Here is a 52,662-nt window from a genome sequence, read left to right as displayed (position 1 = left end):
TAGGACCTCGCCTCATGTCCAGAAGCAGACCGCGCCCTGGAGTCGGTTCTCGAGCCGATTTTCGTCCGTCGCACTGAAGAATTCCCGACGGTTCTGCGGCCATAAGTTCCTCACGTCGCTGCTTCCGGCCGAGCACAAAGGAGTCAGATGGTCCAATTCATACTTTGATGCTTCCGACCATGGGATCCCGTACGCGGCCATCAGCTGCTTCTTCGCAGCCTCCGTCAGATTCACCGGCGGCCGGACCGTGTCGGTGTACCCGCCCGGTTTGCCCAGGGTCGAGTCCATGTTGGCGTCCGTGACCGTCGGATCAACCGACCCCGGGGTGCATTTCGGGTCCGGGAGCTCCCCGCCATCGGAGGCAACACGGACATGGCAGGTCCCCGGCCCGGGCATCGGCCCTTCAAGCCCCGCCGCGGTCCACCCGTGCCCGTTGGCCACCACAGGACCAGTACCCGGCAAAGGCGCTGAAGCAGAAGCGGTGATGGAGGGTGTACCGGACGCCGCGGCCCGGACCTCGCCGGTGCTCGCGGCTACAGGGCCAGCGCACCCACCGACCGCAAGCAGCACCGCCGCCAGGACGGCGGGTTTCAGCAGCGAGGAACCAGGGATTCTCAGTGTCTTCATTCTCAATCCTTTCAGCAGGGTGTTCAGGGGCTTAGATCGGGTACCCTCAGGGGAATCCGTGGAACGTCGGCATAACGGCGATCACCGGCACGCAGGTGGAAACGCACGCTGCCGTCATGGACCAGACAAGAGCCCGGGACCAGGCCCTGCGCAACAACACGAACCCGGCAACAACCACGAGCGCGCCGGCCACCCAATTAGCGCCAAGCAACGCCGTCACAGCGTCGTGGGCGCCACCGAAGACAGCGGTGAATGGATTCCTGCCTGTCACACTCGTTGCCAGGACCCCGGCAACCCACGCCCCGGGGCTCACCCACCCCGTAATCACCAGAACCCGTGCCAAAGCCCTCATGACCGGCGCCCGTCCCCTGGCCTTCTTCAAAGTGTTTGGGTTGGCTGCTCTTGGCGAACCCTGCCCCTGGCGGGGCTGGGCACGAGCGGAGGGTTGAGTCGCCTTGATGAACCCCGGTGCGATAGAGGTGGCGATGGGTTGGAAGGAGACTATGGGGGCGTCGGCGGAAGTGTCGTCGCGGCCGCCGATCAGCATCGTCTGTTGGCTAGGCTTCGAATAGAAGCTCATGGTCGGGGGAAGCTCGAGCTCGTCAGAGCCTTCCATTCGGTCTGGATCCTTCTGATCGTTGGTCATGTAGTTTCTCCTGAAAGATTTGTTCGACTAGTGGTGGAGCCAGGGCTCCGTGGAGTGGTGGCCGCGCCCGCCACTTGGGGGTATGACGGGCGCGGCCTGTGAAGCCCTGGCCAGGGGGGACGGCCAGGGCTGCTTGTGAGAAACCCCCGGTGTTCAGACAATCGCCAACCGGGCATGGCCGATATCGCCGCTGCCGGTTTCCTCATCCATGCCGGGAGCGCCTTGATCGTGGTGTACCAGGGCCGCGAGATCATCAGCGGACATGTCCACGGCCCGTTCCCAGCTGATCCCATGCAAACGCGCCCACAGGAAGCCCGGCTTCGTGAAAGCGATCCGCGCCAAAGGCTCCCGGCAGCCCTCGGGCAGGAAGCGCAGGGCACGGGCCGTGGCTTTGACACTGACCCGCTCCTTTTCCGCCCGGACACGGAGCACCTCGACCGCTCTCGCAGCCAGGTCCTCCGGACAGCCAAGACGGGCCAGCAGCACCAGCAACTCATCCCACACGTCCGCAGGGCCGTCCGGGTCCGGATCATCAGGAACCACGCCCCAGTCGTCTTCGCCGCTGCTGTTCTCTTGCCAGTGGAGGACCTTGACCCTGTCGATGTCCTCCACCAGATCACGCTGCGCTTTATCCAGGTCCCGCTCAAGACGGCCCAGCTCACTCCGGACAGCGGTCACCAACCAGGCCCGCGGATTATGCGCCTTGTCAAACCCCGGGCGCTTCGCGATCTTCCATGCCAGATGAAAAGCCTCACCAGACTCCAGCGCCGGGAACCGTGCCGCCAACGGACGCACCAACGCCGGTAAAACCGACCCCAGCAACTGCCTGCCCTCAGGAGAATCCCAACCCGCTTCACGGACCCTGCTGACAAGACCGGCGAACAACACGTCCGGGCCGCTCAAAGGCGACCCGACGGCGGGCCGGCTCATCCGCGTACCCCGGACCCAGGGTCGGCAACAGAGAGCTTCCGGAGCAACGCCTGTGCATCACGGCTCAACCGCTGCACACGGACCTCGTCCTTCACCCCCAACGAAGCACCGGAGCCCATATCGCCGACGAACTCCTCCACAAACCTGACAGCATCCGACAACGCGGCCCCGGCCTGAATCAAAAAATCCCCCGGAACGGCCGGATCAGCAGCGGAAACCTCAGCAACAACCCCCGCCACCACGGACCTCGCATACTCCCGACGAGACCCGGCCCGGACCTTCCGCGCAGACCGCAACGGAACCTGCGAAGGACGCTCACCGGCAGCGGCGTAGTAGTTGTTGATCGTCGTATGGGTAACACCGAGAACGCTTGCAACAGCCCGCCGTGGCAGGCGAGCATCCACCAAAGCGCACGCGAAACCCCGCACAGCCGCATCATCCAGGCCCGGGGTGAGATCTTCCACCCGCAACCCCTCAGCCTCAACAAACACAGCCCACGACGGCGTACCATCCTTTCCCCACCGCACGGTGCTGTACAGCTCGGCAAACAACCCAGCCACCACACCAGAAGACCCGGGATCCGTGCCCATGTCCCCGAGCCGGTTCTTCAGCTCCCGGAGATGATGGTCAACCGTTGACAGCGAAGGCAACCGCGTGCCGTGATCGCTCGTCTTCATAACCTTGGCGCTTCTGGGTTGTGTGGAAGTCATCAATTGCCCTTCCTCCGGGTTCGCTTTTCCCGAGTTGTGAGTATCCAAATAAAACATGGTTTAATCAAGTTCTTATGTGACTAAGTCATGACTGTAGCATGTTATTCAGGATGTATGCAGTCCGAATCGCTTTAAACACGGAGAGTAGGCAAAATGGCTATCATGCCCAAAATGGTCCGCCCTGATAGTGAGTTCGACAGCGAGTGGTCAGATGCCCTGGAGATGGCAATTCAATGCTTTGGCAGCGGGCCGAAAGACATGGTGGTGTCCTATCTGCGTCAGAATCCGGCGTCGTTCAGGAGTGAGATCGCCGAAGGCACTGGCCTGAAAGCCGGAACACTTCAGAACCAGATCGATGACCTTCTGGAGTGGGGGGTCATCGATTCCGATATTCCAACCGATAAACGGGGTCGAGGACGAGCCAGCCGCTATTCCGTGAACCGCGAACGAGTTCTCGTGATGCTTGAAACAATGAAGGAATATCTACTTGGCAGAGATAGCGAGTCTTAGAGCGGGGACAGCCTACAAAGCAGGTATCTTCCACCGTTGCGCGCCGGGTTCAAAGTGCCGGCGGTTACGTTGAACCTGCGCCAGCGGTCCCAAAGGGTCCTAAAGCGCACAGTAACGCCCTTCTTGGGAGCTGTGTTCATCCGAACTCTGGAGAGATAAGTCTCAAGGGTTAATAGATCGTCCGGATGTACCAGCTCATCGAGGCCGCTGTCGTCATCTCTGGGCAGCCCGAAGTCGGCCCAGCTTGGGGATTTCATGAACGCTCGTTGTTGATCGGCATCGCAGCAGAAGAGGACACGATCGGTAGACAACTCGAAAGAGACGCGGGCGACATCCTCGGGAAGGATCGTCTCAATTGCCGGTTCTGAGACGAAAGGCTGACCCGCAAACTCGTAGGTGATTCCTTTGTAGGAGAGCTTCTCGTCTTGGTTCCCACCCTCGGAAAACAAGCGCGAGGACATCTGAAGTTTCTTTTGTCCTGGGTCGTTCGTTCCGTAGCGCGTGACTATGTCGTAAACAACCAGGTTCCGTTCGAAGTTGCTTTCCCTGATCCAGTCAGCCGCCATCTTGGTCAGCTTGCCGCGGTAACTGGAAACCACCAACTCGTTGGCCCACTGCCCAGGATCACTCTGGCGCCTTCGCTTCAGAGCAGGATCGATCTCATAGATGACATCCATCCAGTCGTCCCAATGAATTCGGGTTGGTACGGGGTTTTCCCTGCTCTCGATCTCCCACTCCCAAGCCCCAACGACCTGAGGTTCCGGGATGGCAGTGCCTCTATGGGTATATATCCCTCGGAAGGCAACGATCTGACCGCTGGAAGGAGAGCGAATTGCCTTCGTGATAACGTCCCAGTCTTGTCCGTCCAACCGAACAGCGCCCGAAAAGTCTGCGGGACCGGCCCTAAGCGCTGCCTTGAAGGGCTCGAATAGCAAGAGTCGCGCAGGGCGGGACAACTGCCGACGGCCGAACTTCGCTCCCCCGTGATGGACATTGCCTACGGCCAACAAGCTGAGTTCGTTGTTGGGTATCACATCAACAAGAATCCAGCGCCCTTCCATCGAGCTCACTCCGGGCCTCCGCGAAACTATTCAAAAAGCATCGCCGAACAGGCTGATGCACTGCCTCCTACTGAATAAGTACCCGGCAGCCAGGAATAGTGACGCGCCATCCCTAAAAATGTTTTGGAATCTGACCGAAACCAGTTAGTAACCAAGTACAGCGCCGCCCGTGACCGGTACCGTGACGCCGGTCATGTACGTAGACTGCGACACCCAATAGATCACGGAAGCGATCTCCTCAGGCCGTGCCAAGCGGCCAAGCGGCACATCATTGAGCATCGTTTGCCTTTGGTCTTCAGTGAGCGCCGAGGTCATATCCGTTGCTGTTCCACCGGGCGCCACAACGTTGCATCGGATCCCTTTTGAGGCGTACTCCTTCGCGACCGTTCTGGCGAACCCTTCCAGTGCTCCCTTGGCCGCCGTGTAGTTGGCCTGCCCAGGCACGCCGTACCGGGCCGAGGCGGAAGATACCAATACGATGGATCCGTCCTTGGAACGAAGCAGAGGTCGTAGGGCTTCCTTGACTGCGATCATGGGTCCAATTGCATTGGTCTCCAGCACCCTCCGAATCTTCTCTTCGTCCATGCGCAGCAGAAGGTCATCATCCGTTATCCCGGCGTTTACGATTAGGGTCTCCACGGGCCCATGATGATCGGCTACATCCTTAAGCGCCTGGACAACCTGCGCCCGGTTCGTGATGTCGGCCTCTACACCGAAGACTCCTGCCGGAACCCCAGTCCCCCGATGGGAACCGGCAACGCGGTGACCATGGTCCAGGAACATTTGGGCTACGGCAGCACCGATACCTCGAGAGGCGCCAAGAACAAGAACAGATCGCGAATGTGAAGAGTTTTCCATTTGCCAAAACTACCTGATATCGTCGGCAACACATTTATTTGGCAAATGAAGCTCGGTCAAGCGGACGCCAGACCGGCTGGTTAGATCACCAACCACCTAGGTAGTCCTATGTCCGCTATGAATCACCGCCCCATTGCCATATTGGTCCAGCCTGAAACTATTCGGTTACTCAGAACTCTCAGCTCCGAAGGACGGCCTCTAAGCGCGAGTGAGCTCTCGACGAGAACTGGCGTGTCAACTCATTGCGTGCGGGCACTTATTCCGAAGCTCGAGGCCCGAAATCTCCTTGCGGTCTCCAACGGGTTACTGATCGTCAATCGAACACAAATCGCCAGAATCCTCGATCACAGTATCCAAGAGCTCCTGGCGGAGAGCGCCGAATGAAGAACTGGGCTCCAAGGACCCACATCACCACCATCAACCCCAGTACGCACATGGTTACTGGTCTTGGCTCGAATTGGACCGTGCTTCAGGATGGTGAAGCTTTCACTCTCGTCGACTGCGGATACCCGGGAGACTTACCAAATGTCATTGGCGCACTAGAGTACCTCAATCTGCGCCCAGAGGCCGCCGCGGCAATCCTCGTGACCCACGGACACTCAGACCACATTGGTACCGCCCGAGTCCTTTCAGACCTCTATGGCATGCCGATCATGGCAGCGGAACAGGAGATTCCCAACCTCGACGGAACCTTCAGATCGCAACTCACGCTTAACCGGGCGCTCCTGCAATGTTGGAACCCCCTGTTCGCAAGATGGTTGTTTCATGCTGTCAAGCGAGCTGACGGGCTGAAAGACGTCACAGTACTGTCGGCACAGCCGATAAGTACAGGTGAAGCCCTCGATCTGCCTGGACAACCGATCCCGATTCCCACCCCGGGACATACACCAGGGCACAACTCGTACTTTCTTCAAGAATCTGGAGCACTTCTGAGCGGTGACGCTTTGGTCAGCGGGCATCCTATTGTGCACCGTAAAGGCCCACAGATGCTCCCTTCGTTTTTCCACCAGAGCCCGCGCGAAGCAATTGAAAGCCTCTCAGAGCTTGTTTCGTATGAATTTGGGACCCTGCTACCAGGTCACGGACCCGCTGCAGCCATAACTCAAGAGCGCGTTCGAGCCGTTCGGAATGAGTGGCGGCGAAGATGACCATCAATCATGATTAACTTGATATATTCTCTGGTTATGTCAGTAACTGATGGTTTGAAGCCAGCCCTAAGGATTTCGGGCAGCGGAAGGCCTCCGATCAAGGGAAGGTGCTCACTTGTCAGACACGCCCAAACTCGCTGCACTTAATGGTACTGGTAACGGTAGGCTTGGCTTTATGAGTGCATCCATTCACAGGCGCCACCGTGGTACGGGCCTCGACAACGTGACCCTCAAGGTCGACGTCGCCCCCGATGCAAAAGACCTGGTCAACCGCGTCAAGGACCACATGGGACTCTCACAGGCCCAGGCCGCGGAACTCATACTCCTTCGTGTCCCCGTGGACAAACGTGGGCTACCTCTGTGGGACGACATTGACGACCACCAGAGAGGGGCTTTGCCTATCGCAAAGGCCAGTTAAACGAAGACGGCCCGTCTAAGACGGGCCGTCGGAAGATTAGCGTTCAGACCAGTGACCGCCAAGAAACGGATCTGAACATTGTGTTTCTCTTTGTCGCTACCTCAGTGAGGCGGCTCCCTTTGTCGTACCCCTGAAAGGAGAGTACGGGCTTAATGCTACAGGCATTGCTGTCTTCGTCAACATCAACTGTGCCCGGTGTCGGTGTTCGTGTCCCTTCGGTGACGCCGCCGGCCGATGCGTGGGCTGCTTTGGCGCCTTTGTTGGCGGGTCAGGCCCGTGTGCGGTTGTCCCGCGATGGCGGTAAATCGTATCCGCAGAGGCATGAGCGGGATCTGACTGGGGCTCTTCCGTCTTTCCCTGCTGCGGTTCGGATTTTCGGGAAGGACGGCACGTGTGGGGCGATCTTTCTGGATTTTGACTCTTCCGTGGCCGGTGTTGATTGGGTTGAGGCCGATGTGAGGGCGGTGCAATCCTGGTTGCATCGTTGTGGTGCCCGGTGGATTGAGGATTTCTCCCCTAATGGGGGCCGGCACGTGTACGTCCCGCTTCGGGAGCGTGTGACGTTTTCGGAGGCGCGTGATCTTGTCGAGGCCCTGGGTACCCGGTACCGGAGCCTGGACAAGACCCCGCATCAGAACCTTCTGCATGGCTGCATGCGTACACCGGGGTCCCCTCACAAGCGCGGCGGCCACCAGGAACTGGCGATGAGCTTGAACGTGGCCTATGACGTCGCCCGCCGGCCCAACACCCCGGATATCTGGAAGGCCATGACCAACGATCTGGCCCAGGAGATATCGGCGGCCAGGGCCTTGCGCCTGGAACAACCTTTCGACACTGACGCCTCCGCCACCCTGGACCAGCGACAGTCCACCCAGGTCTTTCACACTCCGGGCCGGATGCCGCGCCCTATGCAGCAGCTGGCAGTCACCGGGCTCTATGACGTCAACAGGTACGCCACTGATTCAGAGGCCCGGCAAGCTGTGCTGGTCGCCGCGGCCGCGGCGGGCATGAGCGTCACTGATGTCCAGCGCCGCCGCCTGCAGGGCACCTGGCCGGGCTTGGCGTCCTTCTACGCCCGCTACGCCCCCCGCCACCGGTCCAAGGCACTCGAGCGCGACTGGGCAGAGGCCCTCCGTCACCTCCAAAAAAGCGCCGGCAAAAATCCCGAGAAGATCAATGCCCGTAAATCCCCCACTAGCCAGCCTTCTACACAGCCGGGCCCTCCTCAAGGGATTCTTGTTTCGACGCCTCCCGATGCTGAGCACCGGTTTATCCGGACCTGGCGCAATGCGCTGAGCTTGAAGGAGTCGCGGTATCAGGAGTCCAGGAATGGGTTGGCTCGGCGGATGGTGCTGCGGGCGTTGGGTGAGGCTGCACACATGACTGCGTCCCGGTTTGTTGAGTTCGGTGTCCGGTCGATGGCGGTGGCGACCGGGTTGGATCATACGACCGTTGCCGGGCACTTGCGTGAGTTGCGGGCAGAGAAGGATCCATTGGTGACTCTGGTGGAGAGCGGGCGGGGAACTCACGGGGATCAGTACATGCTCACCATTCCGGAGGACGTGATGCCGGTGGCCGAGGATCTGTCCTGGCGCAAGGGCAAAATCCGTGCGTTGCGCCCGGTCTTCCGGGAACTCGGCCTGCCCGCGGCGTTCGTGTACGAGGCCCTGGAACAATCCTCCACGCCTTTGCCGGCGGCCGACATTATCAGGGCGACGGGGCTGTCACGGACAGCTGTCAGTGAAGCATTGGAAGTTCTCGCGGCCTGGAAGTTGATCACCAAAGACAAGAAGCGGGCCTTCAGTGTGGTGTCCGCGACGTCGCTGAAAGATTTGGCCGAGTACTTCGGCGTCCTGGAAGCCGTCACCGCACAGAAGACCAAGTACAGGAACGACCGGATCATCTGGCGCGAATGGCTGACCAAACGCTTCCACACCGTTGCGGAGCTGCTCTCCCCCGAGGAGGACTACCCCTGGGAACAATTCGAGGGCCCACCCGATGACTGGACCCTGGCCCACATGGCCTTCATCGGCACCAGATAACACCAATAACGAACCCGTAGAAAGGAACCTCTCGAGGATGCCAACCCCTGTATTGCGTCCGCCGTTGGTTTACTACGGCGGCAAGCAACGTCTCGCCCCGCTGATCGCCGGGCTTCTGCCCTCACACAGCCACTACGTCGAGCCTTTCTGCGGGTCCTTGTCGGTGTTGCTGGCTAAACCACGGTCTGTGAGTCGGCGTGAGACCGTGAATGATCTGGACGGGAATCTCATGGCTTTCTGGACGGCGTTGCGGGACTCCCCCGAGGAATTGCAGCGTCTTTGCGAGTTCACCCCGCACGGCAGGGCCCAACGCGACGCTGACCAGGTCATCACCGAGGAGCTACCGGTGCTCGAACGCGCCCGCCGGGTCTGGTCCTGCCTGGTACAGGGACGCTCCGGAACCTTGCGTAGGACCGGGTGGCGATACGACGCGGATCCCGGTACCCGTTTCTCCATGACCGCCAGGATGGACGGCTACCGGGCACGGATGCCCGAGGTAGCCCGTCGGCTCCGGCACGTCAGCCTCGAATCCGACGACGCCCTGGCCATCATCGACCGGTACGACGGGCGCGGAGCCTTGTTCTACGTCGACCCGCCCTACCTCGGGGCGACCAGGACCTGGAATTACGGAACCGAAATGGTCTCCACCCACCAACACCAGGCACTGGCAGAACACCTGCGCGCAGCCGCCGGCACCGTCATCCTCTCCGGATACGCCTCAGGGCTCTACGAGGAGCTTTACGAGGGCTGGTACCGGTACGAGGCATCGGCGTTCACGACCCAAGGCGGATCGGACAAAACAACCACGGAAGTAATCTGGTCCAATCACCGCCTCGATACGGCAAGCACGAAGTTTCGTCACAGAGCCCCGGAAAGTAACGAAACACCCCGCCAACGCACCGGCTGCTACCGGACCATGGTGCATGCCCCTACAGGCAGGCCCAGGATGTACTGCTCCCCCGCGTGCAAAACCGCAGCACACCGCCAGCGGAAGACCAACCAATAAAGACGTCTCAGCCACGCGTTGGACCCTTGTGTTTGCGCAGCCTGTAAGAATGGGGGCGTGTCTTACTCATCCATTACCCCGGGCAGGCCTGGTACTAGCCTCACCGCGGAGGCTGCCGCTGTCTTGGTGGGCAAACGCATGAACCTGGCGATTATCCGATACTTGCGCGCGAACGGTCCCTCTTCTGCCGTGGCGATCACGGAGGCGACCGGGAAGACCCATCCCACCATTTGGCGGTATTTGAAGGAGCTTGAAGCGGCGAGCATCGTCACGGTCAATATCCCGGAAGGAGAGCGATATGGTCGCTCTCCGGTCATTACCTACGCGCCCGAAGGTATGAAGGCATTGTTAGCGGACCTGCAGAACGAGTTCGCAGAAGACTAGGCGCTGACCGCTGCCCGTTTTGCGCCCGGGAGCCTGGGGCGTGAGAACAGGACTGTGCGTTTAGTCTTTGGGGTGAGCCGGCGCCTGACTCACGGGTTTCCTTCGCATGCGCTCCTGGACCGCCTCCGCGGTTGCTGCTCTCAGGATGTCCAGCTCGTCCGGGCTGACTTGTTCGAGTGCGTGCGCGGACACTTCTTCAACGCCCAGGTCGTTCATCACCCGGTGGAACCGCAAACGGGCTTCTACTACGCGGTCGACGTCTGTCGAGTCGGTTGTCAGGTATCGGGGATCGACATCAAATGCCCCGGAGATGGCAAAGAGAACCTCCCGCCTCGCCTGGGTGTCTGAATCAGACAGTAGTTCGTTCCAGATTTTGCGTGGGAAGTGGAAGCCTTGCTTGCCCAGGTGCTCCGCCACATCCTGGTAGATCGTGTCGGTGGTTTTGCCCACCGAGCTCGCAAGAAGCTCGAGTTTCTCTCTCAAGCGGACGCTGTGCTCCGAAGTGGCCATTCCGGCCCGCGCGCGTGCCTTCGCGAGATCGATGAGGTCCAGTTCGTTAAACTTCAGAGCGGATCCAAGCCTGGCCAGCTCGACAACGGTCACGGGACGATCGCCATTGGCGATGCGGCGAATCGTGTCTCGCTGAAGCCCGGTCATCTCTTCAAGCTTCGGCGCGCTAAGGCGTTGCGCAGCCTGCGCTAACCGTATCTCCACGGCAAGGGCATCGTGAAGCGCTTTGCTCTCATCCTCGTCCATCCTTAGGATCCTACCCACGCGCAGCAAATATACCAACATCGCCGCACATCTGCATAAGGAGGGTCTGCGGTGACGCTTCAACCGAGACGAGCGCCCAAGTAGGGGTAGTCGGTAGTGCCCAGCCGTTCGCCCGCTTCGCGGTTGGAGCTGATGCCACGTATTCGGGTGTTTGGCGCGTGTATCGCGACACGATCCGGGTTCTGCGCCCACTATTTTATTGCCTGGTAAGTAGTTCCTGGACTTCTTACCGGATTGTGCCCGGGCGGTGTTTCAGCGCGTGGAACCCGGCCGGGCGATTTACCGCCGGGTGCATGTATCCCGGCGAGGAGAGTGCGGTCAGACACCCCAGCCCTGGCCGCACTCTTTCCCGGATGACCCGGGGACACTGGACTCGTGGTCCTCGAGGCGCACGTGGCCCGGTCCGCGTCCACCCCGGACGCTTACACCAAATGCAAACCGACAACGTAAGGAAGCGACCATGGCCATTCACAGCTTCATCACACCAGCGGAGGCTGCAGACAGGCTCGCAATTCGTGAACTCTTCGACGCTTACGCCCATAGCGCCGATATGCGCGATGCTGAAGGACAGAAAGCATTGTTCACCGAATACTGCCGCGCTTGGTGAGGTTGATTGTGTTGGTCAAGGAAGAGCTTTCGCGGGTGGAGATCAGGAGTTCTTCGGCCAGGAAGGCTGAAATCTCGGCTCTTTTGCGTTTCGCTGGTGGTCTGCACATATCTCCAGGCGGGCTCATGGTCCAGGCCGAGGTTGATCTTGCTTCCGCAGCCAGGCGTGTGCGGGATGCGATCGCTGATCTTTACGGTCACCGGAGCGAGGTCTTCAGGGTTTCTGCTGGTCAAGGCCATTCCGGCGGGCGCTACGTTGTCCGGATTGTGCGCGGCAGCGAAGTCCTGGCCCGTTTGACCGGTCTGGTGGATAGCCGTGGAATTCCGGTCCTGGGGCTTCCGCCGGCGGTCGTGAACGGTTCATCGTCCGATGCTGAGGCTGTGTGGCGGGGGGCTTTCCTGGCACAGGGTTCGCTCACTGCGCCGGGTCGGTCTTCTTTGCTTGGGGTCACGTGTCCGGGGTTGGAGGCTGCGCTTGCTTTGGTGGGTGCTGCCCGGCGGTTGGGTGTTGAGGCCAGGATCCGCGAAATGCGTGGTGTGAATCGCGTGGTGATCCGCGACGAGGACTCGATTGTTGCTTTGCTGGCCCGTATGGGTGCTGGTACGGGCCTCGCGAAGTGGCAGGAACAGCGCAGGGTCAACAACGTCAAAGCCGGCAGGGCCAACCCCATCGAGAATTTCGACACCGCCAACCAGCGACGATCCGTCCAGGCAGCTCAGCTTGTCAGGGCCCGCGTCGAACGGGCCCTGGAAATTCTGGGAGAGGACGTTCCGGAGCCCCTCAAGCACGCCGGTGAACTCCGGCTCGCCCATCAACAGGCCAGCCTGTACGAACTGGGCACGCTGGCTGATCCCCCCATAAGCAAAGACACCATCGCGGGGCGCATCCGCCGGCTTCTGGCCACCGCCGATAAACACGTGTTGGAATCGAAGGATGGACCAAACCGTGTTCTTCCACCGCCTTTGCCGCCAGCCGAACCAGGGTACTGAGCTACTGGGCGTCTGTTTTGTTGCGGGGGGCGTAGTGGCGGAGTTCGGCGAGAAGCCCGGCACAGGCCGGGCACCGGCCCAGGTGGGTGGTGGTGTGTTGTCTGGATGAGGTTTTCAGGGTCCGGAGCAGGTAGGCGGCCAGGTTTGGGCGGACCGTCCTGCATTCGGGGCTCGGGCCGCGGGTGTCCGTGATGTGTTGTTGAAGGTATTCCCGGGTCAGGCCGGCCCTGGCACGGATGTGGAGGAGTGAGACGGCGTTCGCGCTGATGCCCATTAGTTGCGCGACGGCGGCGGGTTTGAGGTCCTCGACGTCCCGGTACCACAGGACCTGCTGCCACTGAAGGCGCAGTTCCGCGAAGGCCAGGGCAACGGCCTCCATGTCGAAGTTTCTTATGGCGGGGTCCTCGTACGGGGCCGCCTCATCGGGGAGGGCGCCGTCGAGGGTGAGGGCAGCCAGTCCACGGTCCGTGTTCGAGGCATACGCGGTGCGCCGGAGCACGGTCAGCAGGTAGGACCGGAAATTCCGTTCGGGGCCCCCTCCGCGGTTCAGGTTCTCCAGCACCGAGGCGAAAGCTTCCGAGACGACGTCCTGGCGTTCCCGGGACCGGTGGACCTCCAGGGAAGCCACCGTGGATGCCTGCCCGCGATGCTTCTTATACAAGGCGGCGAACGCTGCGGAATCCCCGGTCCGGGCCTTCCGGAGCAAACCGTCAGGATCCTCCGGGACGATATACCGGGATTGTGCGGCCGTGGGCACTGGGGAGTGCGCGCTGATGCTGGCAACAGCCCCTCGTTGGGCTGTCCCCGAAACTGAGACCATGACCTCATATTACGTCGCCCAAAGTTGGACAGCCATGCATTCCGCGCCTCTGGCAGCGGGAATTGTCCGGCATGGCAGACTTCGCTCATGAGTATCGAGCACTGGTGGTCGAAGCTGAAGCCCTCGACCCGGGCATGGTTGATCGAGAACAACGGCGACGAGGTGCCCGCGGACGTGGTCGCCGAGATCACCTCAGCCGGCGGGCCAGGCATTACCGATGCGTGGTGGATCCCTCCAACAGGGCCTTCAGGGCCCTGTTTCCCGGATGAAGCGGTCGACTGGATCGAGGCGGTCGGTAACGGCGAGGCGCCCACCCGGACCTGAGTCTGAGGCATTGCTCCAGCGTTGCGGGGCATGTCATTGTTCCCGGTTCATCAGATGCACGAGCAGCGCCAGTTCCGGTTTCCCCGGATAGCGGGCAACGATCCGCCTCAGCTGTACCCGTGCCTGCTCGTATTCGGGTTCGGTGCTGTTCAGGACCTCGTCGATGATCGATTGTGCCTGCCCGCGCAGGATCGCGGCACTGTCCGCGGCATCAGCCGCCGTGGAAGTGTCAGGCTCTCCTGCCGGCTCAAAAGCTCCGAGCCCTTCGGACACTGCCTGCTCCAACGATCCCAAGTTACCGGTCAACCCAGTCCGTACCGGCCCCCGGTTCCAGTCTAGGCACCGGACACCGGAAAAGACGATGCGCTCTCACTTACTCAGGCCCTTCCACGAACATTCCGCACTTTCGCCGTCACGATCCGCCTATGTATGCGTACCCATAAGTAGGGGTGTGTACCGCTGACGACGCGGTGCGCCTGGTCGGCTGAAGCCGGGCCGCCCTGTTTGTAAGGGAGCAATGATTAACGAGGGGGCCGGGATCAACAGGTATGAGAACCAGGGAGAGCAAGCAACACGCACGATTCTGCTGTGTGCGTGGGGAAACAACAACGGCCACATAAACCACTGCATCAGTGTGGGCAGAGCTGCTGCTGCGAAGGGCTGGAGGGTGGTCGTTGCAACATCAGAGGACCCATTGCACGAAAGGCTCATCAGGGACGAGGGATTCGCGTGCCACCTATACCCAAAAGAACTGATCCCGGATCATATGTGGCTGTGCTGGTATAACCCAGACTTCTTACGCGACAGTGTGGCCGCGGATCGTCAACTCATCCGCACAACAGGGGCACAGGTCGTGATTCACGACATTCGGATGAGTATCCCCATCGCAGCGGCCATCGAGCGTGTCGCGTGCGCGAGCGTATGTCACGAACCGTTACTGCCCGGGTTCTCATATCCTGGGTTAGGTACGACCGGTCTGTGGATACAACCTCAAGGGATCCGCGAGATGAACCGTGTTCTCGGTGAAGAAGGCGAGGAGTTGATCTCCGCGGACATGCGTGAGCTGCTGCTGCGCGGCGGGATTATAATCCCCAGCATCCCTGAGTTTGATCAGGTGCCACCCGCCTTCCCGGCACAGACTCATCATGTCGGCCCACTGGACGTGCCTGTTCCATCTGTGACGCAAGCCGATAACGCATCCCGGTCCCGGATCTTCTTTTATCGAACAGTCGGGGCAAACAGGTCATTGCCGGCATTCAAGAGGGTGTTTGAAGAGTTCGGCGATCGCGTATACATCGCCACGGGGAGCCCAGATGGTGCCCGACTGCTCAAGAACGAGTTGGCGGATACGGACTTCAACATAGCTCCTTACTGGAATAAGGATGAAATATATCCGAACGCGGCCATCGCAGTGCACCATGGCGGCCCCGGTACGGTCCTGGACTGCATGGCCACCGGCACCCCGTCGATTGTTCTACCTGGCAGCAGCCCCGAACGCTGTTTCTACGGCAAGAAGGTCCAGGATCTAGGCATCGGTGTGACCGTCGATGCGAACCCCAGCCTTACCGGGAACTGGCACACTGCCGCGGACAGCGTGGACACCACCGATTGGACCCATGTGGGCGAGCTCGCACGTCAGCTATTCCAAGACGGGCATGTTCGAGACAACTGCCGGCGCCTGCGGGAGCGCGTCGCGAGATCAGAATACGAATCGATCGCGACCGTGATCGAGAACTTGAGGCCTTATGGCGATAACCGGATGCCGGACCCTGCTTTCTCCGCAGGCGACAGGGGTCCGTTGTGATTGCTGATCCCGCAGTCCCTATGCTGATGGTCGAGGGACTCAGGGCGAACTACGGCCGGTCAGAAGTCCTGATTTGACGCTCTCGGAGAGGGGAACTTCGTTGTGGCAGAAAAGAGTGAAAACGCGACCGGCACAGATTCTTCCATGAGGGCTCGACGGAGCACGGCCGGGATCACGCTGTTCCTGGTCCTCGTGATTGACTCTGCGGTTAACGGGTTATTTGTGCCGTTGTCCATGCTTTACCTGTCGACAAGTTCGGGCACCTCATTGATAGAGGTAGGGGCGCTCCTGAGCATTGCGGGCCTGCTGTCCCTTCCCCTGCCGTTGTGGATCGGTCCTCTCGTGGACCGTCACGGGCCGAAACCGATCGTACTCGTGGCACAGCTTCTCCAAGCAGCCGGCTTCCTCGGATATCTCATCTCCGGCAATGTCGGCATGATTCTTGTAGCAGCAACCCTTGTGTCTCTGGGCCAGCGGGCATTCTGGTCCTCCGCATTCACCCTCGTGAGCAATCTTTCCGACCGCGACCCGGGCGCGCATTCACGAGAGCGGTGGTTTGGCATCATCGGTTCGCTGCGCGCGGCCGGCTATGGGGTTGGAGCCATCGTCGCCGGCCTCGTACTAACGGCGAATACGGGCCCGGTGTACCGGGAGATGATCGGCGTGTGTGCTTGTCTACTACTGGCCGCCTGTCTACTGCTCGGACGGGGAGTCCCAGGGAAAAGTGCGGGTGTGCCTGTTCAGGGACGCCGCGACGGACCTGGCTCAGCGAAGCGAGGCCGCGGTGGTTACCGCGTTCTGTGGGCGGACCGCCCTTACCTGGCGTTCATGGGACTAAACACGGTGTTCGCGCTGTGCAACGTAATGCTTAGTATCGCCTTCCCCCTCTTCATATTCCGTCAGCTGCCAGCCATGACCTGGCTGGTCGGTCCGCTGCTAGGGATGAATACGGTGGTCCAGGTTGTGCTCCAGGGTCCGGTCGTCCGTCTGATCCGGCCTCTGCCGCGACACAAGTCGCTGTGCCTGGTCGGAGTTCTCTGGGCTTCGTGGGCGTGCCTCACAGCTGCCCCACTCTGGATACCCTCCGTTCTATGGGTCCCGTGTCTCGTCGTGGCGGTGGTGTGCTACTCGGGAGCCCAGCTCGTCCATTCTCCTGTGTCGAATGCGCTATCGGCCGATGCCGCGCCTGAGGACATACGTGGGCGTTACTTGGCGGTGTTCCAGTACTCCTTCGCCATTGCAGGGGTCGCCGCCCCCTTACTGTTCTCGCTGCTGTCCGCCATATCGAGTACAGCTCCGTGGGCTGTCCTCGCGGTGCTCGCCCTCATGACAGTCCCCGGCATGCTGATCCTCGCCCGACACCTGCCACAGCACGCGCTCACGGGCTCTGACCTGCAAGCCAAACTTCGCCCGCTGCGCGACAGTGCTCTGGACCGAACACCTCCGTCGTAACTACTGGGTGATGTCGCTGCCGGCAGTCTCTTCATGTGTTCTTCCAGCGTTCGTGCGCTGCCTGCCGTGTAATGCCTACAGCTGTGCCGATCTCGGCCCAGGTAGCCCCCGCGGCTTTCGCGGCCGCCATGGAAACTGTCAGTCGCTCCCCCGCCCTGGCGTACTCCCGTGCAGCCGTCCTGACGCCGGCGACCAGAGTCGGTCCGTCACGAACATCGGAACAGTATCCGGCGCTAGCGGTCTGTTCCACCTCATGGGATGCAGGACACGCCGGGGCCGGTTCCGGAAACGAGAGCGTTCTCTCCAACAATAGGAGAAAGCAATCAGATCCCAGCCAAGGAGGAACCCGGAATGCCGGACCAGCATCCAGCCCCGAAGTCCCGATCCCATCACCCTGGCTGCGAGGAAGCCGCGAATCCCGAATGCGATTGCCGCCGTTGCTTCTCTTTGCTCCACCAGCATGGAATCCTGTCAGCTGCTATCACCTCAGAAGGCTCCCCTACTGACTTCAAGGCCCGCCTCACGGACCTTTTCGGCTCAGCCTTCACCAAGGTCGATTCCGACCCCGTACCGGCCCAGAGCACCAGGCGCGAGTGGCAGCCCATCGCAACTGCCGGAACGGGTAAGCGGCGCACCCAGACGGAGCAGCGCTTCGTTGACGTGACCCTTCGTGACGTGCTGTGGAACGTCCACTCCATCCTCCATCCCCCATCGTTCAAGGCCGGCTGGCTCGAGCTCGCGGAGGGCCTCACAGTCACAGCGGACTGGGAAGGCCTGGCCGCCCGACTCACAGCCTGGACCGGAGACCCGGACGACGGGAGCGGGTACTTCTGGTCCTCAATGCTCGCAGCCGCCGCCGTATCGCCATGGACAGCCGGCACCCCTGGCGCGCCGGACATCATCACCCAATCCAGCCTTCCTCAACTGGGCCATGCACGGTTCCCGCGTGCCGGCTCCGGCCGAAACCTCACGGCGATCCGCGAAATGGCCAACACGAACACGACACGAGCCGCCGCAGACGTCATCAGCCGGGCACTCTCACGAAGTGCCCTCGCAATCCGGGACCGCCGACTCGTGCTTGCCGTCGTCGGCTCAGCCGTCTCACCCGATTTATGGCACCACCCCGCGGCGACCCGCCATCATCTCATCCCGGCAGTACTCGGTCTGCGCACCAGACACAATGCTCAGTTCTCACTCGACAACCATGACGCCGTCGAGGACAGGATCGACGGCGACCTCGGCCAGAAGTGGCGCGACCGAGCCGCCTGGTAGGCCTGCCAACGCCAAGGCTGTTACCGGGTCCTGGCCCGAGCCCCGACCGGGCTGCCCGCATGTACTGCTCGAACGCCTGCAAAACAGCAGCCCACAGACAACGCCAACTGGAGCCCGTCATCGCGAACCGGTCCGGGCGTGCGCGGCTGCTACCGTAAATGACATCAGCAACGAAAACAGGGGGATTGACCGTGAGCTATCCAAACAACCAGCCGCCTCAGGGGTATCCGGCCTACGTCCAGGGGCCTGTATTCATCCAGGCGCAGCCGAAGGGTATGAGCGTCGCGAGCATGGTGCTGGGGCTCGTCTCAATCTTCTTTGGCTGGACGTTCCTCGTCCCCCTCCTCGGACTGATCCTCGGGTTGGTAGGTATCAAGAAAGAGCCGGCCGGTAAGGGAATGGCCATCACGGGCATCATTCTCAACGGTCTGATGATCGCTGGCTGGGTCTTTCTGATTGTCCTCCTTTTTGGTGGCATGATCTGGGGCACAACAGCCACTATCAACAGCGGAACCGCTTAAGCACTCTTACGGTCAGACCGGGATTACAACGCGCGAAAATAGGAGGTACAGGAATGGGAATCAAGCGGTTCTTCCAACGCAACACAAAGGAGGGCATCCCGGGCCTCCCTTCCCCCATCCGCCCGAGTGGTCAATTTACCCTGGAACAACTAGTGGAATTGACCGACGCCTTGGGAGAACTTTCAGAAGCAGCCGCCGCCGCGGGGGTCACGCGGCTCCAAGCGTGCACACGGGACGGCTCGGCCTGGGAAACCAATCCGGTCTCTGTGAGGGTGCTGACGGCAATCCTTCGGAAAGAGAAAGACGAACAAGGCGCAGGTACCTGAACCTGGCTCCAGATAAGCCGCTCTACTCGAGAGCCAGGAACCGTGCCAAGGTTGTTGCAGCCTTGGTGTAGGCCTCTGCGTCGACGGAGTATGTGACACTCCTGCCACGCCGTCGTCCCGCGGGCAGGTTTACATCGACGATACCGAGGCCTTCAAGGGCGCCCAAGGTCCGCCCCACCATGACAGATTCCATCCCCAGACGCTCAATCAGATCTGCTCTCAGCAGAGGTCCGTCTCTCATCAACTCCACCAAAACCACCACCCGGGCGGGCAGAGAGAACACCTCAAGCGCGTAGGAAAGATCGTCGGAGACCTGGTCACCAGGCAGAAAGACTCGGGGCATGAGCACAAGCCTCCCCTAGAAGGCGCACGGAACGCCAATCTCCCAAAATCCATGAACACGCAAACGACCTCAGCTTTGGTTGACCCCGTCATTGAGCACGTTCGTTAAGAGGCGTTCTTCCATCGCTCCTGGGCAGACTGCCTCGCCATCCCGGTGGCCTGTCCGATGCCGGCCCACGATACGCCCGCTGACCGCGCGGCCGCGACGGCAGCAGTAAGGCGTCTGCCGGCGGCGGCATAGTCGCTCGCAGCGGCTTGAACCCGGGAAACGGCCGTTGCCGGAACGACGTGGCCGCGCCACTCCCCCACTATCGCGTCCTCCACGGACACGGAAGGATCCGCCGCAAAGCCGGACAAAGGCGCGTAGGCCCTGCGTCTGGACATGTCAGCGGCGCTAGCAGAGGTTACGCGGACCCAGAGCGGTCCCAGCCAGCCGCACGTGCACGCGCCACGCCAACCCTCGACCTCATCGTCAGGCACGACCTCATAGCCGCGCATGACCCCATCCCGCTCGTACCGGCCTGTGATTCCTTCCACCAGGACGCCTTGGCCGGTCGAGCTGGACGATAGTCTTCCGTCCGGTACGACCGCGCCTGCCCAACCATCATGGTCGACGTCTCCCAGATCCCAGCCCATGCCAACTCTCTCCTCTCGGTGGGTTTCCTGGCCGAGAGTGTGGCAGGAAACCCTGACATCCGCAATCGCGGCGCGCACGCCGATTCGCCGTACTGAAGATGAAGCTTTCAATCCCGTATCGTAAAGCAAATCTTGCAAAGCTTGTATTGCAATATTTGCAATAATTCCAATAGTTGCAACCGTGCCAATGATTGCTTATCATGCTGGTAAGGCTTACAAAGGAAGGTTTGAAATGACTGTTGATATCGAGGCCTTCGCAAACAACAAGGGCGGCGTTGGGAAGAGCTTTGTCTGCCTGAACTACGGGGTGGCCAGAGCCAGGTCGGGTGAACGTGTTGGTTTCATCGACATGGATCCCCAGGCAAACCTCACCAGAAGGCTCGGACTGGAGTACAACCCAAACAACCCAATCCTCACCACGTCGGAAGTCATCAAATCAGGTGACACGGGTGTCGGGGAGCAGGCCGTCGTCAACGTCGATATCTCCGGCGTGACGGTCGGGGTCATTCCATCGCGAATGGACCTGGAGAACCGGGTCAGTGAAGCCGGCACCCTTGGGGCGATCCGGCGGCTGGCAAAAGCCCTGGACGGTGGGTGGCTCGGCGAGCAGTTCGACTTAGTCTGCATAGACACGCGACCGGCCTTCGACCATCTAACGCAGATGGCCTTCGCCGCAGCAACCAAAATCCAGATCGTCACAACCCCGGAATACGAGCCCGTCGAAGGCGCGCAGAAAACATTCAAGTTCGTCCAGGAACGGTCGGCGGACCTTATGAACCCATCCCTGAAGGTTGGGGGACTGATCGTCAACGCATACCAGGAGCTCGAAGAACATGACGAACAGATGAAAGGAATCCGGGAATACTTCGGCAGCCTCTGGCGCCAACCGGTCATCAAGCACCGCAGCGTCGTCAAAGACTCCGTCTCAGCAGCCGGACCGGGACGGGCGATCAGCATCTTCGACTTCGACAACCGCGCGGGCAAGCAGGTTCAGGCCGCACTCGAAATCATCACCACTGCATAAGAACCAGACGACCAAGGAAGACGCAATGGCCACGAAACCAGCACGCAACCGCCCGCAAATAACTCTCACGCCCGTCGTGGAAGACATCCAGACTCCCGGCACCGACACGCCAGGACCACAAGAACATGTGGCAAAGGGCGAAAATCTGCCAGCGGAAAGCCAGGTCGTTCCTAACCAGGATTCCCTCACTTCAGGCCCAAAAACGCCAGTCACTATGAGCCTCAACACGCGGCTAATGGCCGAGGCCAAGCGGGCTGTGCTCGTAGGGGCGGCCCAGGACGCGGGACCACGATCGATATCAGGCTTCGCAGAGGAAGCACTGCGGCGCTACCTCCAGGAACTCCAGGACGAACTTAACGGCGGGCAACGATTCAAGCCTTACTGGGGAGAGATGAAGAGAGGCCGATCGCTCGGATAATATTGTATTTATTGTATTGCAATACCATAAATACAATCTGGGTATTACTTCGCGCCGCCACCTCACGGCCAAATCAAAGGCGATGCATTGCTCTCGTCCCTCGGTAGATCCTGTCAGAGCCGCCACGTACTCTGACCCCAACCAACGATGAATCTCACAAAGGAATCCGGCAATGTCACAAGCACCCGAATCCGCACCTTCAACGGAGGAACCATCACGCCTGGACCAGGCCATCGAAGTCATGACCGCGTTGTTCCGGGAAACGCATGACTACAGCGAGGCAGTCACCATCGTCCTGGCCAGTGTCGCCGCCAACGCCGGCAGCAGCTACGCCCTGATTTCCGGCCGGCCCGGGTCGTGGGAATCCGACGTGCTTTCCCAGCTGCTGGGTTCCACGGTCAGCCCCGACGATGACGCGTTGATGCAGTACCGGACGGAGCCGATCACGGTGAAGATCAACGTTGAGGAAGCCCTGGCTGATCTGGGAGTGCTAGAGCCCTGGGATTACGAGGACCGTCTCATGCGCCGGCTCGAAGGCTTGGGGACGACAGAGGCCCAACCGGACGGCGGAACGTTGTTCACACCGGACGACCCGGAGGGCTACGAAGAGAAAATTGAGGAGTACACCCGGCTCGCGGAAGCTTACGAACAGAAGTACCAGGCCGAGGCCGAGGCGTACTTCGTGAGGTTTGAAGCGAATGTCCGGGCAGCGGCAACCGCCGAAGACGGGCAGTTCGCCGGCTTGCCAGCGCATATCAGGATCACCGCGCAGCGCGTCACCGACACGGACGCAGGGCACGCCCTTCCGTCTCCCGCGTACCTGACGCTGGAAGAGCGGCTGTACCTGGCGGCTTTCGAAGCAACCCTGGGACCAGACAACCTTGAGAACGACACCTTTGCCTAATCACGTCGTATCGCACTAACCCCGGGGCTTCAACAAAGGTGAGGCCTTCAATCGAGCTTCAGGAGCCTTCAAAAACCCCTTCAAAAACCGGCGTGTTCACTTCTCAAAGCTCGGGCTAGGCGTCTTGGCGCCGGTGAAGTCACCGGGCCCGCCCGGATGCATCGGGCTGTGGGATGGTCCTCCCCTCAAAAACGACCCTTTGAGCATGTCCACTACAAGTGACGTTGAAGATTGAAAAGGTCGAGCCCTTGGCCGTGCTCCCGACATCCATATCCCGGCAGCGAAAACTACCTCGGTCTTAGGCAGTCAAAAATCCGATGGAACCGTTTCTGACGGGTGGGGTTGGTCGGTGGTTTTCATTGCCCGGTACAGTGTGGCCCGGCTCCAGCCGACGAGTTCGGCCGCTTGCTGCGCTGTTTTGCCTTCGGCGCGGGCACTGGCTGCGATCTTCAGCTTTTCGGCCGTCACGACCGGGTTGTTGGGAGGCCGGCCAAAAACGGCCCCGGCGCCTCTGGCTGCGGCGATCCCGGCGTTCACGCGCTCCACGATGAGTTCGCGCTCGTATTCGGCCAGGGTGGAGAGCATGTTCAGCATCAGCCGGCCGCTGGTTGTGTCCGGGTCGATGCCGTCGGCGATCGAGCGCAGCATGATGCCTTTGTCGCGGAGTCCGTTGACGGTGTTCAGGACATCGAGCAGGGAGCGGCCGAGACGGTCCACGCGCCACACCACGATCGTGTCCCCGGTCTGGGCGTAGTCCATGAGTTTTTGCATGCCTGGCCGGCTTTTGGCTTCTTTACTTCCGGAGCTCACGTCGGAGTAGATGTCCCGGGCTTGGACTCCCGCAGCGGTGAGGGCGTCACGTTGGAGTTGGTCATCCTGTCCCGCGGTGCTGATCCGTGTGTATCCGAGATATGCCATAACGGCAGTCTGCCTCATAAAACCCTAAAAACAGGCCGGAGACACCCTCACCTATGAGACGACTTACCGAGACGCGGGCCCCTGGCGGATAACAGCGGATTTACGGGGGAGTGGTCGGCCTGTTCCCGGGCCGGTCCGGGTGTCTCGGAAATCAATAGCTTTCTAAGGCAGGCGTGCAAGTGTTAAAGACCCCGAGAGGGCGGTCGTGCGGGCGCGAGGGTCTACTCGGCCGATGGCAGCCTGCGTTCAGCGGCAACGAGGATATCGTCAATCATCCGACGCATGCGTGCCTCGTCTTCGGTTATGGGTGCCGGCGCAACGATGCCACGTAGGATTTCCGGCATCCCGCCACCATGCGCTTCCTGGTTCTCGTGTCGTGCTGTCGCGAGCTCGCGCGCAGTGGGCCGCCTCAGCTCGACAATTTCCACAGCGGCGACATTCGGATCAACGCCACGGAGCGCCGCGACCTGGGCATCACTGACCAAGTTAAGGACGCGTTCGTAGGCCAGGACGTTGTCATCATCGGACATGGGCATAACCGTACGGCACGAAAATATCGCCCGTCGAACAGATGTATAGACGCGCCTACTTCGTATTACTGTCTTACGTGTTGTACGATTCGTACACTTGTATTCACTATTGCTTCAGAAAGGATCGACAATGGCTACGATCACCGTTCGCATTGACGATGAGACAAGAGACGCCCTGCTGGTCAAGGCGGAGGGGCAGCGCCAGACGCTGAGTGATTTTGTGCGCGACCGGCTCCAGGATGCTGTGTTTGCTTTCCGGGGTGATGATGAGGTGAAGCGCGCAGAAGGCTTGGAACCGGACACGCTGTCGATGCTCGACCGGCACACTCTGGCTCTTTTGCACAGGATTCTCGCTCGGGTCCTGCCCGAAGACGCGAACGATGTTGATGGGGACAAGGGGTATCAGTTGGACCGTGCAAGGGTCCTTGAGCGTGGATATACGAACGAGTACAACATGGAGTTCGTGGGCCTCCAGCCTGAGCTCAGCGCCCGTCACTGCGATTTCGTCAACGATGTGCTTGAGCTGTTCCGGATTGCCCGGGCCAGCATCAACGGATTGCGGAAGCAGGGGGTTCAGATTGACGAGTCGCTTGAACGTGCGCTGACGTTCGCAGGGTTCGATCACAACGATGGCCTGGAAAGCCAGATGGCAGATTACGTCCGTTTCCTTGTACAGGATGGTAGGTGGGAGGAACAGAAGGAGTTCGTCCTCGGGCCAGACCGCGGAAACTCCCACCATCAAGTGATTCCTGTCTACTCCCGGATGCTGACCGAGTACCGCGAAGTGAAGCAGAAAACGTCCCGGAAGACGGGCGCCAAGAGCTACCTATTGAGCGAAGAAGAACTGCGGAAAATCGCGGACACCCAGGTTCACCCCTCACGGCGCTAATGCTCATCGTTCCGTCAGTGAGCATCCTTGAAGTCGTTTAGTGCAGACTCCCGGCATAGCAGGGGCTTCGAGCCCCCAATGCCGGAGCATCTGTTGTAGCAAGGCAGGCGCACCGCAGTGGCATCCCAGAAACCGGGCCTGGCTGTTAATCGTCAGGCCAGTTCGTTAACGTTCAACTAGACGTTGACACGCGAAGGACTGGAGAACGCCCGCATGGCGCCGAGGAAACCCAAGAACCATATGGACGGCCAGCTGAGCCTGGAGTTCCTGTGGTCCGAACCGGAAGAGGTAGTAAGTGAACGAGCACGGCAGGCACGCCATGGAAACCATGAAGAACCACGACCCGGCGTCGTACGCGCAGATCGAGGACCCGGAGACGTACTTCACGAACCTGGGGGACGAGATGGCGGACCGGATTCTCGACCTGACCATGGCACTGACCCCCAAGAGAACCGGCGAGGAAGAGTTCCTGGACGTCCTGGGCGCGCAGAACATGGCAAAGTTCCGGGCCCGCGAGATGGTGTATCAGGAGATGATCTACTCATCCATTCCGCCGGAGCCGGAGGAGATGGAACCGTCCTATCTGCCGGAGGACGAACAGGAGGAGAACGACCAGCAGTAGAGTCCGGCCCTTCCACCGGGGGGGAGTTGCCGGCGGTGCGGTTCCGTCCGGGCTCCCAGGATGATCTTGCCCCGTCAGGGCAGAAGGCACGGTTCGCGGCGAACCTTGAGGCCATCCGTGTGGTGAAGGCGCTGGATAATGAGCAGCGCCCGGCCACCGTGGGAGAACAAGCAGTCCTGGCGCGCTGGTCCAGCTGGGGTGCGGTGCCGCAGCTCTTCGACAAGGACGACTGGGCGGCCGAGCGTGAGCAGCTGCGCGAGGTCCTGGATGAGCGGGAGTATGCGGCCGCGTCAAGGACCACGACCAACGCCTACTACACCGACGCTGCGTTGGTGCAGGAGATCTGGTCCGCCGTCGGGAAGCTGGGCTTCACGCAGGGTGATGTCCTGGAACCCGGGTCCGGGGCCGGGACGTTCATCGGCTTCGCCCCGGCCGGTGCGCGGATGACCGGTGTTGAGCTGGACCCGTTGACGGCCTCGATTTCCCGCGGACTGTACCCGCACGCGAACATCCGCACGGAATCCTTCGCGGACACCCCGGTGCAGAAGAATTCCTTTGACCTGGCGATCGGCAACGTGCCGTTCAGCAAGAACTCCCTGTATGACAAGACCCATAACCGGGACTCGAAGCATTCGATGCACAACCACTTCATCCTCAAGAGCCTGGATTCGGTGAAGCCCGGCGGGTACGTCGCCGTGCTGACGTCCAGTTTCACGATGGACGCGGCCAATCCTGCCTCGAGGCGGGAAATGTCCGCCATGGCCGACCTCGTGGGTGCGGTGCGCCTGCCCACCGGCGCCCACCGGAAGGCAGCCGGCACCGAGGCCCTGACCGACCTGCTGTTGCTGCGCAAACGCGAACGGGGCCGGGAACCGGCGAACACGGAATGGGAACGCGTCGGCCCGGTCATCATCGACGGGCAGGACGTGAAGATCAACACCTACTTCGCGATGAACCCGCACAACGTCCTCGGAGAGATCACCGTCGGGAACGGCATGTACGGGGAACAGACGGTCAACGTGAAGACTCCTGACCTGGGCGCCGTCCCCGGACTCCTCGCCGACCGCCTGCAGGGCATTGTTACTGACGCCCTGGCCGCTGACCAGGCCCACAAACCCTCAGCCACAGCGGCGGGCAGGACGCCCGCGGCCCTCGCGCCAGGGGCGAACGCGGCCTGGGACGGTACGATCACCGCACTACCTGACGGATCATTCACCATCATCCGTGCGGGCGCGCCTGAGCCGTTCGAGGTCCCCAAGGCCCATGCCGTCGAACTCAGGGCGCTCCTGGGACTGCGTGATGGTGCACGGACCCTGTTGGACATGGAAGCGGCCGACACCGAGGACACCCCGGAACTGGACGCGTCCCGCACCCGTCTGGCCGGCCTCTACGAGAGGTACGTTGACAAGTACGGGCCCGTCAACCGCTACACGACCTCCGAACGGATAGACCAGGAAACCGGCGAGACCATCGTGAGTCACCGATTGCCGGCGGCTGTGCGGATTCTCCGTAAGGATGATCCTTTTGGTGGCTTGCCTGGTGCCTTGGAGCGCTTTAGCGACGAGACGCACTCGGCAGCCCCGGCCGGTTTGTTGCGGCACCGGCAGGTCACCCCGCGTAAGCCGGCCATGGGCGCGGACACGATCGATGAAGCCCTGGCCATCACCCTGGACACCTACGGTGCCCCGGACCTGGAACCGATCGCCGACCTGCTCGGCATCACAAAGGTAGAAGCCCGGCAACAGCTGGGCACGCTCGTGTTCGATGACCCCGTGACCGGGAAGCTCGTCACGGCACCGGAATACCTCTCCGGGGACGTGCGCGTGAAGCTTGAAGCCGCCCGCACCGCAGCCGCAAACGACCCTGGCTGGGCGGTGAATGTGGCTGCACTGGAGGAAGTCCAGCCGCCCAAGGTCGGCATGGACGACGTCGAAGCCCGGCTCGGCGCCGTGTGGATCACCCCGGCCGACCACCAGGCGTTCGTGCAGCACGTCCTGAACGACCCCATGGCCTCGGTGACCAGTGCCGGGTCCGGGATCTGGCGGGTCAAAGCCAACCGCGGCACCGTGCGTGCCACGAACGAGTGGGGCACGGCCCGGCGTCCGGCCCCTGACCTGCTGCAGAGCATCCTGGAACAGAAAAGCATCCAGGTCTCCGACACGGACGCCGACGGCAAAGCCGTGGCGAACCTGGAAGAAACCGAAGCCGCGAACGAAAAGGCCGAAGCTCTGCAGGAACGCTTCAGCGAGTGGGTGTGGGAGGATCCCGAACGGGCCTCGCGCCTGATCGAGGAGTACAACCGCAGGTTCAACTCCATCGCCCTGCGCGACTACACCAAGGAAGGGGCACGTCTGACCTTCCCGGGCTTGGCGAAATCCTTCCCCCCGCACCCGCACCAGCGCACGGCCGTGGCCCGGATCATCTCCGAACCCGCCGTCGGGCTCTTCCATGAAGTCGGGGCCGGGAAAACCGCGGAGATGGTGATCGGCGCGATGGAGCTCAAACGCCTGGGCATGGCCACCAAACCCATGATCGTGGTCCCGAACCACATGCTGGAGCAATTCACCCGCGAATGGCTGGAACTCTACCCCCAAGCCAAACTCCTCTCCGCAGGCAGTGATGACATCAAGACCCGGGGCGGGAACGCAGCGGACCGCCGCCAGTTCGTCGCCCGCGCCGCGGCGAACGACTGGGACGGGATCATCATCACCCAGCAGGCCTTCAAGAGCATCGGCGTCAGGGCCGAAACCGTCCAGGACTATCAGGACACCCTCATCGCCGACGTCCGGCAGACGATCATCAACGCGCAGGACGCCGGCGAGGACCGGACCACGGTCAAGAAATTGGAAACGAAGCTCCAGGCAGAAGAAGAACGCATGAAACGCCTCATGGACACGGCCCCGGACCCGGGGCTGACATTCGAGGACACCGGCGTCGACTACCTTTTCGTCGACGAGGCGCACGACTACAAGAACCTGCGCACCGTGACCAACATCAAGGGCGCCGAAATCACCGGGTCAATGCGGGCCACCGACATGCACCTGAAACTGGAGTACCTGCGCGCCACGCACGGGGAACGCGTCGCCACCATGGCCACGGGCACGCCGATCGCGAACTCCGTCACCGAAGCCCACGTGATGCAGCGCTACCTGCGCCCTGACCTGCTCCAGGCCGCAGGGGTGGAGAACTTCGACGTCTGGGGTGCCACGTTCGGGGAGACGGTGACCGCCATCGAAATGGACGCCGGCGGCAGGTTGAAGAACAAATCCAGGTTCGCCCGGTTCAAGAACGTCCCGGAGATGCTGCGCACCTTCCACGTCTTCGCGGATGTGAAGCTCGCCGAGGACATGGACTACCTGAAAACCCCGGACCTCGTAAAACGTGCTGATGGGGAGCGGCAGCCCGAGCTCGTGCTCGTCCCGCAACCGCCCGAGCTGGCCCAGTACATGAAAGGGCTCGCGGACCGTCTGGACTCCTTGTCCGGGTGGGCGCAGAAGGGCGCGGACAACGCCCTGAACGTCTACAACGACGGCCGCAAGGCCGCCCTGGATCTGCGCTTGGTCGGTATCGAGCAGGAGTCCTCCACGAAGATCGACCACGTCGTGGCCAAGACCCTGCAGGTCTGGGAAGCAAACCGCGACAACCAATACGAGACGGTCTTTGAATCCGGGGAGATCTCGACCAAGCGGGGAGCGTTGCAGATCATCTTCTCCGACATGAGCACCCCGACGAAGGCCACGGGCCCGGACGGCAATCCCGTGTGGACCGCGTATCAGCAGATCAAGGACCAGCTGGTAGCCGGCGGTATGCAGCCAGAGCAGATCCGCTTCATCCAGGACGCGCCCAAGGCCGAGCAGAAAGCCCAGCTCTTTGCTGCTTCCCGTTCCGGGGACGTCGCGGTCATTATCGGTTCCACGTCCATGATGGGAACCGGAGCCAACGTGCAGCTGCGTGCCAAGGCCATCCATCATGTGACGTGTCCGTGGCGGCCGGCGGACCTGACCCAGCGCGATGGCAGGATTATCCGGCAAGGCAATGCCCACGACGAGGTCCACAACTACCGGTACGCCACCATAGGCTCCTACGACAGTGCCGCGTGGGATGGGATCCAGCGTAAAGCCACCATGATCCAGCAGGTCCTGCGCGGGCGCCTGGACGTAAGAGAGATCGAGGACGTCGGAGACCTGGCCCTGAACGCGGCCCAGATCAAAGCCGCCACTTCCGGGAACCCGCTGGTCATGGAAAAGATCGAAGCCGACGCGGCGCGGACGAAACTGGAACGCCTCAAACGAGCCCACGAGAAAGCCCAAAGCACCCTTGCCTGGTCACGGGCCTCGGCCGAAGCCACCATCACGGTAGCGGAAAGCAAACTCCCCGCCGTCCGGTCCGCCGTGGAACGGGTGACACCCACGGCCGGGGAGGACTTCACCGCGACCATCGACGCGCGTCGGCACGATAAGCGTGCGGACGCCGTGGCGGCACTGTCCGAATGGGCTCGTACCAACACCCCCGAATACGGGAACTACTCCTTTCAGCAACGCGACTACGGGGTCGTGGCCTCCCTCGGCGGGCACGAGCTCGAAGTCCGCAACGCCGGGAATGATTCACGGCTTGGCTCCTACCAGGACCTCGCAGTGACCATCAAGGATGTCCCGGCACCGCCGCTGGTGTTCAGCCGTCTCGAGCTGCTCGAAGGCAGCACCGGCATCATGACCCGGCTTGAGAACAAAATCGCGGGCTTGCCCGACTACGCCGCGCAGCTCCAGCAGACCATCATGGATAAGAACGCCGTGCTGGCCGACGTCGACGCCCAACTGGGCAAACCCTTCAAGCACGAAGACAAACTCCACCAGGCCCGCGCAACCAGCGCCGAGCTCGAGCAGAAACTGAAAGAATCCATCGAACCGGCACGCCCCGCACAGAAAGACGCCCCCGTAACAGAAGCCACTGCGGAGCCCCGCACGGAACCCACGAAGGCACCCGGGCCGGAAAGTGTGACCGTGCAATCCCAGGCACAGGAAGCAAGCGAACAAGTCAGCCGGCTACTGAAGGAACTCCAGGAACTCACGAACATTCAGGAACAGGAAAACACCCAGCACGAAGCCATCCCGGCCGCCACCGTGGAAGAGATCCGCGGGCCACGGCTCTAACAACGCCAAGAACACCCTTGCCCTTCCGGCGACGGGGTGGACAGTGTTTCCAGCCGGCGCTCAGGACGTCTGGCCCGGTGAGGTCCATGATCTCCCGGGCAAGGCCTTCAAGCGAAAGTTCCATGGTTCAGGTCGACATCGTTGTGATCCCGTAAGTATCGAGGGATGCCAGGGACGAGGCGATGGAGAGCAGCGCTTTTGCCGTGACCAGCTGGGTGTGACGTTCGCCGGCAACGACGCCGGCCAGTTGCTCAGTGACCGTCTCTTCCAAGGCCTGCAATTCAGCGATCTTTTTATGACGTGTGTCGTTTGCCATGTTCTTCCTGATTTCTCTTGGGATGGTGTTTGGTTCAGTTAGGTATAAGAGCTCCGGGAGCGGAGAGGATGAGTCATCGCCCGCGGGAACGAGCCAGCCGGATGACCATGACGGCGACGATTGTCCCGGCGCCGGCGATGAGCAGACTGGTGGTGCCGGACGCGATTCCGGCTATCGAACCTCCGATGAGGACACCGGCCAGGGTGGCGGTGTTATTCACGGCCCCCAGGGAGGTGAAGGTGCTGCCGAGCCGGGCCGGCGGGGTGCCGTCGTGGATGATGGTCCGGATCGAGAGGACTTGTTGGGTGTTTGCGGCGCCGGCGAAGAAGAAGGCAACGAAGACAACTGGGACGACCCGGATCAGGGCGGCGGCGGCGAGGGCGGCGCCCATGAGAAAGCACGCGGCTGTGAGCAGCGTCGCGGCCCGGGCAGGAACCGTCACCAGGGAGGACAGAAGCGACGCCCCGAGCCGGCCTGCGGCGTAGGTTGCCAGCACGGCTCCGTAGAGGGCCGGGCCCAGGGTCAGGTCTTTGAGCAGGAACTGGGCCTGTGCGACTGGCAGGGCTGCCGTGAACAGGATGGCCAGGGCCAGCATCCACACCGCCGCTCCGACACCATTGCCCGTGGCCAGAAGCCGGCCAACCCCGGTTCGTTCCGCCCGGTCACCCGTCAGTGACGAATCCAGGGTTTGGTCCTTCGCCGCTGATGATCGCAGGCGTGCGAGATGGACGACGGCGGCCAGGATGAGCGAGGACGCGGCATCCAGGATCAGTGCGAGCTGGACCGAGCCGGCCGCGACGAAGGCGCCGGCGGCCACGGGTCCGGCGATGGCGCCGAGGTTCCGGAAAAGGGCCAGCCGGGCGTAGACCTTGGAGGTCTCCATGGTCTCTGGTTTCACCGCCGGGGCGAGGGTGAGCATTGCCGGGTTCTCCAGAACCGACACCGTACTCACCGCCAGGAACAGCGCAAGGACCAGGGCCGGGTCCGTGGTGAAGGACAGGACGAGCACCAGCAATGCCCTGGCCAGTAGTCCGGCCTTCAGGACCGTGCCGGCGTCAAAGCGATCCACCAGATGCGAGACTCTTGGCCCGATCAGAATGCCCGGCAGCAGCGAAGCGACTATCAGCATTGTGACCAGCAACGGGCCGCCGGTGCGGCCCTGCAGGCTGACGGTCAGGGCCGTCAGCGTGACCAGGTCACCGGCCGCGGACAGCCCTTGGGTGGCTGTCAGTGCCAGCAGCGGGCGCGCACTGATGCGTGTAGACGTCGACGCCGGTGCGGTCATTGCTGTCCTTCCATGCCAGGAGGGTCCGGGCGAGTGGCCCGGACCCTCCTTCGAACGGATCGTGCCTCAGGCGGCCAGGACGAAGTGCTTGACCTCGACGTCGGCGCTTCCGGCACCGAAGCCAGCGAACATCGCCAGGTGGTCGGCCCCCAGGTAGATGTCCTTCTTCTCCTGGAAGAAGGCCTCGTCGTACCAGGCCACGCCAAAGCGTACCGTGGCGCCTGGTTTGCCCTCTTCCTTTTCCTTCCAAACCATTACCCAGTCGTACATCTGCGGGACCTCGGCGAGGCGCTGGTCCGAGAGATCCAGCCCCCGCAGGCACTTGTCCACGGCCTCGTCGGAAGTCAGGTGGATGGCGACTTCGGACTGGGCCACGGCCTCACGGCCGCGGCGGCGTTCCTGGATTGAGCCCCCGAGAGCGACGAGCTCGAGCGTGGTGGCACCCTTTGTTTCAGACATCAAGCAAACCCCAATCCTTGTGATGACAACATATGTAATACCGGTTGACCGGTATCCGAATAGGCTCGGAGCGCCCAGTCAAGCACACCCGGTGCCGACGCATCAAGACCCCGAAGCCTTGCACACTTGCCGGTTTGGTCCCCGGTCTCCGGCCTTCACGCCGCCGTCAGTGGCTTCCTGGCCTCTTTACTGTGTATCGCGCCGGGCGCACGCTTTAAGGGTGACAGGCCAGGATCCCGACCCGCTGAAGCGGGGTATTGAGGGCCTTGAGTGGATGATCGCGCAGATGGATGCCATGGGTGCCGGCCGGGCCGGTGCTGCGGATTCCCGCGCGTCCAGGTTCGCCCGGGAGGTCTTTGCCGCGTTGCCGGTCACTGCGGATCCGGACGGGCCACGACGGTGCGTGTTTTGCCGCCGGCTCCTGGCCAAGCGGAAGCGCAAGGATGCGGTGTATTGCTCGGCAAGATGCCGGGACCGGGCATACCGGCGACGCCTCCATAAAGCCGCGCTCAATTTGGTCGATCTTGAATGGGTGCTCACGCTCCGGGCCCAGGGGGTTGTGTCCAGCTGCCTGGGATGCGGCCGGCAGTTCATGCCGGAGATGTACCGGGTCCGCAGATCCGACCGCCGCTATTGCTCGGGCAAATGCAGGACGCGGGCCTGGCGTGCCCGCAAAGCGTCGGCAGAAACCGTCACGAGCCTCACTTCCGTGACGTCTTCGCCCGACGCATAGCCCCAGGGCAGCCCGGCGTTGGGGGAGGACGATGATGGCCCCCCGAAACACCTATCGAGGCGAATCGTCGCATTGTCCGGCGGGATTCACCACCGGCGGTCGATCGTCCGGCGGCGCACCCGGGAGACTTCCACCCAGACGTCTTTGCGGCCCTCGTAGTAATCCATGGGCCAGGGCACCTTCACGAGAACATGCGCACGCGTCCACCCGTACGCGAACCCCATGACCTCGTGGGTTTCGCCGTTGTCATAATCGAGGACCACGAACACAGGCAGAGGCTCCCGTGCCTCCACAGCCCCGTCCAGGGCCTCCGGATCCACCGGATCCACCACAGGAGCAGAAGCCCGCGAACGCGGCGGCTTCCAGAACTTTTCCTCCACAACCAAAGTCTGACACCATGCGCCGACGAAATGCAGGGGCAGACGGCAGGGTACCGCAACGCTTACCCTCGGGATGTCCGGCCCGCCGCTGTGCCCTCACCTCGAACCAGCCGCAATGAGAACACCGCACATAAGAAAAGTGTCCCGCCGGAATCGGGGGACCGACGGGACCCGACCACCTTACCAAGCACCATGGCAGCCGACCACGCATCGCCGGGAACCAGGACCCGCCAGTTCGGCGACGACGGCTGACTTCCCCATGGGCCAGGCCGACCGCCTCCGACCCACCTGCCGTCGTGGCCAGGTCTTTTCAGCCGGGACAACACGCATCAGGAGCGCGGGGTGTGGATGGGCAGGGACATCGCCAGGGTGCGGGGCCGGCTCTTAAGGCGCTCAGGGGGCTTCCGCTGTGGTCCAGGGCGGTGATGACCACAGTCACCGGCGGCGTCGATCACCACCTCCTGCCGGTCCGAATACCCGCCCAACAAACCTTGAAAATCATACAAAAAAGTGCCGAAAAACCCCTAGAAATCAAGGCAAAACCCTTGTTTATCCAATGGGATAAATGCTAAAATAAAGGTAGAAAGTCACCCGGACAAACGCACCACTTTTGATACGAAACCGAGGACCCGAAATGACTACCACCACCAAGATCCAGTCAGTCGAAAGCAACCTCCGCGAGACCACGGACCCGCGCTGGGGCATGGTCCTGGTGGCGATGATCCTCGCGGTGGCAGCCAGTTTCGCGGTAGTCGCCGGCGTCCTGTTCATCAGCGGGCTGTTCGGCCTCGCCACTGTCGTGAGCATCCCGGTAGCAATCGCCGCGGCGCTCGTCACGGCGATCGCAGTCCCGAAGCTCCTCCCGACAGGCCTCGGCAACTAACGCGACCCCTGATAGTCAAAACAATCCAGACGAACGCAACCAGAGCCGATACGAAACCAGGTACTGAAAATGACCATCACCCTCTACACCAAGCCCGCCGGATGCTTCGGCTGCACGAAGACCAAGCAGCTGCTCACCGAGGCCGGCGTCCCCTTCCAGGAAGTGGACATCACCACCGACACCGCAGCATTCGAGTACGTGACCAAGGAACTGGGCTACTCGCAGGCCCCCGTCGTCGTGGCACACGGGAAGGACGGCACGGAAAACCGCTGGTCCGGCCTGGACAAGGACCGCATCGACCTCGTGATCGCGATCGAAAAGAGCGGGAAGTGAGCGCCTGCACCGGTGACCGGTTCGCACTCTCACCCAGGATCCACGCGGACCGGGAATGGTTCGGACTCCTCGCGAACCCGTCCGGAACCATCAACGTCCCCCTCGCCGACCCGTACCGCGTGACCCCGGACCCCGCAGCACCCTGGCACGACCGCCGGGACCACACGAAGCACATCGCAAAGGAGAATGCAGCATGAGCACCACGGAGAATCACCACGCAGTCCGGGGCGTCATCTTCCGGATCGTCCTGGCGGCAATGGCCGCCGTCCTGGCGTTCGATACCGGGTTCTACGCGGCTCAGCTGATCGGCGTGGCCTACGAGCAGAGATACGTCTTTGCCGCCGGCGCCGGATCCGGGCTCGTCATCATGATGTTGTGGTGGGCAACCCGGCGCGGCCTCCGGCGCGGGAACGCACCAGCCACCACCGAAAGGACATCCCGATGACCACCACGACGCGCCGCTCCCGGCCTGGTCTGGACCTCTCGGACCTGATCTACGCCGCCGGCGTCCTCGCGGCTTCGGTAACCGAAAGGCTCGTTTGCGCCGTGAAGTACCGGGTTGAGGCTTTCCGCCACCGCAGGCTGCTTCGGGAAGTGCGGGAGTACCGGGCACTGGCCCGGGCCCGGATGGTGCAGGGGCCCGTGACGGAATTTGACCATGCCAGGGAATGGGCCAAGGAAAACAGCCCGGCGTTCTACCGTGGCTGGGCTGTCAGGTACGGGTGGGCAGACACGGTCGAAGAGGATCGCCAGGACGAACAAGACCTTATCCGCCACTGGCGCATCAACGCCTTTGTCGGCCCGTAGCCGTAAACTTCGGCCCGAGAGCAACAGTACTTCCACCCCGAACACCCAGCGAAAGGTCCTCACCATGGCAGGCGAAACCACTATTACGGTCATAGGGAACTTGACCTCTGATCCGGAGCTCCGGTTCACCCCGGGAGGCTCGGCGGTAGCGAACTTCACGATCGCCTCCACTCCCCGGACCTTCGACCGTCAGTCGAATGAGTGGAAGGACGGGGAAACCCTGTTCCTGCGCGCATCCATCTGGCGCGAAGCAGCCGAGAACGTGGCCGAATCCCTCACCAAAGGCATGCGCGTCATCGTCTCCGGCCGGCTGAAGAGCCGTTCGTATGAGACCAAGGAAGGCGAGAAGCGCACCGTGATCGAACTCGAGGTCGACGAGATCGGTCCAAGCCTGCGCTACGCCAACGCCAAGGTCAACCGCACCCAGCGCGGGGACGGCAACCCCGCCGGCAACAGTGTACCGGGCAACGGCTCCGGTGCCCGGAACAACGGCCACCAGCAGGGCACCGGCGCCCAGGTACCGGCCGGCAGGAGCCCGCAGGAGGACCCCTGGGCAAACCCGGGCGTGGCCAATGCGGGCGGCTGGGGCGACGGCCCGGATTCCGAACCCCCGTTCTAAGCAGCTTCATGGCCTTGAAGCCGGCGGATACGCTGGCCCCACGAGGCGGAACCACCAGGAAAGGCCTGAAATGAAAGTGCTGAACGCCCCGCCATTGCCCCCGGCACTGGTGGATCCGTTGACCAGGATGGGGTTCCCGCCGCTGATCACGGCCATAGCGAGCCTCCTCGCCCTCGTAGTCGTCGCGCTGGCAATCAGACGGTCCAACAGAAGATCGCTCGAAAAACACCTGGAAGAGCTCAAGGAAGTACCGCTGAAGAACCAGGAAGATACACCGCCGTCCTTCGAAGAAGAACACCGGGACTTTGCCGTCCATGAGGAGAAATCCGGGGCGGGCAGCCGGGCGTCTGAACCGCTATCCCACTGGAATGAACAAGGACCAAAGTCATGACACATGCAGACGAGCTCCGTACCTGGGCCAAAGGCTCCTACACCGACGAGGCAGCCACGGAACTGCTGATCCGGGGTTTCCGCGGACGCTTCGCCGCCACGGGCAATCCCTGGGTCGGGAACGACGACTTCAGCGGCACACCCTGGATCGACTTCTCCTCGATCCCCGAACACGCCGGCGGGGTTTCCGGCCGTGAATGGCGGTTCCTGATGTTCACCGCCTCCCTGGCCGGCAACGTCCCCGTGACCCTGGGTGACGTCGTTCCCGGCGTCGACCGCGACACTGTCCAGCTGATGCTCGCCGCGGTATCCCACGCCGCCGGCAGCCACGAACACTCCGGTATGAACCAGCACGAGGACGGCACAACCTCGTTCACCCGGCTCTCTTCGCTGTACCCGTGGCCGGAGACGCCCCGGCAATGACCACTGGCAAAGACCCCTCCTACATGACCCAGAAGTTCACCAGGGACGAAACGGAGCGGATCCGCGCAACCTTCAAGGCCGCGGGCCCTCTCGAGGGATACGCCTCCCTCGAAGACCTCGCGAAAGCCGGGATCCTGCGCGAAGTGCGGCGCCTGGAACGCAAACACAACGGCGGCAAAAAATGGCCCGGCATCCCCGCCGGGGAACTCAGGCCAGGGCGGCGGACCCGCGACGAAACCGCCCACCGCAAAGAACCCTGACCGGACAAGTCCCCACTCCCCCGAAACTCTCTTCATCGGAAGGTAACCCCTATGATCTTTCTGGCCTTCATCGCCGGGTTCCTGGCCATCAGCATCCTGTCCTGGGCGGTGTACGCCCTGACGCATCCCGTGGTTGCCGGGCAGGGCGTGTTGATCTTCCTCTGCAAAGCAATCGGGGTCATCGCGGTCCTTGTTGGGATCGGCGCGTGGATAGGGCATCCGTTCATCAACGCCGTTCCCGCCGCGCTTGTCGCGGCCCTGGCGTTCATCGCGGCCAACCGCCTGGAAGCACGCTGGCGCAGCTGGTGACAGCACCCCAAGTCCCGGGAACGGCAAGCGCCGGCGAGGGCGGGGACCGGTTCTGGTCCAAGGTCCTCAAAGGCCCCGGCCCGGACGATCACTGGTTGTTCCTCGGGGCAGTGGCAGACGATGGGTACGGCAGGTACTTCCTGCTCGTCAACGGCCGGCACACCTCCGTGCGCCCGCACCGGTACGCCTACGAGGAAGCCACCGGCAATCCCCTGGACCCCGGGACGGTTCTGCGGCACGTGTGCAACATCCCGATCTGCGTCCGACCCGAACCAGGCCACCTGATCGCGGGCACCCAGCGGCAGAACATGCTGGACCGGGTGTTCGATGGCCGGCACGCCAACGGCGCCACCTGGCGCTGGCGCGGCATCGGAAGGACCGAGTTTGCCGCCCGCTCCCGCGCCCTGCGCGACGCAGCCCTCGAACACGGCTGGGCACCGAAGATCCTGCAGCCCCTGATGTCCGGGCGCGATCCGGACGCGCCCACTCTCTTCTAGCCGCTGGGACGTACGTGGCGAGGAGGGCGGCCGCCGCCGTCCCGTGAACTGTACGGGGCCTGCACGCCGACTCCGCTCCCAGGGAGACCCTGCCACAATTGACGGCTACAGTTTTAGGCTACAAAATGGTAGGGTGATGGTATGGCACCGCGTTGGGAACTTTCGAGTGATAAGCATGGCGTTTCGCGCCAGGACCAGATCTTCGCCATCCTCAACGCGAACTTCGTCCACGAACTGGACGAACCGGTGAAGGAGGGCCGGATCGTGGTTTACATCGGTCCGGAACACTCCCAGACTGATCGGGAGCTGGAAATACTTGTCCTTGAGTTCCCGGACAGTGGCAGGGAGGCCTCGATCTTTCACGCGATGCCCCTTGGTCCGAAGTACCGCCGATATCGAGAGGAGCACCCTGATGGCTGGAAATGAGACTGACTACGAGGCTTTGGCCGCAAAGCTGACGGACCCGGACACGGAGGTGCGCGGTTCCGGGAAGCCGCTGCACGGGGCAGCTGCTGCCGAAGCGGGGCGGGCGTTCCTGCTTCGCGAGTATGGCAGCCAGGAAGCCCTGGATGCCGCGCTGCGCCCGGGCCGGCCCAAGGTCGGGCAAAAGAAGACTGCCGGCGATTCGCCCACGGTGCGCGGACGGATCCCTGAGGGTGAATTCGCTGTGTTCAAGGAGCTGGAAGCCTCAACAGGGAAAACCCAAAGTGAGCTGGTCCGCGAGGCAGTCCACTTGCTGCTCCAACACCACCACAAACTGGCCAGCTGACAGCCATGACACCCGGCAAGGAGCACTTCCGGGAACTGTCGGAATGGGCAGAAAATGAGATGGAGCTCAAGCCCGACTCCCCAACGGCGCTCCGCGGCCGGGCGGCCGCGGACCATGCCCTCGCGATGCTGAAACAAGCAGGGGTCGACACGGCCGGCGCCGGGGCGGCGGCAGTCCAGGATACAGAGCAGACCTCCTCCTGATTGAGGAACGGCGGAAGGGTCGGCACATCGTGTGCCGGCCCTTCTGGCGTTAACGGGTGGCACCCTCCTGATGCGGCCGGACGTGCACGTAGGCAGACGGCCTGGCCAGCAAGCTGTCCAGCGCTGCCAACAGGTTCCTGGTCTTCGCTGCGCTGCGTCCAGGAGCGAAGGGCATGCTCGCGAGGGCTCGCACTGACTATCGAGGCGGGAACCGGGCGCAGGGCGTCTGCTGCGCGGCCGTCACAAAAAGGAGTCCGGGCACGACGTCGCAGAGCTCCGCCACACCCGGACCTAATCTCTTGGGGTTCCGGTGTGGCACGGTTTGTGTTCCTCCCGTACACCTGGGCACGGCAAAAGCTACGCAAGCGGCTTTTCCCGCACACAGGTGCACGGCAGGGACCGTCCTGACCGCCTGCACACAAACGCCAGGTCACCAGCTGCTCAAGGGTCACCGCCGGGGCCGGCGTCCGTGCACAGCCTGGGCGGGTGCCGGGAACCTGTTGGACCCATTTGTGCGGGATCCTCACCGTTGAAGGCACCCTGGTACTCGCAAGCTCGCACCATGGAAAACGGGCGTCCGCTGCGCGGCCGGCTGTTGGGTGCTGCCGGGCCGTCGCAGAGCTCCTGCCCGTCATCACCTTTTGCTCATTTTTGGCTGCTGTCCTGGCGGATTGTACGTGGCCGCTCCAACCCGTCAATCGCCGGTTCCGCAAGCTCCACCGGCGACGGTTGCGGGAAGTTTTTTCCCGGGAACGCTCCGCATTCTGTCCCGGAAAAATACTTCCCGCAACCGCCCCAAGGGTTGACAGGTCTCCGTCGGCCACAGCAAGCAAAGCTTGCCAGCAGCCAAAAACAATCGGGAGGAAAGGAGAGGGGCTGGCCGGGTCACACCGCTCTCCCACCCATGCCCATGAAAAAAGGAAAACAAACAATGACTGCTATTGCAGAACGCACGGTCATCACGCAGGACACCGGCGAGGCCATCGATGGCGTCACCTTCCTGAGGGATTACCACATGAATGACGGGTACGACTGGCTGGATGTGATCAACGAACACGGCTGGTACGCGATCAGTTCCTGGGGCGAGGACGGCTGGGACTTGGCGCAGTGGCCCTACGCCATCATCACGGCCACGAGCACCGCTGACCGGGACGGCAGCTTGTTCGGCCTTGCCGTGTACGTCGAGGGCGACGTGATCTGTACGTACTACCGCACACAGTCCGCCCAGTGGGCCGAAATCACCCGCCACGCGCACTACTGGTGGATGCAGCGCCGCCCGGTCGACAGGCCCAAGGGTCTGACGGAGAAGCTTGAGGACCTGCCCGGAATCTTCTGCTCCCCGTACCGGGGCCTGTTCAGCTAACCACCCGACACAAAAAACCAATCCACTCACGAACGAAAGAAGAAGATCATGACTGCAATTGTTGAAAACACCGCCGCTACCGAGGTTGTTCAGGCCGCTGAGGCTGTCGCCTCCGGGGCGCGGTTGGTGATGATGGACCCAAGGTTGTTGAGGGTCGCGACGAACGTCCGCTCCGAACTGGACATCACTCCGAAGTTTCAGGCTTCGATCGCCCTGCACGGTGTGCTTGTGCCGATCATCGCGATCGTCGCTGAAGACGGGACCGTCGATGTGCTGATGGGGCAGAGAAGAACGGTAGCCTCCGTGGAGGCTGGTCTGGCTGAAGTGCCGGTGTACCTGTCGAAGACACTGGCCGAGGCCGACCGGATCGCGCAGCAGATCGTGGAGAACGACATGCGCACCGCCCTAACCGAGGGAGACCGTGCAGAGGGCTACCAGCAGATGGCATTACTGGGTGTCTCCGCAGCGGACATCGCCGAGCAGACCGGGGCGAAGGAAGCGCACGTCGAGGGCGCACTGAAAGCCAAGTCCACCAAGAGCGGTACCAAGGCCCTGCACGACGGGTACACCGTCGATCAAGCTCTCGTGCTCGCCGAATTCGACGGAGACGAAGAGGCCACGGCGGAACTTGAGACCGTGATCGCAGACAACCCGGGCGGCCTTGACCACAAGGTCCAGGAACTGCGTGACGAACGCGCTGCACAAGAAGAGATGAATGCCTTCATCGCCCAGCTTGAGGCAGAGGGCAAGATCATCGTGGAGAAGATCGGGCACTACGCCGACGACGAAGTGATCGCGATATCTTCCCTCAACCGGGCAGACGGCTCAACGGCCACTGACGAGGATGCCAACGCCGTACGCATCACAACGAATTACTGGGGAGAGGTCAACACGGTGCTCGGGGTCACCGGGTGGAACGAACTGGGCTTCACTCCGAAACACGAACGCCACAACGGCGGGACACAGGCCCAGCCCGGGCCGCTCACCGAGGAGGAAAAGGAAGAGAAGAAGGAGGAACGCCGGACCCTGATAGCGAACAACAAAGCGATGATCTCGGCCACCACCGTCCGCAGAGCATGGGTCAAGACCCTGCTCTCCCGAAAGCAAGCCCCTAAAGGCTGGCAGCACTTCACGGTCCACGCGATCACCCACCATTCCGAGACGGCCAGCGGCTACGAAGGAAAAGTGGCTGCCGAGATGATCGGGGCGAAGTTCGAGGACAGCGAGAAGTGGGGGTGGAACCCGCTCAAGGACCACGTCGCCAAGACCAAAGCGCGGCCCGAGTTCTCCCTAATCGCGCTCGTGTGTGCCGGGTATGAGAAGACCATCCAGAAGGACTCATGGCGGAACCCGGGCCAGACCGCGAAGGACTACCTCAACCAACTGGTTCTTTGGGGGTACACGGCAGCTGAGGTCGAAAAACTCATCATCGACCACCAGACGGACGCCGACTAAATAGCGGCATAGAAAAAGCGCGGACCCTAGATATTCGTAGTATCTAGGCTCCGCGCTCTTCTCTGTTCCCGAGACTATCCGACCGGGACCGGCTCACGCAAAACGCTGTGTTCCTGGTTCCTCGTCTCCCACGAGCCGGAGGCCTCGCCGTGTTCCTCACCGGCGAGGCCTTCGGCACCCTCCGGCACCGACGCAGGATCTGCCGCTTCCGGCTCCGTCTTCGGTTTGGCTGGTGTGGCGGCGTCGGTCATGGAGCGGACTTCCTTGGCCTTCAAGCCCAGACGTTCGGCGACCCCGGCCACCGGCTCGCCGGTGGCGACCATCGCGGCCACGGCTTCGGCCATGGACCGGGTGATGCCCGCCGACTCCCGCGCGGTTTCGGCGCGGATCGCCTCGATGCGTGCGGCTTCCTTTTCGCCCAGCGCGTCGAGTTCGGCCTGCCTTGCGTAGAAGCCCTCCGCAAGGTCCAGCAGCGTCTCCTGACGGCGCAGATGCCCGGCCGCACGCTCCCGTGCAAGCTCCCTCGCCTTGACCTGAACAGCTGACTTTCTCGGCGACGCCACGGGCCGGACCTCTTCCCTCGGTAACGGATCTTCCGCCCAGCCTAACCCACCACCCACCTAACGGTTAGAACCCGCCCAGGCTCGCTCTGGGCGAAAAACTTCGGCCGCCTGGCGGCGGCACGATCCGGCGGTCGCCGGCCAAGCCAGGAACGGGCCTCCGGTCGGCTCCGCCTCCCTCCGGGCAGACCCCTACAAGCGGGGCGGGTTATCCCCGTTGTGGACAGCTCCGAGAGAAAACCCGCTCTCTCCTCTGCCCACAACGGGGATAACCCGCCTGCGGTTCTACACAATCGAACGCACCATTGACAACGAAAAGCATGTTGCCAACAGCCCATTCTCATGTGCAGAACCGCATCAACAAGTTGATGGACCAATCCCCATTCTTCCGTCTCGATAAAGCACCCAACGAAAAAATGAAAATTCGTCACACCTCATGCATGGTTGATAATTCAGGACAGACCTGCTTATGATGCCGCGATGATGTCCCTTCACAAGCTCTCAGCTGGTGACGGGTACACGTACTACATCTCCGAGACGGCCAGCGCGGATGAGCTGCGCGCCAAGGGCCGGGAACTGGGCGACTACTACACCGTCACTGGGAACCCTCCCGGGGTGTGGATGGGCGGAGGCATCGCCAACCTGGGCGTCTCCGGGACTGTCGCTGAGTCCCAGATGAAGGCTCTCTTCGGCGAAGGACTGCACCCGAATGCCGAGGCCATGATCGCCGCAGGCATGGACCCGCGGGACACCCGTCTGGGCCGGGGTTTCTACCAGTACGACGGCTCCGAGACGGCGTTCTCCCGCAAAGTCAGGGCAGGGTACAGCGAGTTCAAACGCCGCTATAAGACCGAACCGGACGTTGATCAGCGGCGTGTGATCAAGGGCCGGATCGGTGCCGAAATGTTCACCGCAGAACACGGACGCCGGCCTGCGGACAAGGAAGAACTGGGCCGGTTCATGACCGCCTCGGAGAAACCCAAACAACAGGCCGTCACCGGATACGACGTCACCTTCGCCCCGCCGAAATCCGTGTCCCTACTGTGGGCGCTCGGCGGAGACGAGGCACGCAAGAAGGTCGAGAAGGCCCATACCGACGCCATCGAAGCATCCATCAAACACTTCGAAGCCCGCGGCGTTTTCACCCGCTCCGGGTTCAACGGTGTGGAGCAGCGCAACGTCACCGGCGGGCTGGTCATCACCCGCTTCCGCCATATTGACTCCCGCAACGGCGACCCGCACCTGCACGATCACGGAGTGATCGCCAACCGTGTCCTGTCCGAAGACGGCAAGACCTGGCTGACCCTGGACGGCGCCCAGCTCTACAAACTCAACGTCGAGATCTCCGAGTTCTACAACGCCGCCGTCACGCAGAACACCGCGAACGAACTGGACCTCGCGACCGTGCAGCGCGACACCGGCGGCAACCGCGCCGTCACCGAAATCGCCGGATTCGACGAAGCAATACTGACCCATGCCTCCAGCCGCGGGACCGGCATCCGCAAACGGACCCGCGCCCTGGTCAAAGAGTTCAAAGACACACACGGGTACGCGCCCAACCCCAAACAGCGCATCAAACTGGCGCAACAGGCAAACCTGGACACCCGCCCCGCGAAGGAGGCGGCACGCTCCGCTGAAGCGGCCGTCACGGCCTGGAGCAAGGAATACAAAGACGCCGGTTTCGCGACCGGCAAGAAACTCATGACCAGGCTCAAACGGGCCGCGAAAGAGATCCGCGCAACCAACCCGGCCCCGACCGGACTGGACGTCCCGGAACTCGCAGCCAGCGTCCTCGACACCGTATCCACGGCACGGGCGGTGTGGGGCGAACACCACATCCACGCCGAAGCCACACGGGAACTGAACGCCGCCTACAACGGTTCCCCCGTGCCCGAAGGCGCCGCGTTGGCGGTCACCGACTACGCCCTGAACGCCGGCAGCATCGCCCTGAACACCACCGCCCGCAACCACCAGGTGGACGAGCTCTACCGGGCCGACGGCGCCAGCATCTACACCAAAGCCAACACCGCCCTTTACACCTCCCAGGCCGTGCTCGCCGCCGAAGATGCGCTCCTCACCGCGGCCCAACAAGATGTCATCCCTGCCGTCACCCACGACGTGTTTGACCTGGCGGTCACGGGCCGTTCCCTGACCGGGCGCAGGGAACTGAACGAACTGCAGCTGCGCTACGCCCGCGAGTTTGCCTGCTCCTCCAAGCTCGTCACCGTCGGCATAGGACCCGCCGGTGCCGGTAAGACCACCGCGATGTCCCTCGCGGCCGCGGCCGTGAACCTGGCAGGCGGCAGGGTCATCGGCCTGGCACCCTCCGCCGTGGCCGCGGACGTACTCGGCAAGGACCTGCGCGACGGCCGGAAACCTGCGGAAGGGCTCATCGAAGCCGAAACGCTGGCGAAATTCCTGCACGCCCACAGCACCGGAAAGCCGGGGGCGCTGGCCGTGGAACCCGGCGACGTGATCATCGTCGATGAAGCCGGCATGGCCTCCACCCGGGACCTCGCAGCCGTCGTGGCGATCGCCGAAGGATACGGGGCCGTGGTGCGGCTCAGCGGGGACCACTACCAGCTCTCCGCCGTCGGCGCCGGTGGGGCACTGCGGCTCATCGCGCACTACGTCGGCGCGGTCGAGCTCGAAGAAGTCGTCCGTTTCCGCACCGTCGATGCGGACGGGAACACCGTCGTGCACGAGGCAGAAGCCGTCGCGTCCCTGATCCTGCGCGACCCAGAAACGGTGCGCGGCGCGGCCGCGTTCGACTGGTACCGGCAGAACGGGCGCATCACCGCCGGCGGCACCGAGCGGATGGTCAACAACGCCTACGCCGCCTGGCAACAGAGCGTGGATGAAGGAAAAACGGCGCTGATGATGGCCGCCGACAACGCCACCGTGAGGGAACTGAACGCCCGCGCCCAGGCCTACCGCGTCGCCACCGGTGTCATCAAGGGAGCCCGCAGCGCTCCCCTGGCCGACGACGCCCAGGCACACGTCGGAGATACCGTCCTCACCCGGGATATCAACCGGAAACTACGCATGAACAAAGGCAAGGACTTCATCAAGAACGGTGACACGTGTACCGTCCTGAAAGTCCACACGGACGGGGCACTGACCGTCAGGGACGAAACCCACAACGGCACCGTCACCCTCCCGGCCGGATACGTGAAGGCCAGCGTCCAGCTCGGCTACGCGGCCACGTTCAACCGCGCGCAGGGCGCCACCGTGGACAAGGCCTTCGCGATCATCCGTGAAGGCGTCACCCGCGCCCAGGCCTACGTCGCCGCGACGCGCGGCCGCTTCCTGAACCAGATCTTCGCCTCCGTGGACACCGGCGTCGAGAACGACATCGTCCAGAACACCCAGGCGCTGGACGAGCTGCTCGAATCCATCGGCAACAGCGTCGACAGGAACCTTTCCGGCCACGAACTCATCGACGCCGCCCACACCGAAACCCACTCCGTCGCCCGGCTACGGGCCGAATACATCAACACCGACACCCTCGCCCAACAAGCCCGGGTCAAACTGCTCCTGCGCGCAACCCTCGGCGACGCGGAAGCAGGCAAGTTCATCGACGGTGAAGCGTTCGGTGCCCTCTCCCACCGGATCCGCGAAGCCGAAACCGCAGGCCTTGACGGCGCCGGGATCATCGCCACCGCGTACCACCAACGCGGTTTCGAAGACGCCAAAACCGCCTCCGCCGTTCTGGAATGGCGCATCAAAGGCCTCACCGAACGCTCCCTCGAACTCCTCGACACCGCAGGCGACCGGCCGCTGGGGAACCTCACCGACGCCCAGCTCGCGCAACTGAAGACCATCGCTCTGGCACGCCACGCCAAAGCCGGCAAGCATCTGGCCGACGGGGTCACCCTCCGCTCCGCGGACGGCACCGCCGTGCCGGTTAGGTATCCGGCCGGTGTCCAGCCCTGGAACAAACGCACCTTCGGGCACCTCAACGACGAAACCCTCGACGCCCGGATCACCAAGGCCGAGAACGACTCCCTCTACTTCATCCCCTCCAAAGACGGTAAGAAGGCCCGCGCCAACACCTGGCTGCACAAAGAACTGACCGCCGAAAAGACCCTCCGCGCCTCCCTCGCTGCCCCCGTGTTCGCCAGCGAAACCGCCGAACGCGGCGTGCTGTCCGTGTGGACCGGCACCGAGGAACAAGCAGCGGACTTCGTGGAGCGGACCGACGAGCGCGGCGTGCAGGACACTCCCGGAGGCATCGCGCGCCGGGCGAAGCTCATCGCCGACGGAAAGGACCCCGTCAACGAAACGTTCCCGACCCCTCCACTGGCCCCCGCAGAAGCACTCACCACACAGGAGAAAACACCCGCAGACAAGAAGGCAGGCAAGCCCGAACCAAAGCCCAGGATGGCCAAGGACGCCACCGCCGGGTCACGGAATCGGCTCAAGCAGGCCGGGACCATCCTGGAACGCATCACCACCGAAGAGAGGCTCCGCACCATCCTCCCGGACCCTGCCGCCCTGGCAGAAGCAGCCGCCATCAAGGCCGCCTTGGAAAAGGCCGTGCCCGAATGGATCGCCCCCACCCACGCCCTCGCGTACGGGCTCGCCACCGGGACGATCGCAGAAACGTGGACCGCGGAACTCCTCACCGCCCGCGATACCATCGCGGCCGAGCTCGGCTGGGCCGGGGCCATCCTCGCCCACGAACAACCCGCCTGGACCACGGCTCTGGGCCCCGTGCCATCGGATCCGGCACGCCGTGTCGAATGGGAAAACACCGCAGCGCAGATCGCGGTGTTCCGCGAAACCTACAACGTGCCCGCAAACGACACCGCACCCGTCCCGGCCGTCTACCTGGAGACGAAACCCGGGGAACCCCAGACCGGCGACCTTCTCAAAACCGCTGTCACCCGGATCCACAAATACACCGCCCAAACCCACAAAGCCCCTGCCACGGCCGAGTCCCTCGCCGCTGCCGCGGCGCAGGCCCGGGCGGAACAGCTCGCCACCGGCCGCACCGACGCGCAAAACCTCGCCGCCGCGTACCTGCGCCAGCGGGCCGCCCGCGTGCAACTCAGCCCCCGTCAGCAACAAACCCTCGACGCCCATAACAGGGCTGACCGGATCGCCGGGATCACCCCGCCCCCGGCGGAATACCTCACCGGCAACTCGCTTCCCGGCAACCCGGCCGACCCCCGAACCCCCGGCACGGGACCCGACGGCGGGGAACCCTCCCCCGCCCTTGTCCCGGCACAGGGCGGCCTGGCAGAAACCCTCGAGGCCACGATCACTGAGCCGGCTCCCGCGCACCCGGCCCAGGTGCACCCGGTCGAGGTCGACTACAGCCTCGCCGCCGTGCCCGCCGGGACCATGGACCACCCCACCGGGATGGCGGCCACTGCGGACCTGCCCGTCACTCCGGAGCCGGCCCCCGAACCCGTACTTAGCCGTGCCGAGAAGGCTGCCGCCCGGGCGGTCGAGTTCGCCCAGCGGCTTCAGGATCACGCCGACCGCGCCGCGGCCGCAGCGCAGGCACGCGCCCGCGCACACGAACTCCGCGACACCACCCACACCCCCGCACCCGAAACCACTGACCCCGCAGCCACAGACCTCCCAACTCCGGAAACGATCCCCGCGACTGGGCCTGTGCACCAGGTCGAGGAACCAACCACCCCGGAATACGCACCAACAGCCGGACAGGACACAGTGTCCGAACAGCCGGCCGCGCCTTCCCCGGCAGTACCCGAACCCTCTCCCGTCACGGCCCCCGATCAGGCGGCAGAGGAGACCGTCTCCGAGCTGCTCCCTGACCAGTTCCCTGAACAGCATGTCGAGTCTGCGGAACAGCCAGTCCCGGAGCAGGATGGGCAGCTGCACGCAGAGCCTCTCGAGACCGTGCAGCAGGGGGAAGAAGAGACCGCGCGCTGGCAGCAGGACGCTCTGGACCGCCAAGTCGCCGTGCAGGCGGCCGCCCTCGAACGCCAGGCAGCAGAACACGCCAAACAAGCAGAGAAAGACAGGCAGGCCGCTCAGGAACGCGCACGCCAGACAGAATTGCGCCAGCTCTTTCCCGAGGTCGCCAAGCAACCCCGCGAGGTGCAGGACCGGGCACTGGAACGCTTCCACGCCGAAAAGGAACGCCAGGCAGAACAGCGGGTCCAGGACGTCCGTACCGGCATCAGGGAAGCCCTGCAACGGGCCGGACACCAACCCGGGCAGGAGACCCCCGCACCGCAGAACCCCGATGCCCGGGAAGCGTCCGTCGTCTCTGACGTGCAACACGCGGCCGAGACGATCCGCGACGTCGTAGACACCGCGAAGAGCGCAGCGTCGGAACCCGACACGGGCGGCCACGCTCAGGAAGAGTTCCTGCAAGCCCAACAGGTGCGCCACTCCCCCGAAACCGTCCCGGAAACCCCCGAAGAATACATTCCGGCGGCAAAGGAACCAGGGAAGACCCTCGCTCAGCGACTGGCCGAAATCCGTGCCGCCCAGGACAAGAGAGCCCGGACCACGGCCCCCGAAACCGGCGGGGCGCAGGAAGCCGCCGACGCGGCAGAACGCCTCCGAAGGACCCTTGACGAACTCAATCAACAACAGGAACAGGAGCAGGAAGCGCCCGCCCCGCAGCAGCAAGGACCGGAGCCCGACGCCCCGGGTATCCGCGGCCCGCGCCTGTAACGGCGGCAGAAGCGGCGGGGTAACCGGCGATGTCTGCGTTATCTGTCTGGCGCTTATCCACGGGACTTATCGGTGGCGTTTGCTCTGCCGATAAGGGCGCGGATTGTTATGGCGGAAGCAGTGGATCTCGAAAAGCTGTTGACGGTGGTTTTCGCAAAACTGTTACGCATTGTCGTTACACCGGTGTTACTCTGGGGATGCATAACCAAGGTTGCGATTGAGCAAGCAATCCCGGTTAGGCGTACGGAATTGAAGTGCGACGACCTGATGCTCGTTACATCAGGCCGCCGCGGTGGGTGATTGGCTTACTTAGAGCGGCCAGTTAATCACGGCATGAATAAGTACAGAAACAGCCACGGTGAGACGTGCGCAGCCCTTGAGAAGCTGCACGTACACCGTGGCTTTTTCGTGCCATCCAGGCCGTTTGACCTTGTTCCGTTTACCCATAATCCACCCCCTTCCTTTTTGGTAGAACCAATCCCGGAAGCGGGATGAAGCAAGCTTAGCCGACCGGCGAGCACCAAATCCGGACACAGCCCCCGAACGTGACCTAGCAAATATCACTTTCCGGACGAACCCGTTACCGGGGAGCTGCCGCTTCGCCACACGCCTGCAATTACGGACACCGCCGCTGAGTTCCCGGCTCGGCACTTGAGGCACCGAGAATATGATGGACCGACCGTCCCGACCGTTACGGCCGGGAGATGGATCAAGAGGCCACTACGAGACAGGGGGTATCGCCGTGCTTTTCAGACGCCGAACCAGCAAGACAGCAGATCGTTCACTCGTTCAGCAGGGCCGCCCGCCGGAAGCGAGCAATCGCGGTCGTGACGTTGTCACCATCGCCGTGAATGCCGCGGTATTGGCGTCCACCGAGATTCTGGCCCAGGGTATCTGCCCCAGGCCGCAGGTGCATTTGTTCTTCGACGGCGAGCAGACCAGCTATGACGGCTTCGTTGTTTGCCGCCCCTATTACCCAGGGGCGGACGCCATGTCCGCTATTTCCGAACTGGGGACCCTGGCCGCCAGCCTCTACGCCACACGCGTCATGGTGGTCTGGGAGGAAGCTGACCTGCAATGCTCCCTCGCCATCCCGGGGAATCACGCAATGGCACTCACCACGCTGACCGCCGACTACACGAACCATGAACTGGTGCGACGTCCCCTGACCCCCGCTCACGAGGTCTCCCCGACGGGACTTATCGGGGCCGTGCCCGGCGGGCGCCCCGAAACCAGCACCAACACCCGCCTTCCCGCACCGATCGCCCAACTGTTGTCGAACTGGCGCTCTCTTGACGGCCCTCACGTCGAGACCATTGTCGGGCAGATGCAGTCCGCTGGGTACGAATTCGTATTTAGGCCCCGCTAAGTCGGCAACGATGTCAGCTGCAGGGATGCACACTCCGGTGGAAACGCTTCATTGGCCGCTGCTCGGAAGAGCGAACGTATGGTAGTTCAGCGGACTTTCCGTGCCAGCGGCCCGGTCTAACAGCCCACTTCGTTCATTGCCGATTCAGGGTGAATTCCGTGAAGTGGAGTCCCCGAGACAGAGATATGATCTCCGTGACCGGCGAGGGCGCCTCCTTCGCGTCGTCACCCCATGAACCTCGAAACCCATTGCGTCAGCTGGGAAATGCCTGCCGCTGCCAGCCACGTGATACTGGCTGCGGCGATCACCGCGCCGCTGAGAGCGGCCGCCGAGTATCGGGTTACCGTGTGGTGCCGCGTCTTACAACGGCTTAGCAACCCGTCGCGCTTCTTCTGACAGACATCGCCGGCAGGTGCTTCCTGGAACCAGCAGGTTCGTTGCAACCACCAGGACGCTGGACCCGCGAGAACGACGGCACCGCCCAGGAGACCCAACCACCAAGACCAGGTCCCTGATATCCAGAAGACCGCGGCCGCGATAGCGAGAGCCCAGGCGATGAAGATCGCTGCTGCAGTTCCTTTGGCGCGGCCGGGCACCGAGCGCCCATCGCCGGGAACCACATCCTCGTCTACCGGCCCGACGGGCATTTTCCTGAGGGCGAAGCGGGCCAAGGCGTTCTCTTCCCGTCGGGCCGCAAGGCTGGAGATCCAGGCCTGCCGCCGCGAGGACTCACGCTGAAGTCCGTCCCGAAGGTTCCGCATTTCGGCCAGGTCAGTTTGGTGTTTTTTGGCCTGCCTTGTGGCGGCATCCGTGGCGGACTGGGCCTCCATGCGCTGCTGTCTCTCCTGGTCACGTTGCAGTCTCGCCGTCTTTAGGTGGGATTTCATGTCGGAGAGGGCCTGCAGGTTGGCATGCAGGTAGATATCCCAATCCTGATGGTTGGCCCAGATCTTCTTTGAGGTGGTGAGGTGGCCGTGCCGCAGTTGCAGGCTGAAGTATCTGTCAAGGAATAACGTGAGGGGCAGGGAATCCCGGCGCACTTCGTTCTCTGATAGCCGATACACCCCATAGCCGACGCGTAGCCGTTGGGCCAACCCCTTATCCTTGTCTTCGGATAGTTCGATACCGACCGCAGGCTCTTGGCCGAACCAGCTCAGGTCGTGTGTCAGCCAGAGTGAACCATAGCCGGCTTTGCCGAATTCCGCTGTTACCGATCGGACCTCGCCAGCAGGAATCCTATCCAATTCCAGCCGGATGGCGATCTTCCAGCCGTTCACTTCGGTAGCCACGTCGGCGCGGGCCGTGCCGATCTTCTCGTCAGCCCGAGCCGGAAAACCCTTGGCCTTGAGGTATTCGAGAAGCCACGCCTTGATGAGAGCCTTTTTCATCGTTCTCCAACCGGAGGCGTTACCGCTTTCGGTGCACTCGCGTTCCTGGTTTGGGTTGTGGCGCAGCCAGAAGTTGCCCTTGGTCGACACGAAGGTATTCAGAGGATTCCCGCATTGAAAGCACGTCAGCCCTGGCCGGCCGGACCAGAATTCGTAGGCTCCAAGGGACCGGATATCAACCACCTCTCCTACCGGTCCTTTGCCCAAGGTCATCCCGTTAGATCTATCCATGCTCATGCTCCGCTCCCTGCCTACCGTGGCCGGTCAGTGGGTGACGGACTGCGAACACCGGGCCTGACAATGAAAGCGCGAGAGCGGGATTCTGAATTCCTTGCTCCAGTCGACGAATCGATGACCATGAAATCTCCCCAATAGCGAAAGGACAAACGATAGCCGGATACTAGATCGTCAAGCTGGGTGCTTCCTGTGCGCGTCGTATCTAGGCTAATCAACAGTCGACGTGTTCCTGAGCCCGCCAGGCCCGTAGAACGACCCGCTTGACGCGTGAACCAGACGCTGCAGGCGTGTCCCTGCATCCA

At 62.6% G+C, this 52,662-nt stretch carries 57 protein-coding genes; 38 read left to right on the top strand and 19 right to left on the bottom strand.

What is annotated here, in order from left to right; genetic code table 11:
• Positions 1–12 precede the first annotated feature (12 nt).
• The 4 genes from ABH924_RS18495 to ABH924_RS18480 form a co-directional block, all read right to left on the bottom strand.
• Positions 13–627 (bottom strand): hypothetical protein, encoded by a 615-nt coding sequence (locus ABH924_RS18495; protein ID WP_404501160.1) that lies wholly within the window; start codon positions 625–627, stop codon positions 13–15.
• A gap of 46 nt (positions 628–673) precedes the next feature.
• Positions 674–1,273 (bottom strand): hypothetical protein, encoded by a 600-nt coding sequence (locus ABH924_RS18490; RefSeq protein ID WP_404501158.1) that lies wholly within the window; start codon positions 1,271–1,273, stop codon positions 674–676.
• Positions 1,274–1,426: 153 nt separating this feature from the next.
• Complete coding sequence (locus ABH924_RS18485) at positions 1,427–2,203, bottom strand: hypothetical protein (protein WP_404501156.1); 777 nt, start codon at positions 2,201–2,203, stop codon at positions 1,427–1,429.
• Entirely contained in the window at positions 2,200–2,913 is a 714-nt protein-coding gene (locus ABH924_RS18480; protein ID WP_404501154.1) for a hypothetical protein, read from the bottom strand. The genes ABH924_RS18485 and ABH924_RS18480 overlap by 4 nt, the downstream gene beginning before the upstream one ends.
• Positions 2,914–3,066: 153 nt before the next feature.
• Between ABH924_RS18480 and ABH924_RS18475 the strand changes: the two genes are divergently transcribed.
• Entirely contained in the window at positions 3,067–3,423 is a 357-nt protein-coding gene (locus ABH924_RS18475) for a winged helix-turn-helix domain-containing protein (RefSeq protein ID WP_404501152.1), read from the top strand.
• Here the strand turns inward: ABH924_RS18475 and ABH924_RS18470 are convergent.
• Together ABH924_RS18470 and ABH924_RS18465 are read right to left on the bottom strand one after the other, a co-directional pair.
• Entirely contained in the window at positions 3,420–4,493 is a 1,074-nt protein-coding gene (locus ABH924_RS18470; RefSeq protein ID WP_404501150.1) for a hypothetical protein, read from the bottom strand. The two genes, ABH924_RS18475 and ABH924_RS18470, sit on opposite strands and share 4 nt — an antisense overlap.
• 135 nt (positions 4,494–4,628) lie before the next feature.
• Positions 4,629–5,267, bottom strand: coding sequence for an SDR family oxidoreductase (locus ABH924_RS18465; protein ID WP_404501166.1), 639 nt, complete (start codon positions 5,265–5,267; stop codon positions 4,629–4,631).
• A gap of 455 nt (positions 5,268–5,722) precedes the next feature.
• Between ABH924_RS18465 and ABH924_RS18460 the strand changes: the two genes are divergently transcribed.
• The 5 genes from ABH924_RS18460 to ABH924_RS18440 all read left to right on the top strand — a co-directional run bounded on the left by ABH924_RS18460 (position 5,723) and on the right by ABH924_RS18440 (position 10,340).
• Entirely contained in the window at positions 5,723–6,490 is a 768-nt protein-coding gene (locus ABH924_RS18460; RefSeq protein ID WP_404501148.1) for an MBL fold metallo-hydrolase, read from the top strand.
• Positions 6,491–6,665: 175 nt separating this feature from the next.
• Complete coding sequence (locus tag ABH924_RS18455; protein WP_404501146.1) at positions 6,666–6,908, top strand: hypothetical protein; 243 nt, start codon at positions 6,666–6,668, stop codon at positions 6,906–6,908.
• Between the two features lie 152 nt (positions 6,909–7,060).
• Positions 7,061–8,950, top strand: coding sequence for a MarR family transcriptional regulator (locus ABH924_RS18450; protein ID WP_404501144.1), 1,890 nt, complete (start codon positions 7,061–7,063; stop codon positions 8,948–8,950).
• Between the two features lie 37 nt (positions 8,951–8,987).
• The gene (locus tag ABH924_RS18445; protein ID WP_404501142.1) at positions 8,988–9,956 is read left to right on the top strand and encodes a DNA adenine methylase; all 969 of its coding nucleotides are present in this window, start codon (positions 8,988–8,990) and stop codon (positions 9,954–9,956) included.
• Between the two features lie 57 nt (positions 9,957–10,013).
• A complete protein-coding gene (locus ABH924_RS18440) occupies positions 10,014–10,340 on the top strand; it encodes an ArsR/SmtB family transcription factor (RefSeq protein ID WP_404501140.1) in 327 nt (108 codons plus the stop codon).
• A 60-nt stretch (positions 10,341–10,400) separates the two neighbouring features.
• On the opposite strand, the gene ABH924_RS18435 is transcribed toward ABH924_RS18440, so the two are convergent.
• Positions 10,401–11,096, bottom strand: a complete 696-nt coding sequence (locus ABH924_RS18435) for a hypothetical protein (protein WP_404501138.1) — start codon at positions 11,094–11,096, stop codon at positions 10,401–10,403.
• Positions 11,097–11,574: 478 nt separating this feature from the next.
• Between ABH924_RS18435 and ABH924_RS18430 the strand changes: the two genes are divergently transcribed.
• Complete coding sequence (locus ABH924_RS18430; protein ID WP_404501136.1) at positions 11,575–11,721, top strand: hypothetical protein; 147 nt, start codon at positions 11,575–11,577, stop codon at positions 11,719–11,721.
• Entirely contained in the window at positions 11,718–12,710 is a 993-nt protein-coding gene (whiA, locus tag ABH924_RS18425; protein WP_404501164.1) for a DNA-binding protein WhiA, read from the top strand. The genes ABH924_RS18430 and whiA overlap by 4 nt, the downstream gene beginning before the upstream one ends.
• Position 12,711: 1 nt before the next feature.
• Here the strand turns inward: whiA and ABH924_RS18420 are convergent, their stop codons facing one another.
• Positions 12,712–13,530: an RNA polymerase sigma factor gene (locus ABH924_RS18420; protein ID WP_404501134.1), complete on the bottom strand. Its 819-nt coding sequence runs from the start codon at positions 13,528–13,530 to the stop codon at positions 12,712–12,714.
• Positions 13,531–13,617: 87 nt separating this feature from the next.
• On the opposite strand from ABH924_RS18420, the gene ABH924_RS18415 reads away from it, so the two are divergent.
• Positions 13,618–13,854 carry a hypothetical protein gene (locus tag ABH924_RS18415; protein WP_404501132.1) on the top strand — a complete coding sequence of 79 codons (237 nt, stop codon included), beginning with the start codon at positions 13,618–13,620 and terminating at the stop codon, positions 13,852–13,854.
• A gap of 33 nt (positions 13,855–13,887) precedes the next feature.
• On the opposite strand, the gene ABH924_RS18410 is transcribed toward ABH924_RS18415, so the two are convergent.
• Positions 13,888–14,127: a hypothetical protein gene (locus ABH924_RS18410; RefSeq protein WP_404501130.1), complete on the bottom strand. Its 240-nt coding sequence runs from the start codon at positions 14,125–14,127 to the stop codon at positions 13,888–13,890.
• Positions 14,128–14,860: 733 nt separating this feature from the next.
• Here ABH924_RS18410 and ABH924_RS18405 point away from each other — a divergent pair.
• The 4 genes from ABH924_RS18405 to ABH924_RS18390 all read left to right on the top strand — a co-directional run bounded on the left by ABH924_RS18405 (position 14,861) and on the right by ABH924_RS18390 (position 18,903).
• Entirely contained in the window at positions 14,861–15,658 is a 798-nt protein-coding gene (locus tag ABH924_RS18405) for a glycosyltransferase (RefSeq protein WP_404501128.1), read from the top strand.
• Positions 15,659–15,802: 144 nt separating this feature from the next.
• The gene (locus tag ABH924_RS18400; protein ID WP_404501126.1) at positions 15,803–17,110 is read left to right on the top strand and encodes an MFS transporter; all 1,308 of its coding nucleotides are present in this window, start codon (positions 15,803–15,805) and stop codon (positions 17,108–17,110) included.
• A gap of 351 nt (positions 17,111–17,461) precedes the next feature.
• Complete coding sequence (locus tag ABH924_RS18395) at positions 17,462–18,382, top strand: hypothetical protein (protein ID WP_404501124.1); 921 nt, start codon at positions 17,462–17,464, stop codon at positions 18,380–18,382.
• A gap of 158 nt (positions 18,383–18,540) precedes the next feature.
• On the top strand, positions 18,541–18,903 hold the full coding sequence (locus ABH924_RS18390) for a DUF4190 domain-containing protein (RefSeq protein ID WP_404501122.1): 363 nt from the start codon (positions 18,541–18,543) through the stop codon (positions 18,901–18,903).
• Between the two features lie 348 nt (positions 18,904–19,251).
• Here the strand turns inward: ABH924_RS18390 and ABH924_RS18385 are convergent, their stop codons facing one another.
• Positions 19,252–19,572, bottom strand: a complete 321-nt coding sequence (locus ABH924_RS18385; RefSeq protein WP_404501120.1) for a hypothetical protein — start codon at positions 19,570–19,572, stop codon at positions 19,252–19,254.
• A gap of 104 nt (positions 19,573–19,676) precedes the next feature.
• Complete coding sequence (locus tag ABH924_RS18380) at positions 19,677–20,318, bottom strand: hypothetical protein (RefSeq protein WP_404501118.1); 642 nt, start codon at positions 20,316–20,318, stop codon at positions 19,677–19,679.
• A gap of 76 nt (positions 20,319–20,394) precedes the next feature.
• On the opposite strand from ABH924_RS18380, the gene ABH924_RS18375 reads away from it, so the two are divergent.
• The 3 genes from ABH924_RS18375 to ABH924_RS18365 all read left to right on the top strand — a co-directional run bounded on the left by ABH924_RS18375 (position 20,395) and on the right by ABH924_RS18365 (position 22,553).
• A complete protein-coding gene (locus ABH924_RS18375; RefSeq protein WP_404501162.1) occupies positions 20,395–21,231 on the top strand; it encodes a ParA family protein in 837 nt (278 codons plus the stop codon).
• A 25-nt stretch (positions 21,232–21,256) separates the two neighbouring features.
• Complete coding sequence (locus ABH924_RS18370; RefSeq protein ID WP_404501116.1) at positions 21,257–21,649, top strand: hypothetical protein; 393 nt, start codon at positions 21,257–21,259, stop codon at positions 21,647–21,649.
• A 172-nt stretch (positions 21,650–21,821) separates the two neighbouring features.
• Complete coding sequence (locus ABH924_RS18365; RefSeq protein ID WP_404501114.1) at positions 21,822–22,553, top strand: hypothetical protein; 732 nt, start codon at positions 21,822–21,824, stop codon at positions 22,551–22,553.
• A 306-nt stretch (positions 22,554–22,859) separates the two neighbouring features.
• On the opposite strand, the gene ABH924_RS18360 is transcribed toward ABH924_RS18365, so the two are convergent.
• Complete coding sequence (locus ABH924_RS18360; protein ID WP_404501112.1) at positions 22,860–23,471, bottom strand: recombinase family protein; 612 nt, start codon at positions 23,469–23,471, stop codon at positions 22,860–22,862.
• Between the two features lie 221 nt (positions 23,472–23,692).
• Positions 23,693–24,001 carry a hypothetical protein gene (locus ABH924_RS18355; RefSeq protein ID WP_404501110.1) on the bottom strand — a complete coding sequence of 103 codons (309 nt, stop codon included), beginning with the start codon at positions 23,999–24,001 and terminating at the stop codon, positions 23,693–23,695.
• Positions 24,002–24,131: 130 nt separating this feature from the next.
• Here ABH924_RS18355 and ABH924_RS18350 point away from each other — a divergent pair, with 130 nt between their 5' ends.
• The 3 genes from ABH924_RS18350 to ABH924_RS18340 all read left to right on the top strand — a co-directional run bounded on the left by ABH924_RS18350 (position 24,132) and on the right by ABH924_RS18340 (position 30,662).
• Positions 24,132–24,890, top strand: coding sequence for a YfbU family protein (locus ABH924_RS18350; RefSeq protein WP_404501108.1), 759 nt, complete (start codon positions 24,132–24,134; stop codon positions 24,888–24,890).
• Positions 24,891–25,185: 295 nt separating this feature from the next.
• The gene (locus tag ABH924_RS18345; RefSeq protein ID WP_404501106.1) at positions 25,186–25,512 is read left to right on the top strand and encodes a hypothetical protein; all 327 of its coding nucleotides are present in this window, start codon (positions 25,186–25,188) and stop codon (positions 25,510–25,512) included.
• Positions 25,513–25,547: 35 nt separating this feature from the next.
• On the top strand, positions 25,548–30,662 hold the full coding sequence (locus ABH924_RS18340) for a helicase (RefSeq protein WP_404501104.1): 5,115 nt from the start codon (positions 25,548–25,550) through the stop codon (positions 30,660–30,662).
• 127 nt (positions 30,663–30,789) lie between these two features.
• On the opposite strand, the gene ABH924_RS18335 is transcribed toward ABH924_RS18340, so the two are convergent.
• From ABH924_RS18335 to ABH924_RS18325, 3 genes are all read right to left on the bottom strand, one after another.
• Positions 30,790–30,978: a hypothetical protein gene (locus ABH924_RS18335; protein WP_404501102.1), complete on the bottom strand. Its 189-nt coding sequence runs from the start codon at positions 30,976–30,978 to the stop codon at positions 30,790–30,792.
• 73 nt (positions 30,979–31,051) lie between these two features.
• Positions 31,052–32,263: an MFS transporter gene (locus ABH924_RS18330; RefSeq protein WP_404501100.1), complete on the bottom strand. Its 1,212-nt coding sequence runs from the start codon at positions 32,261–32,263 to the stop codon at positions 31,052–31,054.
• A 66-nt stretch (positions 32,264–32,329) separates the two neighbouring features.
• Positions 32,330–32,722 (bottom strand): hypothetical protein, encoded by a 393-nt coding sequence (locus ABH924_RS18325; RefSeq protein WP_404501098.1) that lies wholly within the window; start codon positions 32,720–32,722, stop codon positions 32,330–32,332.
• A gap of 220 nt (positions 32,723–32,942) precedes the next feature.
• Between ABH924_RS18325 and ABH924_RS18320 the strand changes: the two genes are divergently transcribed.
• Complete coding sequence (locus tag ABH924_RS18320; protein ID WP_404501096.1) at positions 32,943–33,455, top strand: hypothetical protein; 513 nt, start codon at positions 32,943–32,945, stop codon at positions 33,453–33,455.
• Positions 33,456–33,541: 86 nt separating this feature from the next.
• Here ABH924_RS18320 and ABH924_RS18315 read toward each other — a convergent pair whose 3' ends face one another.
• Complete coding sequence (locus ABH924_RS18315) at positions 33,542–33,835, bottom strand: hypothetical protein (protein ID WP_404501094.1); 294 nt, start codon at positions 33,833–33,835, stop codon at positions 33,542–33,544.
• A gap of 634 nt (positions 33,836–34,469) precedes the next feature.
• On the opposite strand from ABH924_RS18315, the gene ABH924_RS18310 reads away from it, so the two are divergent.
• The 16 genes from ABH924_RS18310 (at position 34,470) to ABH924_RS18235 (ending at position 42,146) form a co-directional block, all read left to right on the top strand.
• Positions 34,470–34,718 (top strand): hypothetical protein, encoded by a 249-nt coding sequence (locus ABH924_RS18310; protein ID WP_404501092.1) that lies wholly within the window; start codon positions 34,470–34,472, stop codon positions 34,716–34,718.
• A 69-nt stretch (positions 34,719–34,787) separates the two neighbouring features.
• Positions 34,788–35,051: a glutaredoxin family protein gene (locus ABH924_RS18305; RefSeq protein ID WP_404501090.1), complete on the top strand. Its 264-nt coding sequence runs from the start codon at positions 34,788–34,790 to the stop codon at positions 35,049–35,051.
• Entirely contained in the window at positions 35,048–35,248 is a 201-nt protein-coding gene (locus tag ABH924_RS18300) for a hypothetical protein (RefSeq protein WP_404501088.1), read from the top strand. Before ABH924_RS18305 ends, ABH924_RS18300 begins: the two co-directional genes overlap by 4 nt.
• On the top strand, positions 35,245–35,496 hold the full coding sequence (locus ABH924_RS18295; protein ID WP_404501086.1) for a hypothetical protein: 252 nt from the start codon (positions 35,245–35,247) through the stop codon (positions 35,494–35,496). The genes ABH924_RS18300 and ABH924_RS18295 overlap by 4 nt, the downstream gene beginning before the upstream one ends.
• Entirely contained in the window at positions 35,493–35,858 is a 366-nt protein-coding gene (locus ABH924_RS18290) for a hypothetical protein (protein WP_404501084.1), read from the top strand. Before ABH924_RS18295 ends, ABH924_RS18290 begins: the two co-directional genes overlap by 4 nt.
• A 64-nt stretch (positions 35,859–35,922) precedes the next feature.
• A complete protein-coding gene (locus ABH924_RS18285; protein ID WP_404501082.1) occupies positions 35,923–36,477 on the top strand; it encodes a single-stranded DNA-binding protein in 555 nt (184 codons plus the stop codon).
• Between the two features lie 70 nt (positions 36,478–36,547).
• Positions 36,548–36,868: a hypothetical protein gene (locus tag ABH924_RS18280; protein ID WP_404501080.1), complete on the top strand. Its 321-nt coding sequence runs from the start codon at positions 36,548–36,550 to the stop codon at positions 36,866–36,868.
• Complete coding sequence (locus ABH924_RS18275) at positions 36,865–37,290, top strand: hypothetical protein (RefSeq protein ID WP_404501078.1); 426 nt, start codon at positions 36,865–36,867, stop codon at positions 37,288–37,290. Before ABH924_RS18280 ends, ABH924_RS18275 begins: the two co-directional genes overlap by 4 nt.
• Positions 37,287–37,550 carry a hypothetical protein gene (locus ABH924_RS18270; protein ID WP_404501076.1) on the top strand — a complete coding sequence of 88 codons (264 nt, stop codon included), beginning with the start codon at positions 37,287–37,289 and terminating at the stop codon, positions 37,548–37,550. Before ABH924_RS18275 ends, ABH924_RS18270 begins: the two co-directional genes overlap by 4 nt.
• Before the next feature lie 51 nt (positions 37,551–37,601).
• Positions 37,602–37,859 carry a chemotaxis protein gene (locus tag ABH924_RS18265; RefSeq protein ID WP_404501074.1) on the top strand — a complete coding sequence of 86 codons (258 nt, stop codon included), beginning with the start codon at positions 37,602–37,604 and terminating at the stop codon, positions 37,857–37,859.
• Positions 37,856–38,356, top strand: a complete 501-nt coding sequence (locus tag ABH924_RS18260) for a hypothetical protein (RefSeq protein ID WP_404501072.1) — start codon at positions 37,856–37,858, stop codon at positions 38,354–38,356. The genes ABH924_RS18265 and ABH924_RS18260 overlap by 4 nt, the downstream gene beginning before the upstream one ends.
• A gap of 141 nt (positions 38,357–38,497) precedes the next feature.
• Complete coding sequence (locus ABH924_RS18255) at positions 38,498–38,782, top strand: hypothetical protein (protein ID WP_404501070.1); 285 nt, start codon at positions 38,498–38,500, stop codon at positions 38,780–38,782.
• Positions 38,769–39,125, top strand: a complete 357-nt coding sequence (locus ABH924_RS18250) for a hypothetical protein (protein ID WP_404501068.1) — start codon at positions 38,769–38,771, stop codon at positions 39,123–39,125. The genes ABH924_RS18255 and ABH924_RS18250 overlap by 14 nt, the downstream gene beginning before the upstream one ends.
• 5 nt (positions 39,126–39,130) lie before the next feature.
• On the top strand, positions 39,131–39,328 hold the full coding sequence (locus ABH924_RS18245; RefSeq protein ID WP_404501066.1) for a hypothetical protein: 198 nt from the start codon (positions 39,131–39,133) through the stop codon (positions 39,326–39,328).
• Between the two features lie 931 nt (positions 39,329–40,259).
• The gene (locus tag ABH924_RS18240) at positions 40,260–40,691 is read left to right on the top strand and encodes a hypothetical protein (protein WP_404501064.1); all 432 of its coding nucleotides are present in this window, start codon (positions 40,260–40,262) and stop codon (positions 40,689–40,691) included.
• 48 nt (positions 40,692–40,739) lie between these two features.
• Complete coding sequence (locus ABH924_RS18235) at positions 40,740–42,146, top strand: ParB/RepB/Spo0J family partition protein (protein ID WP_404501062.1); 1,407 nt, start codon at positions 40,740–40,742, stop codon at positions 42,144–42,146.
• A gap of 74 nt (positions 42,147–42,220) precedes the next feature.
• Here the strand turns inward: ABH924_RS18235 and ABH924_RS18230 are convergent, their stop codons facing one another.
• Positions 42,221–42,709 (bottom strand): hypothetical protein, encoded by a 489-nt coding sequence (locus ABH924_RS18230; protein WP_404501060.1) that lies wholly within the window; start codon positions 42,707–42,709, stop codon positions 42,221–42,223.
• Positions 42,710–43,186: 477 nt separating this feature from the next.
• Here ABH924_RS18230 and mobF point away from each other — a divergent pair, with 477 nt between their 5' ends.
• Together mobF and ABH924_RS18220 are read left to right on the top strand one after the other, a co-directional pair.
• Positions 43,187–49,366, top strand: a complete 6,180-nt coding sequence (gene mobF, locus ABH924_RS18225; RefSeq protein WP_404501058.1) for a MobF family relaxase — start codon at positions 43,187–43,189, stop codon at positions 49,364–49,366.
• Positions 49,367–50,108: 742 nt separating this feature from the next.
• On the top strand, positions 50,109–50,735 hold the full coding sequence (locus ABH924_RS18220) for a hypothetical protein (RefSeq protein WP_404501056.1): 627 nt from the start codon (positions 50,109–50,111) through the stop codon (positions 50,733–50,735).
• Positions 50,736–50,959: 224 nt separating this feature from the next.
• Here the strand turns inward: ABH924_RS18220 and ABH924_RS18215 are convergent, their stop codons facing one another.
• A complete protein-coding gene (locus tag ABH924_RS18215; RefSeq protein ID WP_404501054.1) occupies positions 50,960–52,123 on the bottom strand; it encodes a hypothetical protein in 1,164 nt (387 codons plus the stop codon).
• Between the last annotated feature and the right edge of the window lie 539 nt (positions 52,124–52,662).

The organism is Arthrobacter sp. GAS37 (assembly GCF_044908325.1).
GTDB classification, from domain to species: Bacteria; Actinomycetota; Actinomycetes; order Actinomycetales; family Micrococcaceae; genus Arthrobacter; species Arthrobacter ramosus.
The sequence above is the reverse complement of the archived record's forward strand: the minus strand, read 5'-3'. Positions and strand labels throughout refer to the sequence as shown.

Excerpts from the sequence above, each read along its gene's own strand:
- ABH924_RS18270 (WP_404501076.1), top strand. The coding sequence starts at position 37,287 with ATGACCACTGGCAAAGACCCCTCCTACATGACCCAGAAGTTCACCAGG.
- ABH924_RS18405 (WP_404501128.1), top strand. The coding sequence starts at position 14,861 with ATGAACCGTGTTCTCGGTGAAGAAGGCGAGGAGTTGATCTCCGCGGAC.
- ABH924_RS18235 (WP_404501062.1), top strand. The coding sequence starts at position 40,740 with ATGACTGCAATTGTTGAAAACACCGCCGCTACCGAGGTTGTTCAGGCC.
- ABH924_RS18245 (WP_404501066.1), top strand. The coding sequence starts at position 39,131 with ATGACACCCGGCAAGGAGCACTTCCGGGAACTGTCGGAATGGGCAGAA.
- ABH924_RS18335 (WP_404501102.1), bottom strand. The coding sequence starts at position 30,978 with ATGGCAAACGACACACGTCATAAAAAGATCGCTGAATTGCAGGCCTTG.
- ABH924_RS18400 (WP_404501126.1), top strand. The coding sequence starts at position 15,803 with ATGAGGGCTCGACGGAGCACGGCCGGGATCACGCTGTTCCTGGTCCTC.
- ABH924_RS18395 (WP_404501124.1), top strand. The coding sequence starts at position 17,462 with ATGCCGGACCAGCATCCAGCCCCGAAGTCCCGATCCCATCACCCTGGC.
- ABH924_RS18445 (WP_404501142.1), top strand. The coding sequence starts at position 8,988 with ATGCCAACCCCTGTATTGCGTCCGCCGTTGGTTTACTACGGCGGCAAG.
- ABH924_RS18255 (WP_404501070.1), top strand. The coding sequence starts at position 38,498 with ATGGCACCGCGTTGGGAACTTTCGAGTGATAAGCATGGCGTTTCGCGC.
- ABH924_RS18370 (WP_404501116.1), top strand. The coding sequence starts at position 21,257 with ATGGCCACGAAACCAGCACGCAACCGCCCGCAAATAACTCTCACGCCC.
- ABH924_RS18430 (WP_404501136.1), top strand. The coding sequence starts at position 11,575 with ATGGCCATTCACAGCTTCATCACACCAGCGGAGGCTGCAGACAGGCTC.
- ABH924_RS18330 (WP_404501100.1), bottom strand. The coding sequence starts at position 32,263 with ATGACCGCACCGGCGTCGACGTCTACACGCATCAGTGCGCGCCCGCTG.
- ABH924_RS18265 (WP_404501074.1), top strand. The coding sequence starts at position 37,602 with ATGATCTTTCTGGCCTTCATCGCCGGGTTCCTGGCCATCAGCATCCTG.
- ABH924_RS18495 (WP_404501160.1), bottom strand. The coding sequence starts at position 627 with ATGAAGACACTGAGAATCCCTGGTTCCTCGCTGCTGAAACCCGCCGTC.
- ABH924_RS18310 (WP_404501092.1), top strand. The coding sequence starts at position 34,470 with ATGACTACCACCACCAAGATCCAGTCAGTCGAAAGCAACCTCCGCGAG.
- ABH924_RS18325 (WP_404501098.1), bottom strand. The coding sequence starts at position 32,722 with ATGTCTGAAACAAAGGGTGCCACCACGCTCGAGCTCGTCGCTCTCGGG.
- mobF (WP_404501058.1), top strand. The coding sequence starts at position 43,187 with ATGATGTCCCTTCACAAGCTCTCAGCTGGTGACGGGTACACGTACTAC.
- ABH924_RS18275 (WP_404501078.1), top strand. The coding sequence starts at position 36,865 with ATGACACATGCAGACGAGCTCCGTACCTGGGCCAAAGGCTCCTACACC.
- ABH924_RS18355 (WP_404501110.1), bottom strand. The coding sequence starts at position 24,001 with ATGTCCGATGATGACAACGTCCTGGCCTACGAACGCGTCCTTAACTTG.
- ABH924_RS18215 (WP_404501054.1), bottom strand. The coding sequence starts at position 52,123 with ATGAAAAAGGCTCTCATCAAGGCGTGGCTTCTCGAATACCTCAAGGCC.
- ABH924_RS18485 (WP_404501156.1), bottom strand. The coding sequence starts at position 2,203 with ATGAGCCGGCCCGCCGTCGGGTCGCCTTTGAGCGGCCCGGACGTGTTG.
- ABH924_RS18390 (WP_404501122.1), top strand. The coding sequence starts at position 18,541 with ATGACATCAGCAACGAAAACAGGGGGATTGACCGTGAGCTATCCAAAC.
- ABH924_RS18305 (WP_404501090.1), top strand. The coding sequence starts at position 34,788 with ATGACCATCACCCTCTACACCAAGCCCGCCGGATGCTTCGGCTGCACG.
- ABH924_RS18455 (WP_404501146.1), top strand. The coding sequence starts at position 6,666 with ATGAGTGCATCCATTCACAGGCGCCACCGTGGTACGGGCCTCGACAAC.
- ABH924_RS18475 (WP_404501152.1), top strand. The coding sequence starts at position 3,067 with ATGGCTATCATGCCCAAAATGGTCCGCCCTGATAGTGAGTTCGACAGC.
- ABH924_RS18285 (WP_404501082.1), top strand. The coding sequence starts at position 35,923 with ATGGCAGGCGAAACCACTATTACGGTCATAGGGAACTTGACCTCTGAT.
- ABH924_RS18450 (WP_404501144.1), top strand. The coding sequence starts at position 7,061 with ATGCTACAGGCATTGCTGTCTTCGTCAACATCAACTGTGCCCGGTGTC.
- ABH924_RS18465 (WP_404501166.1), bottom strand. The coding sequence starts at position 5,267 with ATGTTCCTGGACCATGGTCACCGCGTTGCCGGTTCCCATCGGGGGACT.
- ABH924_RS18240 (WP_404501064.1), top strand. The coding sequence starts at position 40,260 with ATGACTGCTATTGCAGAACGCACGGTCATCACGCAGGACACCGGCGAG.
- ABH924_RS18360 (WP_404501112.1), bottom strand. The coding sequence starts at position 23,471 with ATGGCATATCTCGGATACACACGGATCAGCACCGCGGGACAGGATGAC.
- ABH924_RS18280 (WP_404501080.1), top strand. The coding sequence starts at position 36,548 with ATGAAAGTGCTGAACGCCCCGCCATTGCCCCCGGCACTGGTGGATCCG.
- ABH924_RS18490 (WP_404501158.1), bottom strand. The coding sequence starts at position 1,273 with ATGACCAACGATCAGAAGGATCCAGACCGAATGGAAGGCTCTGACGAG.
- ABH924_RS18460 (WP_404501148.1), top strand. The coding sequence starts at position 5,723 with ATGAAGAACTGGGCTCCAAGGACCCACATCACCACCATCAACCCCAGT.
- ABH924_RS18250 (WP_404501068.1), top strand. The coding sequence starts at position 38,769 with ATGGCTGGAAATGAGACTGACTACGAGGCTTTGGCCGCAAAGCTGACG.
- ABH924_RS18480 (WP_404501154.1), bottom strand. The coding sequence starts at position 2,913 with ATGACTTCCACACAACCCAGAAGCGCCAAGGTTATGAAGACGAGCGAT.
- ABH924_RS18385 (WP_404501120.1), bottom strand. The coding sequence starts at position 19,572 with ATGCCCCGAGTCTTTCTGCCTGGTGACCAGGTCTCCGACGATCTTTCC.
- ABH924_RS18365 (WP_404501114.1), top strand. The coding sequence starts at position 21,822 with ATGTCACAAGCACCCGAATCCGCACCTTCAACGGAGGAACCATCACGC.
- ABH924_RS18375 (WP_404501162.1), top strand. The coding sequence starts at position 20,395 with ATGATTGCTTATCATGCTGGTAAGGCTTACAAAGGAAGGTTTGAAATG.
- ABH924_RS18350 (WP_404501108.1), top strand. The coding sequence starts at position 24,132 with ATGGCTACGATCACCGTTCGCATTGACGATGAGACAAGAGACGCCCTG.
- ABH924_RS18295 (WP_404501086.1), top strand. The coding sequence starts at position 35,245 with ATGAGCACCACGGAGAATCACCACGCAGTCCGGGGCGTCATCTTCCGG.
- ABH924_RS18420 (WP_404501134.1), bottom strand. The coding sequence starts at position 13,530 with ATGGTCTCAGTTTCGGGGACAGCCCAACGAGGGGCTGTTGCCAGCATC.
- ABH924_RS18415 (WP_404501132.1), top strand. The coding sequence starts at position 13,618 with ATGAGTATCGAGCACTGGTGGTCGAAGCTGAAGCCCTCGACCCGGGCA.
- ABH924_RS18435 (WP_404501138.1), bottom strand. The coding sequence starts at position 11,096 with ATGGACGAGGATGAGAGCAAAGCGCTTCACGATGCCCTTGCCGTGGAG.
- ABH924_RS18290 (WP_404501084.1), top strand. The coding sequence starts at position 35,493 with ATGACCACCACGACGCGCCGCTCCCGGCCTGGTCTGGACCTCTCGGAC.